The sequence below is a fragment of the Frondihabitans sp. 4ASC-45 genome, from assembly GCF_049472575.1.
Taxonomy (GTDB): domain Bacteria; phylum Actinomycetota; class Actinomycetes; order Actinomycetales; family Microbacteriaceae; genus Frondihabitans.
In genome coordinates, this window is record NZ_JBCEBN010000006.1 from 1 (window position 1) to 57,671 (window position 57,671).

Consider the following 57,671-nt stretch of genomic DNA (forward strand, 5'->3'; position numbering starts at 1 on the left):
AGACTCTCAGCGCCGATGGTACTGCAAGGGGGACCTTGTGGGAGAGTAGGACACCGCCGGACTCAACTTCAGCAACACCTTGAAAGCCACCCCATGACGGGGTGGCTTTCTTGCGTTTAACCCACCAACCGCGTCACCACGTTGCAGCTCTCCGCGGGCTGTTAGGCTGGCATCACAACACCACAGCAGGCCCTTCGGTCGACGCGTGCCTACGCCACGTCGCCGAAAGAACGAGTCAGGCGTCATTGAGCCGACTCTTCAGAGACTTTTACCCCGAGGAGAACCCCGTGAGCGAGCGCGACGACGACAACGAGAAGCGTCCGCGACGCGACGACCGCGGATCGGGCTCTGGTTCAGGGTCTGGACGGGGTAGTGGTAACGGTGGCGGAGCTAGAGGTCCCGCCGGCGCCGGGTCAGGACGCCCGGGAAGCGATCGCCCGTGGAGTCCCCGTCCGCCACGAGGTGGTTCGGATCGTCCCAATCGCGGAGCGTCTGACCGGCCTGCGACTGGGCGGCCCTCAGGGGAGCGGTCCGATACTCGTCGGCCTCCTCGCGGCGAGGGTCCCACAGGAGGTTCGCGGCCTCCGTTCCGCAGCGACGACCGGCCCCAGCGCTCGGGAGAGCGGCCGGAGCGAAGCGGGGGGCGCCCCAGCACGGGTGGCCGATCGACGTCAGGCCGTCCCACGACCGGCGGACGGCCCACGGGTGGGCGCCCGACCGGCGGTCGTCCGGGATCCTCGCGTCCGAACGATCGTGACGACCGCGGAAGCCGCTCCGGTCGCGACTCGCGTGATGGTGGTGGCGAGTGGGAAGACCGCGATCCGCTGGGCCTCCGCTCAGTGCGCCCGCGCCAGTTCGAGCCGCACCTGCCCGATGAGGTGGAACCGCGCCAGCTCGACAAGGTTGCTCGAGCCGAGCTGAAGACCCTCAGTAAAGAGAACGCCGACTTCGTGGCGCGCCACCTCGTGATGGCCGGCCAGATGATCGAGGAAGACCCGCAGCTCGCGCACCAGCACGCGCAGGCGGCTGGTCGCCGAGCCGGCCGCGTCGCCGTCGTGCGGGAGACGATCGCCATCACGGCCTACGCGCTCGAGGATTACGCGCTGACTCTTCGTGAGCTTCGTACGTACCGTCGCATCTCGGGCCGGAACGATCAGCTTCCGCTCATGGTCGACAGCGAGAGGGGCCTCGAACGACCCGACAGGGCTCTCGAGCTCGGCCACTCCGTCGATGTCGAGACGCTCGATGTCGGCGTGCGCGTGTCGCTCGCCATCGCCATGTCCGGGGCGCGCCTCGATCTCGACCAGAAAGACGCCGCTCTACGCGAACTCGAGATCCCGCAGCTCGATCGTCGTCGTGCGTTCAGCTACAGCCCCGACCTGTTCGACGCCTACGGAACCGTGCTCGAAGAGCTCGGTCGTGAGGCGGAGGCCGCCGAGTGGTACGCCCTGTCACGCCGAGCCAGCGGTGCTCTCTCCGCATCTGATTCTGAGGAAGACCATGAAACTGTCGAGATCGTGGAAGAAGAAATCGAAGGGTTCGACGGAGACGACGTCGCAGCCGACGACGAACTCGCAGGATCCGCGGACGGCGCCGATGGAGCCGACAACGGAGCCGACGCAGCCGGCGACGAACCCCGCGACTGAGCCGCGGTTTCCCCTCGCCGGAGTGGACGTCGTTTTGGCGGACCTCGACGGCGTCGTCTACACCGGCCGGAACGCCATCGACCACGCGGTCGACAGCCTCAACCGGGCGGCCGAGTCGGCTCGCGTCGGCTACATCACGAACAACGCATCGCGGACCGCGGACGCGGTGGCGGGCCAGCTCTCGGGCTTCGGGCTGTCGGTGGCTGCCGACGACGTGGTGACGAGCCCGCAGGCCGCCGTCCGTCTTCTGGCGACCGTCGTGGATCCTGGTGCGCTGATCCTCGTCGTCGGGGGAGAAGGGCTGACCACCGTGGTCGAGGCCGCGGGGTATCGAGTCACGCGATCGGCCGACGACGGACCCGACGGTGTCATCCAGGGTTTCTCGCCCGAGGTGGGCTGGAAAGACCTCGCGGAGGCAGCGTTCGCTCTCGCCGCCGACATCCCGTGGGTAGCGACAAACCAGGATTGGACGATTCCGCAGGAGCGCGGCATCGCGCCTGGTAACGGAACGCTGGTCTCGGCAGTGCACACCGCCGTCGGAAAGCTGCCGCTCGTCGCGGGCAAGCCGGAGAAGGCGATCTTCGACGCTGCTCTGGAGCGCTTCTCTGCCTCGAAGCCGCTGTTCATCGGCGATCGCCTCGACACCGACATCATCGGCGCCAACAAGGCGGGCATCCCGTCGGTCTTGGTTTTGACCGGGATCGACAAGGCGAAGCAGGTGCTGGCCGCCCCGACCGACTCTCGGCCCGACTTCATCCTCGGCGATCTGAGGGAACTCCACGAGGAGTACCCGGCGACGATCGAGACGAAGGATCCGACGGGCGCGCGGGTGTTCGAGGTCCGCTCCGCTCGGGTGAAGTTGCACGGAAACGTGGTCACCGTGCTCGACGAGGGGTCGTCACCGGTCGATCTGCTTCGCGCCGGCTCGGCCGCGGTGTGGGCCAGCGGCCTGATGATCTACGGGATGGTCGTCGACCCCAAGCTGTACGAGTAGCGCCACGGCGAGCCCTGGGGAGGACGCCACCGGGTGTCAGGGGCAGACGTTAGTGTGGACGAACCATGAGCGATAGCAGGCAATCCGTCGATGAGCTGATCTCGCGACTGACGGTCATCGACCAGCAGCCGCTCGATCAGCGCGCCGGTGCCTTCTCGCAGATCCACGACGAGCTCCGGGCCACCCTCGAAGACGGTCGCGGCCAGGGCGACCGGTGATGGCGTCGTCGTCACCCGACGAAGCCGGCTCGGCGAGCGAGGTATCGCGACTCGACGTGGCCCTGACATCGCGGGGTCTGGCTCGGTCGCGAACGCATGCGCATCGGATCCTTGCCGAGGGTCTTGTGACAGTCGACGGCCGCGCGGTGCTCAAGGCGTCGTTCCCGACCAAGGGTGACGCGACCATCGAGGTCGCGGGCATCGACCACTACGTGAGCCGGGCTGCGCACAAGCTCATCGGGGCCCTCGACGCCTTCGGTGTCGATCCGGCGGGTCGGCACGCCCTCGACGTGGGTGCGTCGACGGGGGGATTCACCCAGGTGCTGCTCGAGCGGGGCGCCGCGTCGGTGATCGCCCTCGACGTGGGGCACGGCCAGCTGGTGACAGCGATCCGGAGCGATCCGCGGGTCTCGGTCGTCGAGGGCAGCAACGCGCGCTATCTCGAGGCCGAGGTGCTTCGTGCGGCATCCGACGACGCCGATCTCATCTCCGTCGTGGTCGGCGACCTCTCGTTCATCTCTCTCACGATGGTGCTGCCAGCGCTCGTGCGGTCGGTAGGGCTCGAGGCCGACTACGTCCTGCTGATCAAACCGCAGTTCGAGGTGGGGCGGCAGGGAATCCGCGAGGGTATCGTCCACGACGCGGGCCTGCGGTCCGACGCCGTTCAGGCGGTTCTCTGGGCTGCTCACGATGTGGGTCTCGGCACCGCCGGCGTCGTGCCGTCGCCCATCGTCGGAACGAACGGCAACCACGAGTACTGCGTGCACCTGAGTGCCCGGGCCGGCACGAATCCGACAGAATGGATCGGTCGGATCGACGAGATGACGAAAGGGTGATCCCATGGAGAGCCAACAGCGGCACATCCTGATCGTCTCGCACACGGGGCGGCGCGACTCGATCGATGCAGCCCTCGACGTCTGTCGAGCCCTCGACGCAGCGGGTCTCGTGCCCGTCTTGCCCCGAGACGAGTTCGACGACATCCGAGCGGCCGAGCCCGCGTTCACGGGCGTGCACCTGCTGGGTGACGACGTGCTCGTCGACGACATCGAATCGGTCATCGTCCTCGGCGGCGACGGGACCATCTTGCGAGCCGCCGAGCTGGTGCGCGGCACCCGGGCGCCGATCGTCGGAGTGAACCTCGGCCACGTCGGCTTCCTCGCCGAGAGCGAGCGCGAAGACCTGCACGACACCGTGCAGCGCGTGGTCGCCCACGACTACGAGGTCGAAGAGCGATTCGCGCTCGAGATCGCCGTGATGGTCGACGGGAAGCAGGTCTACGAGACCTGGGCCCTGAACGAGGCCACGGTCGAGAAGGCCTCGCGCGAACGCATGCTCGAGGTCGTTATCGAGGTCGACGGGCGCCCGCTCTCGTCGTTCGGCTGCGACGGCGTGGTCATGTCGACTCCAACCGGCTCGACGGCCTACAACTTCTCGGCAGGCGGGCCCGTCGTGTGGCCGGAGGTCGAGGCGATGATCCTCGTTCCGCTCAGCGCCCACGCACTGTTCGCGCGACCACTCGTCGTCGGGCCCCAGTCCACCTTCGCCGTGGAGGTGCTGAGCCGGACCGACGGCTCCGGCGTGCTCTGGTGCGACGGCCGCCGCGCACACACCCTCGAGCCCGGAGCCCGAGTCGTTGCACGCCGATCGGCCCAGCCCGTCCGTCTGGCTCGCCTGCGGACGGCGCCGTTCACCGACCGCCTCGTCGCGAAGTTCCACCTGCCGGTCACCGGCTGGAGAGGCCCGCACACCTAAGTGATCGAAGACATCAGCATCCGCGACCTCGGGGTCATCGGGCGAGCCACCCTGCCCCTCGGGCCCGGTTTCACCGCCGTCACCGGCGAGACCGGTGCGGGCAAGACCATGGTCGTCTCAGCGCTGGGGCTTCTGCTCGGGCAGCGTGCCGATGGCGGTGCCGTACGGTCCGGGAGCGCCCAGGCGGTCGTCGACGGGCGCTGGTCGGTACCCGACGGTGGTCCGGCCGCCGAGCGCGTGCGCGATGCCGGAGGAGACGTCGACGATGGCGAGCTCTTCCTCAGCCGCATCGTCTCGAGCGAGGGGCGAAGTCGTGCGGTCGTCGGCGGTCGATCGGCGCCGGTCGGCGTGCTCGGCGACCTGGCGGAGCACCTCGTGGTGGTGCATGGGCAGTCCGAGCAGATCCGTCTGAAGTCGGCGGCGGCGCAGCGCTCGGCAGTCGACGCCCACGGCGGAAAAAAGCTCGCCGCAGTGAGGGCGAGCTACACCCAGGCCTTCGAGAGCTGGCAGAAGGCGGCCCGCGAGCTCGAGACGATCACCGGTGATCGAGACGCTCGATCCGCCGAGGCCGACACCCTCCGCGCCGCCATAGACGAGATCGAACGGGTTGGCCCCACGGCCGGCGAAGACGCCGACCTCGACGCCACCGCCGAGCGCCTGAGCAACGCCGAAGACCTCCGACTCGCAGCCGGCCTCGCGCACGAGGTCCTGTCGACCGACGCGGTCGACGGCACCCGTGACGTCCTGTCGCTGGTCGAAGAAGCGCGCCGCCAGGTCGAGCGGGTGGCGCAGCACGACGCCGAGCTCCAATCGATCGCCGATCTGCTCGCGGAGGTGAGCGTGCAGGTGTCCGACACGTCCGCGCGGTTGTCGAGCTATCTCGGATCCCTGGACGCCGATGTCTCGCGCGAACTCGAGACCGTGCAGGAGCGCCGTGCCGACCTCGGCGCCCTCGTGCGCAAATACGGGCCCACGCTCGACGACGTGATCCAGCTCGTTGCCGACGGATCGGAGCGCCTCGTCGAACTCGACGGCGACGACGATCGAGTGGTCGGTTTGGCCGCGGAGGTCGAGGCACATCGGGCCGCAGCCGAGGAGCTCGCAGGTCGGCTGACGGCGCTCCGCCGCGAATCTGGCGACGATCTCGCGGCGCGAGTGAGCGACGAGCTCGCGGCGCTGGCCATGGCCGGGGCTCAGCTGGTCGTCTCCGTGAGCGACCGAGGAGAGCTCGGTGCGTCCGGTGCCGACACCGTCGAGATTCTGCTGCGCCCGCACTCCGGCAGCGAACCGCGGCCCCTCGGCAAGGGGGCGTCGGGCGGCGAGCTCTCGCGGGTGATGCTGGCCATCGAGGTCGTCATGGCTGCGTCGAGCGCCGTGCCGACGTTCGTGTTCGACGAGGTCGACGCGGGCGTGGGCGGCGCGGCCGCCATCGAGATCGGCAGGCGCCTGGCGATGCTCGCGGAGCGCGCCCAGGTGATCGTCGTCACGCACCTCGCGCAGGTGGCGGCCTTCGCGACGAACCACCTCCGAGTCGTGAAAGACGCCTCGGGTGAGGTGACCGCCTCCAGCGTGCAGCAGCTCGAAGGCCAGGAGCGCGTCGCCGAGATGGCCCGGCTGCTCTCGGGGCTACCTGACAGCGAGAGCGGACTCGAGCACGCACGCGAGCTGCTCGACCTCGCCACCGCCCGTCCGACACGCGCGGGAGTGCGCACCGATACACGGTCGTAACGACCGGAGGCTGTTCGGTGAACCACGAGTGACGTAGGATGGAAGCCCGTGGTGGTCAATCAAAACTCCGGCTCGGTCAACTCGTCAAACGACACGAAGGTCACGAAGCACATCTTCGTCACCGGGGGCGTCGTCTCTTCTCTCGGCAAAGGCCTGACGGCCGCAAGCCTCGGCAATCTGTTGACTGCTCGCGGGCTCCGCGTCGTCATGCAGAAGCTCGACCCGTATCTCAACGTCGACCCGGGAACGATGAACCCGTTCCAGCACGGCGAGGTCTTCGTCACCGATGACGGCGCCGAGACCGACCTCGACATCGGGCACTACGAGCGGTTCCTCGACATCAACCTCAACCAGGGCGCGAACGTCACGACCGGTCAGATCTACTCGACCGTCATCGCGCAGGAGCGCCGGGGCGAGTACCTCGGCGACACCGTGCAGGTCATCCCGCACATCACCGACGAGATCAAGCGTCGCATGCGCCTGCAGGCCTCCGACGAGCCGCAGCCCGACGTCATCATCACCGAGGTCGGCGGCACGGTCGGCGACATCGAGAGCCAGCCGTTCCTCGAGTCGGCCCGTCAGGTGCGTCACGAGCTCGGTCGCAAGAACGTCTTCTTCGTGCACGTGTCGCTGGTCCCGTTCATGGGGGCCTCCGGCGAGCAGAAGACCAAGCCGACGCAGCACTCCGTCGCCGCCCTCCGCGCCATCGGCATCCAACCCGACGCGCTCGTGCTCCGCAGCGACCGACCGGTCACCGAGTCGAACCGCCGCAAGATCGCGCTGATGTGCGACGTCGACGAAGACGCCGTGGTCAACGCCAAAGACGTGGCCAGCATCTACGAGATCCCGGCCATGCTCAACGAGCAGGGCCTCGACGGCTACATCATCGAGCACCTCGGCCTCGATGAGAAGGCCGGCGCGGTCGACTGGACCGGCTGGAACCCGATTCTGTCGGCCGTCAAAGACCCCAAGCACGAGGTCACGATCGGCCTGGTCGGCAAATACATCGACCTTCCCGACGCCTACCTCTCGGTCACCGAGGCCCTCAAAGCCGGCGGCTTCGCACACCAGACCAAGGTCGTGCTGCGCTGGATCCCCTCCGACGACTGCGAGACCATCGAGGGCGCCGCGAAGGCGCTGGCCGACGTCGACGGCATCTGCGTTCCCGGCGGTTTCGGCATCCGCGGCATCGAGGGCAAGCTCGGAGCGCTCCGGTTCGCCCGTGAGAACGGCGTCCCGACCCTCGGGCTCTGCCTCGGCCTGCAGTGCATGGTCATCGAATACGCCCGCAACGAGGCCGGCCTCGCCGGGGCATCGTCGTCGGAGTTCGACCCCGACACCGAGTACCCGGTGATCGCCACGATGGCCGAGCAGGTCGACATCATCGCGGGAGGAGACCTCGGCGGAACCATGCGCCTCGGCCTGTACCCGGCAGCGCTGACCGCCGGATCCTTGGCTTCTGACGTATACGGCTCGGAGCTCGTCGAAGAGCGCCACCGCCACCGCTACGAGGTCAACAACCACTACCGCGAGCAGATTGCCGACGCCGGCCTGGTCTTCTCGGGCACGTCGCCCGACGGCCAGCTCGTCGAGTACGTCGAGCTCGACCGCGCCGAGCACCCGTACTACATCGGCACGCAGGCGCACCCCGAGCTGCGCTCGCGCCCGAATCACGCGCACCCGCTGTTCTCGGGTCTCGTCGAGGCGGCACTCGACCGTCAGAACGCGACGCGGCTGTTCGAGGTCGCCGAGGCCGAGGGTGCCTGAGGGCGTGCCGTCGACCGGGTCTGATCTGCCGGGCGTGCTCGCCGACGACCCGACCGAGGTGGCCGTCACCCGGTCGGACGTGGTGTTCGAGGGCGCGGTCTGGAACATCCGGCGCGAGACGTTCGAGTACGGCGGGTCGGCGATCGTCCGTGAGTACGTGGCGCACACCGGCGCGGTCGGCGTGCTCGCCCAGGACGACGAGGGGCGGGTGCTGCTGATCAAGCAGTACCGTCACCCGATCCGATCGCGCGACTGGGAGCTGCCGGCCGGCCTTCTCGACATCCCCGGCGAAGATCCTCTAGTGGCAGCCCAGCGTGAACTCGCCGAAGAGACCGATGTCACGGCCTCCGCGTGGGAACACCTCATCACCTTCAACACGACGCCCGGTGGCAGCAACGAACAGCTGATCGTCTTCCACGCGACCGGTGTCTCGGCGACGGATGCGGCGTTCGAGCGCGAGGCCGAAGAGGCCGACATCGAGGTGCGCTGGGTGCCGCTCGACGAGATCGTCGACGCTGTGCTGGGCGGGACGGTGCACAACTCGATCCTGTGCGTGTCGGCCCTCGCGCTGCAGGCCAAGCTCGCGCGGTAGCTGGTGGATTGGTAGCCGGGAGCTGAGGCACCCCGGGATGGCTAGACAACCCCCGGATGCCGCGGTGATTCTGGCCAAGGAGGGGTGCGTCGGCGTCTGCGCGCCATCGCGTGGGCGGCAGCGCGTGCGCAGCAGCGCGTGCGCGCCGGCGCGCCTAGCCTGGGGAGCATGACCTCGAAGCTCGACGACGCCGTGCAGCGCTACCTGCGGCACGTCACGGTCGAGCGCGGTCTCTCGCCGCACACGGTGGCCGCGTACCGGCGCGACCTCGCGCTGTACGCGACATTCCTCGAGGAGGCGGGCATCCAGGATCCTGCCCTCGTCGATTCGGTGCTCGTCGCGGGCTTTCCGGCCGCGCTCGCCACCCGCGAGGTGCCGCTCGCCGCATCGTCGGTGGCGCGCGCACTGTCGAGTGTGAAGGGGCTGCACCGGTTCATCGCCGAGGAGGGCCTGGTCGCCGACGACGTGACCACGAAGGCGCGACCACCGAAGCTGCCGTCGCGGCTGCCGAAGGCGATCACCGTGGCGCAGGTCGAGGCGTTGCTCGCAGCGACCGACGGCGACGAACCGACACGGCTCCGTGACAAGGCTCTGCTCGAGTTGCTCTACGCGACCGGCGCGCGCGTGACCGAGGCGGTGTCGCTCAACGTCGACGACGTGATCGAGGGCGATGTGGTGCGGCTGTTCGGCAAGGGCGGCAAACAGCGGATCGTGCCGCTCGGCAGCTACGCCCGGCGGGCCCTCGATGCCTACCTGGTGCGGGCGAGGCCGATCTTCTCGGTGCGGGGGACCGCGACGCCCGCTCTGTTTCTCGGAACACGCGGGGCACGGGTGTCTCGGCAGAACGCCTGGTTGATCATCCAAGCGGCGGCGTCCCGGGCGCAGCTCGGCTTCGAAGTGTCGCCGCACACGCTCCGACACTCGTTCGCGACGCACCTGCTCGAGGGTGGGGCGGATGTGCGCGTGGTGCAGGAGCTGCTCGGGCACGCGTCGGTGGCGACGACGCAGATCTACACGCTCGTGACGGCGGACGCGCTGCGCGACGCCTACGGGCAGGCGCACCCGCGAGCACGGTGGGCGCCGGGGGAGAAGGAGGCTCGTGCTGCCCTTAGTCGTCGGGCCAGCGTCGCCTCGGCAGGAGCCGCTGCGGGGTAGTCCTGTGCTGAGGAGCGGAAAGCAGGTCGACTCCCTGTCAGGCGAGCATCTCGTGCCCGAACTCCCTCGGGCTGAGACGGGCCTCCTTTAGACAGGGCGAGGCAACCCGGCCTGGGCAGGACGCGCCGGTAGGATTACCCCCGTGAGTACGACGCCGAAATCGACCGAGGCCCCTTCCGCGGAGAGCCCGGCCGTCGAGATGGGGCCGACCGGCCGACCCCGCACGGCCTTTCCGGTGCCGGCCGAGCTTCAGAGCCACGGCCCCGCCCGCATCATCTCGCTCTGCAACCAGAAGGGTGGCGTCGGCAAGACGACGACGACCATCAACCTCGGCGCCTCGCTCGCCGAGTACGGCCGCAAGGTGCTCGCCGTCGACTTCGACCCGCAGGGTGCCTTGAGCGCGGGCCTCGGCGTGCAGACCCACGACGTGCCCACGGTGTACGACCTGCTGATCGGCACGGTCAAGGATCCCCACGAGGTCATCCAGGGCACCAATGTGCCGGGGCTCGACGTCATCCCGGCCAACATCGACCTCTCCGCCGCCGAGGTGCACCTCGTCAACGAGGTGGCTCGCGAGCAGATCCTCGCCCGAGTGCTGCGGAAGGTTCGCGACGATTATGACGTGATCCTCGTCGACTGCCAGCCGTCGCTCGGAATCCTGACCGTGAATGCGCTCACCGCGGCCCACGGGGTGCTGATCCCGCTCGAGTGCGAGTTCTTCGCCCTGCGCGGTGTCGCCCTGCTCGTCGAGACCATCGACAAGGTGCGCGACCGGCTAAACGAAGACATCGAGCTCGACGGCATCCTGCCGACCATGTACGACTCGCGCACGCTTCACAGCCGCGAGGTGCTCGAGCGGGTCGTCGACGCATTCGGCGATCGGGTGCTCGAGACGGTCATCACCCGGACGGTCAAGTTCCCCGACGCCTCCGTGGCCGCAAGCCCGATCAATCAGTTCGCGCCGTCGCATCCGGCTGCCGAGGCATATCGCCAGCTGGCCAGAGAGCTCATCGCCCGTGGCGCCGCAGCCTAGCGACTCCACTCTCGATGCCGGCGTCGCCTCCGACGTCGAGCCGTCGACCGACCAGGCGTTCACCCTGCGTCTCGACAACTTCTCCGGCCCCTTCGACCTTCTCCTCTCGCTGATCACCAAACGCGAGATGGACATCACCGAGATCGCGTTGAGCGAGGTGACCGACGAGTTCCTGTCGTACCTCCGCGGGCTCGACTCCGACGAGGAGCTCGACAAGGCCAGCGAGTTCCTGGTGGTCGCCGCCACCCTCCTCGACCTCAAGGTCGCCGGACTCCTTCCGCAGGGGGAGCTCGTCGACGCCGAAGACGTCGCGCTGCTCGAAGCGCGCGATCTGCTTTTCGCACGCCTCCTCCAGTACCGCGCCTTCAAGCAAGCGGCCGAGTGGTTCGCGACTCGCGGTGAGGCCGAGGGCGATCGACATGCCCGGAGCGTCCGTCTCGAACAGAAGTACCGCGTGTCGACGCCCGAACTCGTCTGGACCCTGTCGGTCGACGACTTCGCGGCCATCGCGGCGATGGCGTTGACGCCGAAAGAGGCCCCCACCGTCGGGCTCGACCACCTGCACGCGCCTCTGGTGAGCATTCGCGAGCAGGCCGCCATCGTCGTGTCGATGCTCCGGCGCGGTGCCGTGCTGAGCTTCCGCGAGTTGATCGACGGGGTCGACGTGAAGGGGGTCGTCGTGGCGCGGTTCCTCGCGATCCTCGAGTTGTACCGCCACGTGTCGCTGAGCTTCGAACAGCTCGAACCCCTCGGCGAGCTCACCATCCGCTGGACCGCCGAGCACTGGACCGAAGAGAACCTCGCCAACCTGGGGGCCGACTATGACGGATGATGCAGCGCTCAACGACGCAGCCCTCTCTGATGCAGCGCTTAAAAACGCAGCCCACTCCGATGCAGCGCAGACCGACTCCGCGTTCGCTGACGACCAGGCCCTCCCGACGCCGGGCGTGCCGATCGCTCGCACGCTCGAAGCGATCCTCATGGTCGCCGACGAGCCCCAGAGTCTCGTCTCGCTGGCCACAGCCATCGGGGCACCTGTCGCGGCCGTACGCCAGGCGATCGAATCGCTCGTGGCCGACTTCGACGGGGTCGACCAGGGCGACGGCGCACCGACGACCCGCCGCGGCTTCGAGCTGCGCGAGGTCGGCGGCGGCTGGCGGTTCTACGTCCGCGAAGAGTTCGACCCCATCGTCCGCGACTTCGTGCTGACGCAGAACCCGACCCGGCTCTCGCAGGCCGCACTCGAGACGCTCGCGGTGATCGCCTACAAGCAGCCGATCACCCGAGGCGCCATCGCTCAGATCCGTGCCGTCAACGTCGACAGCGTCGTCCGTACGCTGCTCGGCCGCGGACTCATCACCGAATCGTTCACCGACGCCGAGACCGGCGCCATCAATTACGAGACGACCGAGTTGCTGCTGACGCACCTCGGCGTCAACTCCCTCGACGAGCTGCCGCTGATCTCACCGCTGCTCGCCGATGGGCAGGAAGGTTTCGACAATGGCCGATAACGACACCACTCCAGGATCCGAGGCGGCGCCGCAGGGCGAGCGCCTCCAGAAGGTCATGGCGGCGGCGGGTATTGCCAGCCGACGTGTCTCCGAAGACTTGATCGCCGCCGGCCGCGTCACGGTCAACGGCGAGGTCGTCACCTCCGCCGGGCGTCGAGTCGACCCCGCGGTCGACAAGGTCGTCGTCGACGGTCAGGCCGTGCAGCTCGACCCCACCCGGCGCTACCTGATGCTGAACAAGCCGGTCGGCGTCGTGTCGAGCCTGCGCGACGAGCGCGGGCGCCCCGACCTCACCGAGTTCACGCGCCACTACCCCGAGCGGCTCTTCAACGTCGGCCGACTCGATGCCGAGACGAGTGGTCTGCTTATCCTGACGAACGACGGCGAGCTGGCGCACATTCTCGCGCACCCGTCGTTCGGGGTGACCAAGACGTACATCGCCAAGGTCGACGGATCGATCACACCGACCACGGCGAAGAAGCTCGTCGCGGGCATCGACCTCGACGACGGGCCCATCACGGCCGACTCGGCGCGGGTCGTCGACCGTGGCACGGGGCAGGCGGGTGGCACGAGCATCGTCGAGATTACCCTGCACTCCGGCCGCAACCGTATCGTTCGGCGCATGCTCGACGCGGTCGGGCACCCGGTCGTCGACCTCGTGCGTCGCCAGTTCGGCCCGCTGCACCTCGGTTCGCTGCGCGTGGGCGAGGTGCGCGACCTGACTCGCGACGAGCTCGGCGACATCCTGACGATCGCGCGCGACGCCGGGGTCGGAGCAGCCGAGCCGTCGGCGGTTGCGGCAGCCGCCATGCAGGAGAGCATGGACGACAGCGGGGTCGAACTCGTGGCGGTTGTCGACGACGACGTCGCGGAGTCGGAGAAGGAGTACTACGACGAAGACGACGAGGAATACGAGCCCGATCTCGATGCGCGGGAGGAGAGCCGCCGCGGCCGAGCGAGCGCGCAGGGGGGCAACGGTCAGAACGGCAGCGGGCAGGGTGGTGCCGGAGGTGGCGCAGGGCAGGCCGACCGCCGCGAGCCCAAGAAGCAGTACGACAGCGACGGCAACCGCCGTGTGGCCGTCAACGGCGACGTGACCGGGGGCCGCGCTCCGACGCCGAGCCGACGATCGCAGGTACGCCGTCAGCAGGAGGAGCGCCGACGAGGTAGCGGCCGGTGAGCTCGACCCACGAGGGAGCTCACGAGCCGAAGCGGCTCGTCGGCCCCGTCCGCATCGTCGGCTCCGGCCTTCTCGGCGCGAGCATCGGCCTCGGCCTCCGGCAGCAGGGCGTCGAGGTCATCCTCGACGACGCCTCGCCGTCGGCCCGCCGCCTGGCAATCGACTACGGCGCCGGCCGCGCGCCCGCCGACGGGGACGAGCCGACCCTGATCGTCGTCTGCGTTCCCCCGGATGTCACAGCCGACATCGTCGTGCGCGAGCTCGCCGACTACCCGAACGCCCTCGTGACTGACGTCGCGAGTGTCAAGGTCGAGCCGCTCCGCGAGCTGGAGCGTCGTGGCGCCGACGTCTCGCGCTACATTGGCTCGCACCCCATGGCCGGGCGTGAACGCGGCGGCCCCATCTCGGCGCGCGCCGACCTCTTTGTCGGACGCCCCTGGGTGATCGCCGGCCACGACGCCATCAGCTACCGCGCCGCGGCCGCTCTCGAAGACCTCGTGCTCGACCTCGGAGCCACCCCGATCGAGATGACGCCCGAAGAGCACGATCGCGGGGTGGCCGTCGTCTCGCACGCGCCCCAGGTGGTCGCCTCGCTCATGGCGGCACGGCTCGGAGATGCCCCGGACGCCTCGCTCGGCCTGGCGGGGCAGGGCGTCAGGGACGTCACACGGATCGCCGCCAGCGACGCCGGCCTGTGGGTGCAGATCCTCGGGGCGAATGCCGGGCACGTCGAAACCGTGCTCCGGGCGCTGCGGGACGATCTCGACGGCGTGATCTCCGCACTCTCGGCCCCGTCGGATCCTGGGTCGCTGCGCGCGATCGCCGAAACCATTGGCCGTGGCAACACGGGTGTCGCCCGCCTGCCCGGTAAGCACGGTCAGAGCACCGTCTTCACGCGGGTGGTCGTCATGGTCGACGACACCCCGGGCCAGCTCGGGCGACTGTTCACCGAGATGGGCGAAGCCGGCATCAACCTCGAAGACCTCCGTCTGGAGCACTCGCCCGGCGCGCAGTTCGGCCTCGCCGAAGTGAGCGTCGTGCCCGAACATGAAGAACGACTTATCGACGAACTCGTCCGGCGCGGCTGGACCATTGCAGGAGCACAGGCATGACGAACCCCGACCTTCCCGAGACCTCCGAAGAGCTACGCGACTTCAAAGCGGACCTCCTCTCGCGGTATCGCTCGAGCAGCCTCTACCGACCCGTCGTCGTAGCCGTCGACGGCCCCGCGGGCAGTGGCAAGTCGAGCGTCAGCCGGGCGACGGCGGTGGCCCTCGGCTTCGACTACCAAGACACCGGTGCGGCCTACCGGGCGTTCGCCCTCCATGCGGTGCGGTCGGGTGCCGACCTGTCTGACGCTGCGGCCGTCGTCGCGGTGATCCCGACGTTCGACTACGAGATCGGCACCGATCCGGGTGACTACTTCGTCCGGATCTCAGGATCCGACGTGACCGACGAGATCCGGACGCCCCAGGTCACGCAGTCGGTCGCCTCCGTCTCGAAGCTCCCCGAGGTGCGGAGTCACCTGGTCGAGGTGTTCCGCGGCATCATCGCCGGCACCGAGAAGCCCGGCATCGTGACGGAGGGGCGTGACATCACGACGGTCGTCGCGCCGGATGCGCAGGTGCGGATCCTGCTCACGGCTACCGAAGAGGCTAGAATGGCCAGGCGTTCCGCAGAGATCACGGGGCAGAGTGCCGAAGAAACTGCCCGGCAGCTGTCGAAGAGAGATCAGCAGGACAGCAAGGTGGTCGACTTCATGACAGCCGCAGAAGGCGTCACGACCCTCGATTCCACTCATCTCGACTTCGATCAGACCGTCTCGGCCATGGTCGAGCTCGTCCGTTCCACTGCCACGGCGCCCGCGCCCCAGGCATGACCGGAGAGCACCCACGTAGCTAGGAGCCACCATGGCGAACGACAAAGACAGCGCCTCTTCGGGCGACCGCGATTTTCCAGAGTTCGACGACTCGATGGCCGATCGCCTCGCGACCCTCGACGACGTCGACGCGGAGCAGCGCGCATCTGCCCTGCGTCAGGGGCTGACCGACTACGAGCTCGACGACGAAGACCTCGATGTGCTCGAAGCGGGCGAGTGGGATCCCAACGCGATCACCTACGCTCCCGCCCTGCCGGTGCTCGCGATCGTCGGTCGACCCAACGTCGGCAAGTCGCAGCTCGTCAACCGCATCATCGGCCGCCGCGAGGCCGTCGTCGAAGACAAGCCGGGTGTCACCCGCGACCGCGTCTCGTACAAGGCCGAGTGGGCCGGGCGCCGCTACACGATCGTCGACACGGGCGGGTGGGAGCCCGACGCCCTCGGCATCGACGCCTCCGTCGCCATGCAGGCCGAGATCGCCGTCGACCTGGCTGACGCCGTCCTCTTCGTCGTCGACGTCAACGTCGGTGCTACGTCAACCGACGAGCACGTCGTCCGCATGCTGCGCGCCACCCACAAGCCCGTGATCCTCGTGGCCAACAAGACCGACGACGACCGCAAGGCGATCCAGGCCTCCGAGCTCTGGAGCCTCGGCCTCGGTGAGCCGTTCCCCGTCTCGGCGCTGCACGGCCGCGGCGTCGCCGACCTCCTCGACAAGGCGATGGCCACGCTGCCCGCCGTGTCGAAGGTCGCGAAAGAGGAGATCGGCGGGCCCCGCCGCGTCGCCATCCTCGGCCGCCCGAACGTCGGCAAGTCGTCGCTGCTCAACCGCGCCGCGGGTGAGGAGCGAGTCGTCGTCAACGAGATGGCCGGCACGACCCGCGACCCGGTCGACGAGCAGGTGTCGATCGGCGGTCGCATCTGGACCTTCGTCGACACCGCCGGAATCCGCAAGCGCGTCCACCTGCAGCAGGGTGCCGACTTCTACGCGTCGCTCCGCACCTCGGCCGCGCTCGAAAAGGCCGAGGTCGCCGTCGTCGTGCTCGACGTCACCGAGCCCATCTCGACTCAAGACCTCCGCATCATCGACCTCGTACTCGAGTCCGGCCGCGCACTCGTGCTGGCCTTCAATAAGTGGGACCTCCTCGACGACGACCGCCGCCGCTACCTCGAGCGCGAGATCGACCAAGACCTCGACCACGTCTCGTGGGCCCCGCGCGTCAACATCTCGGCCAAGACCGGCCGCCACCTCGAGAAGCTCGTGCCCGCGCTCGAGCTCGCTCTCGAGTCGTGGGACACCCGCGTGCCCACCGGCAAGTTCAACGCGCTGCTCGCCGAACTCACGCAGGAGCACCCGCACCCCGTCCGCGGAGGCAAGCAGCCCCGGATCCTGTTCGGCACCCAGGCAGCCAACCGCCCGCCGACGTTCGTGCTGTTCACGACCGGGTTCCTCGACCCGCAGTACCGCCGGTTCATCACGCGTCGTCTGCGCGAGATCTTCGGGTTCGAGGGCACTCCGATCACGGTCAACATGCGAGTGCGCGAGAAGCGCAAGCGCTCGTAGGCGACAGGCGGCGCTGCCGCTGCTGCCTTTGACGTAAATACCGTGGTACGTCGGGCGGACTAGGAGACGTGCCGCGGCGCGTCGGGCAGTCCGTACGACGTCGGGTAGCCGCTCGGGTGAGGGAGAATAGGCGCATGGCCACCGCATCGACGCCGCCGCCCGGTACGCTGGGCGCACTCGTCGATCGGCTGTTCGCCACCTTTCGCGTCGATCGTCTTGCCGGGGGGCGGCAGCACGCCTACGTCGTGCGCGAAGACATGCGTCGGCATCCGCGCACGGTGCGGTCGTTCAAGGCGATCCGCTGGCTTCTCGTCGGCGAGACGGTGGTCGGCCTCGCGGCGGTCGTGATCGCGACTGTGCTCGCGTCGCACGGTGTGCACGTGCCGTGGGCTGTCTGGTTCCGGTCGACGGTGGTGCTGCTGATCACGCTCTCGCTGTACGTGTTCGCGTGGCGGGCCCAGCTCGGCTATTACTGGGCGTTTGCGCGGCTGCGGCTGTTCTCGCGGATCTTTCCGCTGGTGACGGTGGTGGTGGCCAGTTTTCCGGGGCTGTACCCGACGTGGATGGTGATCGAGCAACTCGTGTTCTCGGGGCTGATGGTCGCGATTGCGGTCGTGCTGTCGAACCCGCACCTGCGCACGGTGTTCCCGGCTCCGGTGCGGCGTGGCTCGCGGAAAAGCGTTTAGTCGCGATTCGCAGGTTTAGTCGCGCCGTACCGCGACTAAACGTGCGAAGCGCGACTAGGTGGTGGGCCTGAAGCACGCGTTGCTCCCCGAATCACGCATCGCTCGCCGAATAATCGGTTCGCGACGCGTGAAACGGCTAGCGAGACCGGGCGCGCGCAGCGAGGTCAGGCCGAGGGGCGGACGAGCGTCACCTGCGACGCCGGGACGGACGCACCGCCGGCCATGGCGAACGTCAGGTGCACCGGGTCGCCGGTGTGGGAGTCGAGGTAGCGGATCCTCGTGCCGGAGTCGACGGGGAGGTGATCGGCGCCCCATCGCCCCAGAGCCGCGAGGACCGGCGCCAGCTCGCGGCCGGCGTCGGTGAGGACGTACTCGTCGCGTTCGCGCTCGCCGGGGTCGCGATAGGTCTGGCGGACGAGCACGCCGCAGTCGACCAGGCTGGCCAACCGCGCGGTGAGGATGTCGGGGGAGACGCCCAGGGAGGCGCGGAACTCGGAGAAGCGGGAGCGGCCGAGGAACGCGTCGCGCACGATCATGAGGGCCCAGCGCTCGCCGAGGACGTCGAGACTGCGGGCGATCCCGCAGGTGGGATCGGGGCACGCGCGTGGTGACATGCCACCTACCCTACCTCAGTAGGGTTTTCGTAGCCAGCCTGCTACTGTCGCGTCATGCCCGCTTCGACCCGTCAGCCCACGTCTGATCGCCTGGCCTTTTGGACGTGTGCGGCCGTGCTCGCCCTCGCCCTCTGGACGAGCGGTGCGGCGACCCCCGTCTACCCGCTGTACACGGCCGACTGGCACCTCACCGCGCTGCTGACGACGTCGATCTTCGCCGTCTACCCGCTGGTGCTCGTGGTCGTGCTGCTCGTCTTCGGCGACCTGAGCGACACCATCGGGCGGAGGGCCAGCATCCTGCTCGGAGTCGCAGCGTCGATCATCGGCGTGCTGCTGTTCGCGGTCGCGCCGAACGTCGGCTGGCTGCTCGTCGGGCGAGCCTTCATGGGCCTCGGCGTCGGCCTCTCGCTCAGCCCTGCCACGGCGAAGATGATCGACATCGCCGGGCCCGCGAACTCGGCGCGGACCGGCGCCATCAGCACCGCCTCGACCGCCGTCGGGCTCGTCTTCGCGACGCTGCTCGGAGGTGCGCTCGTGCAGTACGCGCCGTTCCCGCTGCACCTGACCTACTGGATCCTGCTCGCTGTCGAGGCCGTCGTGCTCGTCTTCGTCTGGCGTCTCGGCCGCGACCGACCCGCGGAGGCCGGGCGCTGGAAGCCGCACGGCATCAGCGTGCCGCGGTCGCTCTGGGGAGCCGTGGCCGCCGCAGCCGTCTGCATCAGTGCCGCGTATGCGCTCGGTGCGGTCGTGCTCTCGCTCGGCGCCTCGATCGGCAAGCAGCTGATCGGCAGCGACAACGCGTTCGTGACCGGCGCCATCATCGCGCTCTCGATGGGAGTGATCGGCGTCGTGGCTCTCGCGTCGCGCCGCCTGCCGCTCGTCGTCGCCACGCCGGTCGCGTTCGTGGCCACTGTGCTCGCCTTCGCGTCGCTCGTCGCGGCCGGATCGTTGCATTCGCTCGGGCTTTTCCTGGCCTTCTGTGTGCTCGGCGGGGTCGGTTACAGCCTGTTCTTCGCGGCCGGCCTGCAGATCGTCAGCCGCTACGCGCCGGCTCACCACCGCGCCGGAACCCTCTCGGCCGTCTACCTCGTCGCCTACCTCGTTCAGGGTGCCGCAGCGCTCTGGCTGGGGGCGGAGGCGACCGCAGGAGGACTCGAGCACGCCGTCGACCTCGGGGCGCCGGTGATCGCCGGGCTGGCACTGGTCGCGCTGGTCGCGGTCGTGATGTTGGCGGTGCCGCGACGCGGGGCCGGGGCGGCGGCGGGTGGGTCGGCGCGAATCTGAGAGCGATCTAACCGGCGAGTCACACCGGTTACCGCGGGGAGGCGGGCGCCGGGGTGGATCGCTCGCAAATGTGCGAGGGGAAGGGCCGGGACGAGGATCCGGCACGGCCCCGCTGACAGAACGGCAGGCGGGGCCACCGAACCGGCACCCGACCGCCGCCGCCGCTCCGAGTACGGTCGTGGCCACCACCCGCCGCGCCGCCGAAGGAGCACCGTTGCCTACGCATCCCCTCGAGCCCCTGTCCGCCGACGAGATCTCGGGGGTGTCTCGGATCCTGAAGCGCGATCAGGGACTCCTGAACTCCGCACGATTCGTGTTCATCGAGACGTTCGATCCGCCGAAGTCGGTCGTCGTCGACTGGCAGCCGGGTGACGCGTGGGATCGGCAGGGGTTTGCAGTGATCCGCGAGACCGCCGAGCACGCCACCTACGAGGCGATCGTTTCGCTGACCGAAGATCGGGTCGTCTCGTACGAGCACATCGAGGGCGTGCAGCCGCCCATCACCGTCGAGGAGTTCGACAAGTCGGAGGAGCTCGTCCGGGCCGACGTGCGCTGGCAGGAGGCCATGCGGCTCCGCGGCGTCGAGGACTTCGACAGCGCCATGATCGACAAGTGGTCGTCGGGCTACACCGGTGAGAACGATGCACCCACCCGCAGACTCGCGCGACTGCTGACGTTCGTGCGGCGCGGCCAGTACGACAACGGCTACGCCCACCCCGTCGAGGGACTCATCGTCACGATCGACATGGACACCTGGGAGGTGCTCGAGGTCACCGACCACGGAGTCGTGCCGCTGCCGCCGACGAACGGCAACTTCGAGGAGGCGCTCTGGTCGCGCGACGGTCAGTACCCGCCGCACGACGCGGCTCGAGCGCCGATGAAGCCCATCGAGATCAGTCAGCCCGAAGGATCCAGCGTCGAGCTCGACGGACACAGCCTCAGCTGGGGCCCCTGGCGGCTCCAGGTCGGCTACACGCCGCGCGAGGGCGTCGTGCTGCAAGACGTGCGGTACCTCGACCACGGGAAGCTGCGGCCGATCCTCTACCGCGGATCGGTGTCGGAGATGTACGTGCCCTACGCCGACCCGGCAGCGACGCACTGGAACAAGAACGTCTTCGACGAGGGCGAGTACGGGCTCGGCGTGCTCGCCAACTCGCTGGAGCTCGGCTGCGATTGCGTCGGCGAGATCCTGTACCTCGATGCCGTGGTCAACGATCAGGACGGGTCGCCGCTGGTGATCCCGAACGGCATCTGCATTCACGAGGAAGACGCCGGCATCGGCTGGAAGCACACCGAATACCGCGATGGCCGAGGCGAGGTTCGCCGCAACCGCCGACTCGTCATCTCGTTCTTCGTCACCGTCGGCAACTACGACTACGGCTTCTACTGGAACATCCACCTCGATGGGTCGATCGAGCTCGAAGTGAAGCTCACCGGCATCATCTCGACCGGAGCCCTGCTGCCCGGAGCCGTAGCACCCGGCGACGAGCCGGGGTTCGGGTCGCTCGTGGCGCCGCAGCTCTACGGGCCGCACCACCAGCACTTCTTCTCGGTGCGCCTCGACATGCAGGTCGACGGGCAGCGGAACAACATCTCGGAGCTGAACTCGGCGGGGGTGCCGGCCGGTCCGTCGAACCCGTGGGGGAGTGCGTGGCAGGTCGAGCGGACGCACTTGACTTCAGAGTCAAGCGCCGCACGGGAGGCGTCGCCGCAGACCGCGCGAACGTGGATCGTCACCTCGGCCGACACCGTCAACGGCATCGGCGGCCGCCCCGGCTACCTCATCGAGCCGGGAGCCGCGGCGCCGTTCTTCGCCCTGCCGGGGTCGCAGCAGCGGGAGCGGGGGGCCTTCGCGACGAAGCAGCTCTGGGTTACGGCGTTCGAGCCGCGGCAGCGCTATGCGGCGGGCGAGTACATCGCGCAGCAGCCGGTCGACCAGGGAGTGTCGCGGTTTATCGAGGGCGATCGGCCGCTTGTCGACGCCGACCTCGTGTGCTGGTACACGGTCGGCGTGCACCACGTCGTGCGCCCCGAGGACTGGCCGGTCATGCCCGTGGCCCGGGCCGGATTCCACCTCAAGCCGGTCGGGTTCTTCGACGGCAACCCGATGCTCGACCTGCCGATGGAACCGATGGGAGACCACTGCGCCCACCACGAATGAGCGGCTGCGGCCCCGGGGCTCGGCTGTGGGGTGCGTCGCTGTGGCGCGGATCGACCTGAGGTGGGAGGACGCCGACCTAGTCGACGCTGGGGGCGCGCGTGAGCGTCACGATGGTGCTCCCGGCTTGCGATAACTCGATTGTGTCGTCGTGATTGCGGAAGGTGGCGGTGTACGTCTCGACCGTTCCCGTCTGCGAGACCTTCAGCGTGTAGCCGCCACGGTCGGCCGTGCCCGTGATCTGGCACATGCCCGGCTTCGCGATCTCTTTCATCGTGCCGCCGGTGTAGAGCATGTTCGTGCAGTTGCCGTCGTCGCTGATCGTCTTGTTGGGCGAGCCGTCGGAGGCCTTCCAGACGCCGGCGATGTCGGGGTAGCTGGTGGAGCAGCCGGTGAGGCCGAGAGCCAAGGATCCGACGGTGGCGGCGACTAGGACGACGAGCTTCTTCTGCACGGGGCGGCTTTCGATCTGGGGGTTCCAGGCTAGCGCTGGTGCGGGGTGCGGTGAGTGCTGCTGGCTGGGGTCGCCGCGGTTGTCTCTCGGGGGTCGGTGTTTCTTTTTTCCTGATTGACTCTGGAGTCAATTGCGGGTCGGGTGCTGCGGCGGCTGGGCTCGGTTGGGGTGGGCTGAGCTGGGCCGGCTCGCGTCTCGACCGTAAAAGCGTCACCCGACCGTGAATAAACGCGGTCGGATGACGCAAACACGGTCGGGGCGGGTCTCGGATCTCGCGGGTGGTTCGTGGGAGGCCGCTTGGTCGGGTATGCTTGTCCGGTTGCCTCGGTCGGGGCAACACCGGATTACATCGGCTGTTCCTCACGGTTCAGACGGAGTCATCTCGGGCTGTGGCGCAGCTTGGTAGCGCACTTGACTGGGGGTCAAGGGGTCGCAGGTTCAAATCCTGTCAGCCCGACCAATGTGAAGGACGGTCGCCTCTGGCGGCCGTCTTTTGCGTTGGTCCGGCTGACTCGGACGCGAGGCTGCTCGTGGGCCCACGGCGCGAGGGGCCCCAAGCTACGCGCCGGCGGCGATTGGGGGAGCACTGGGGAGTCAAATCCTGTCAGCCCGACCAAGAAAACCTTAATGGGAATTACATTCTCGCTGGGGATTTTTGCATGCCCGGACGGGAATCCACTCCATAAGCACTCCAACCTGGCGCAAATTATGACGGCCTATTCATCGGACTGTTGGAGTTGCATCGGGCGCTCGTTACCCGAAAGGTGCTCCCCAAGCCAATCTGCCACGTTCGAGAGGAGGAGGGCGACGCCGTAGGTAATAATGTGCCGCGCCTCAAATAATGTGCGCTGGCCATCCTCTTCCACCTTTTCCTCGTAATGCCCAACGGTGTAGCTCTCGACGTTGGCCGTGACAAGACCCATGACGAGGTCGGGTTCGGTCGGGGAATAGATGGGTGCTCCGCTAAGACCCAGAGGCGCAGGAACACTCAGTTCGCTCGCCAAGTATGTCCATTTTTCATGGTGTCCATACTTGAAAATCCGTTGCAAGTAACCCTTGTACATGCGGGACGGAGTCTTTCCTGCGCCTTCGGGACTGTCTGAGGGGAAACCGAATGAGTGGAAGTCGTCTCCATATCTGTGGACATTTGTCCCGTCTGAGAAAACCGACATGGAAATTCCTGCTCCCTTGGCCTCGCCAGACAAAGCGAGATTAAGGATTGCAATATCGGCCGTTGGGTGCACTATCACTCCGATCACATCGTGAACTGTCTCGTGCTGAGGGAAGATCACGACGTAATTCGCTTCCGCATTTAGGACGTTGTGCGCCGCCGTCAAAGCGATACCGTCTCTGACAAACCCAAAGCACGTTCCTTCTTGAACCCAGGCAATCAGCTCTTCAGACCATGCGTGTAGTCGGCCAATGTGGTCAACGGGATTTGACGTCATAGCCTTGAACGTATCGGCTACTGTGGCACCTGCGCCTCAGTGGACCTCGTGGGATTCGAACCCATATCCGGCTGAGTTGAAGTCATCCCGCTCGGATCCTCATGGGATCGAACGTGGCGTCCGATGTTTCCACGTCACCCGCAGACGCCCGGAAGGGCGACCGGGGATTGTCGGGGGCTTTCGTCATACTCGCCGCATGACGAACGTATTTAGGGGAGCGCTCGGCTCTGTCGTGGGAGGCAGGAGTGTCAGCAAGATGAGCACGTTCGCCGACGTGAGGCCGCAGCCAGCCTCATCGAATGGATGATCCTGATGCCCGAGCAACTCCGTCATCTCCGGGACCGCTGCGTAATCCAGTTCTGGTTCGATGCGATTCCAGACGCGTACGGGAGTATCGACGCCACGAGAATCCGCGAACCACGCCAGTGGCGGCACCTGAAGCGGCCCTCAGAGGCGTGCCTCGGCGAGGCGCTGGGGAATGGTGTGGTCTACAGCCATCACTCCGACGACCTACACCCTCAGGAAATCGACTACGACCCGCGGTGGGCGAGCTAAGCGGATGACTTCATCGAAATGTGCGTCATGCAAGTTCGAGTTTGGGAGAACGAGTGGGTCGGTCGTCGAGCCAGTCACGTGCGAATCGCGGGGTTTTAGGACTGGCTCCGCGCCAAAACAGGGATTCCTTCTAATGACGTACTTGTGCCGAAGACCGTCCCAGCTGTCAACCCCGATGGCGGAGCGGATTGAGCCAGCAGGTACTTGGAGGCCCGACGCAGGGCACGACGGGGCAGGATCCGGGCGAGCGACTAATTACAACGCAGAATGGTGCCCATGGACGAAGTTAGACAGGTGCGCACGGACTCACCGGTAAAAAGTTACGCCAGCGGTGGAGTTGCCGACAAAGTCGGCAACATGTACGAGTTGTCGTGGGCTGTTCACTACGCGCTGTTGTGCCTTCAAGACGACCGACGAAGCCTGACTCTCGAGGATCTCGATCCGGATCGATCTAACGGTTCAGAGTTCACGTACATTGATGAAAACGGCAAGATGGCCGTGACACAGGTCAAGCGGCAGAATAGCGTCAATGATCATTGGACCATTGCCGCTCTCCGCGGCCGGGGCGTTCTTGATGCGGCATCACGGCACGTAAAGGCCGGCCGCGAATATCACTTCAGCTCAACCACACCTTGCGGGCAGCTCAGAGTTCTCAGCGAACTGATCAGGCAGTCCACAAGCCTGGAGCAGTTCACGAGCCTTCAACTCACGCGGACATTGGCTCCCTTCTTTGACGAGCTCGCTGCTCCAAAGAATTTTGGAAGCGCAGAGAACGCGTGGCGAGTACTCCGTGGGATGTGGTTCGAGGTCGAGAGCGAACAACTTCTCGCGCGTTCGAACGCTAGCCTCGCCGACACCCTGTTAGTGGGAGCCGACGAAGCCCTCGTAGTCACGGGTATTGGTGCTGTCCTGTTGCAGAAGCTTCGTTTGAAACTGACGAGCCGCGAGTTGCTTGACGGACTGGCGCATTACGGCATATCTATGCGTGGCGCCCTGGCAAAGCGAACGGCCCACGAAGACGTCTATAACGCCACGGCAACCTGGCGCGGCTCCGTAGAACGGGAACAACTTCAGCCGGCCATTCCAAGAAGTGAGTCAAACGACCTCATCAATCTGATGGGCACTACTCGCTTAGCGCTGTTGGTGGGACAGGGAGGGGGCGGCAAATCGTCCGTTCTTTTAGAAGTTGTGACCCACCTTGAGTCGCAGGACGCCGAAGTGCTCGCGTTTCGCTTGGACCGGTTCGACGCATTCAACTCGACGGCCGACCTAGGACTGCAGCTGGGCCTCAACGCTTCGCCAGTTCCATCGTTGCGGATGGCGGCCGACGGCCGAGAGGCTTTCCTCATCGTTGATCAACTTGACGCCGTGTCGCTTGCTTCCGGACGGCTAGCCGAACGTTTTGACGTCATCGCCGATCTGATTCAGGAAGCAATGGCTACCGACGGAGTCCGCGTTATTCTGGCCTGCCGTCAATTTGACGTCGATAATGACCACCGCATCCGTAAGTTGAATGCTCGGATCGACGTGGAGCGACTCGCGGTTGAGCCTTTGTCGGACGAGGCTGTCACTCAGGCCGTCGAAGCGATGGGACTCGAACCCAAAGAACTCAGTCCCACCCAACGGGAGTTGCTCAGGTCGCCGCTCAACCTCGTCCTCCTCGAATCGGTCTCAGCTCAACGCGAAGCGCTCAAGTTCAATTCTCGCGGATCGCTATTCGAAGCCTTTTGGCAGCGCAAGCTGCAAACCATTAAGAGCTATCGGCCGGGCATCCGATTCAACGACGTCCTAGCTCGGATCGCCAACGCAGCAAGCGATCAGCAAACCCTCTCAGTTGCCATCGAGACCTTGGACGTAGACGACTTCATCATCGACGCGGGTGTGCTGGCGTCAGAACAAGTGCTGGCCATCGAGGGCAATCGCGTGTCCTTCTTCCACGAAACATTCTTTGATTACACGTTCGCTCGGCAATGGATGTCCAGGCAGCAGACCATGGTGGAGTTCCTTACCGCTCAAGAGCAAGATCTTTTCCGCCGAGCCCAAGTTCGTCAAATTCTCGAACTCCTGTGCGAACGCGATCCCGTTCGTTACCGCATGGAGGTGGAAGCTGTGCTGACTTCATCCGCGATTCGGTACCACCTCAAGGAAACGGCCCTTCTCGTGTTCGCAAACATGGAGGAGCCGACAGCTGAGGACCTTGACCTCGTTTTACGGATTAGCGAAACCGACTCCTCCATAACCTCGAACCTGTGGCGACAAGTTGCAAGAGCAAGCTGGTTCGGCGCATTTCACGAGCGGGGCCTCGTCTCTGAATGGCTGGATAGCGACGACCAACCCCTGCGGGAACGAGGCGGATCATGGCTGGCACATGCAGGGCCGCAGCACGGCCCGCAGGTCGCAGCGCTCCTAAAGATGCGGCGCGACGCGCCCGAGTACGGGCTTTGGCTTCGAGCGATCATCCAGCGCGCCGATCTTCATTTAAATAGACCGGTGTTCGACGTCCTGCTCGAAGCGATTCGAATCGGTGACATTGATCCGAACGAACAGATGTTCTGGCTGGTAGGGCATGACCTGGGGAAGCGTCAGCCTCTATGGGCAATCGAGTTGCTCAAAGTGTGCTTTGTGGACCGGCCATCGGCGCTGGTCAAAGGCCCTGATGACAAGATCGCCGTCCTTGCGACCCATGATTACAGTCTGTCCAAACTCATAGAAGACTCAAGCCAAGCCGAGCCCCAAGCGTTCGTGGAGGCGGTTATTCCCTTCCTGTTGGCTGTCATGCGAGAAACTGCCTTTGGTCGGTCCCCCGACGGGCTTCCTATTCCTGACCGCCACTTCAGTTTCCGGCATCGCGCACTATCCGGAGCGGACAACGCCGACGACTCCCTGTACAACCGGGCCTCTGAAGCCCTCGTGGTCCTAGCCTCAGCCGACCCCGACTCGGCCGAGCCTCTGCTTCAGTTACTGGCAACGGACGCACACGAATCAGCTCAAGGGCTTCTGTTTCGTACCCTCACCGCCGCAACCCCCCAGTACGTTGATTGGTCCGCTCGACTCATCCTCGAAGGCGGGAACCGACTTCACTGCGGAGATTATTCAGATAGCCACTACCTGTCACGGCAACTCGTAGAGGCAATCGCGCCCTTCCTATCCGATGAGGTCCATGAGCAACTGGAAGACGTAGTGCGAGACCTCCGGAACCCTTACGAACACGGGCGCTCATTCGGGTACACAGCCTTCAAATTCATATCTGCTCTCGACCAAGATCGCCTCAGCCAAACGGGTCAAAGGCGCCTGGCTGAGTATCGGCGAAAGTTCAATATTGAGATGCCTCCGCAACCCGAAGGGGTAGTTGGTTTCGTGGTCGACTCCCCAATCGACGCTGCGGCCACAGGCAAGATGTCGAACAAGCAATGGCTCCGAGCAATGAAAAAGCACGACAACGACGATCGAAACGACGACTGGGCGGTGGGCGGGGCTCGCGAACTCTCCGATATGCTCATGCAGCGGACGGCCCAAGATCCTGCGAGGTTCGCTCGCTTGGCCATGGAGTTGACGCAGGCAACGAATCCGGCTTATCCCAGCGCCATTCTTCGGGGATTTGGTGAGGCGACGATTCCATCGAGCGCGCTTCTAGACTTCTTCGATGCGATTCGGCACATCACGAGTCTCCGCCAACCCGGATGCGATCGTTGGCTCGGCTGGTCAGTGCGTCATGTGCTCGAGGACACACCCATCGACCTTGTGGAGCTCATCCGCGACCGCGCGCTAAGTGCCCTCGACCCTTCGGATGACATACCCGCGTCTGAGACCCAGAATGGCGACCGCGCCGCCCGTGATCTTCGTCAACACGGTGTCAATTCTGCGAGAGGTAGTCTCGCCGAAACGCTCGGCGACCTTCTCGTGAGCGACACGGGAGGCGAACGCACCCCGGCCGTCGTTCCGTACCTCGACGCCCTGGCAAGTGATCGCGACCTTGGCGTCCGAGCTTGCACCGCGCACGTCATAGCCGCTTCTCTACGACATGAGCGTTCCACAGCTATTGAAGCGTTCCGACGTCTCATAGATGCGGACGACATCCTGCTTGCTTCCGATCTCGTCGGTAACCTCATGCTTTATATCGGCAACGTCAATCCGGAGGAAATCGATCCGATCATCGAACGAATGCTCGCGTCGAAGGCGGGTGAGGTGCGTCAGGCTGGAGGACGCCTCGCAGCCTTTGCCGCCCTTGAATGGGAGCGCCCGTGGCTTATGCGAACAGCACTCACGGGCGATGTCGAGATTCGAGTTGGAGTTGCATTTGTTTGCAGCGCTCGGGTGGACCGCGCAGCAAACTCGGAGCTCGCGTTTAGCGCTCTGCGTCGGCTGATGCAGGACGAAAATGATCGAGTGCGCAAGGAAGTGGGAAGTCTGGTGCATTACCTTAGGGATCGGAGCCTCCGGCCGTTTACTCCCCTGCTCGGTGACTTGATCGCGTCGCCTAGTTACGTCCACGTCACTCCGCAGCTACTGATTCTTCTGCAGGAAGCCCCTGACAGAGTTGACGACCTCGTCGATCTCGCCGCGCACAGATTCCTCGACCTATTCGGCGACGAAGTATCGGACATACGGACTGGTGCAGCCGGCGATGCGCACTACATAGCTGAGTTACTCGTTCGAGGTCTTGCCCAAACACGCGAGAAAAACAGAGTCGCCGCACTCTTAGATATCCTTGATCGTCTGCTTGAACTAGGCGTTTACGGCGTGGACAGCGCAATCGACAAGTTGGAACGCCGGTAAGGAGTTTTGCGGCGGGCAGGGTCTGACCCGGGTTTACCTGACGTCGGGACGTGCGTGACAGTTCTAGCTCAGCCAAATCGAAAGCGGTCCACGATGCCCACGTTTTCCTCCGGGCCGGGAAAAGTGACGTTACGAGTTCCTACCGACATCGCAGCCGCCGCGTGGGCAACCCCGGTCGCTATCGTTAGGCCATGAGCCCTTCTAACATCGTCTGGCACTACACGAAGCACGACGTGGTGGAGAAGATAATCGCCAATCACGAGCTATGGGCAGCGGACATCGCGGGCCTGAACGATGCCACCGAGCTGAGGCTCGGGAACAAGCGTGTCAAGCAAGCGTTCAAGGCGATGAGGAAGGACTGGGACTACTTCGACAACACTGCACCCGAGATCGACTTCACGGAGCTGAAAGAGTCGCTCGAAGGTGCCGGTGGCGACCTTTACCACGGAAGTGCCTTCGTCACCTGCTTTAGCCCTGAGTCTGACGACACCGAGCAGTGGCAGAAGTACGCGGGAGCGAACGGATTCGCCGTCGCAATTCCGCGCGATGTCTACCTTCCGGTCGTCGGAACTGAACTACCTATCCCGTCTCGAGGACCGTACATTGAGGAGTTCCCATTTCGATGGCTCGACCTCGCCTATGACAAAATCGAGCAGCTTAAGTTGGCGACTCGTGCGATCTGGGAAATACACCAAGGCGAGGACGAAGGCGCTTACATAGATGCTCGTCACGACGTGGGCGACAACTTCGGTTCAATATTTCGTGATCGAGGGAGCAGTGGCTACGTCGACGCGGTTGCGTCGATCAAGCATCAGGACTTCTTTCGCGAGCATGAAGTTAGGTACGCCGTCACCAAGCCAGACAATCCGGCGGCAATCCATCCCAACCCTCTTGGCGCTTTCACCCACATTCGCGTCACGGGGGCGGACTCTGACCCCTTCGCCACGGACTGGGACAAGCACGATCCGACGTACTACCAGACGGCGCCCAGCAATCTTCCGATGGTGGAGATCAGGGTTGGTCCCGGAAACGACTTCGCCGCAGAAAAGGCGCGCCTACGACCACTCCTCGATGCGAACGGGTACTCCGCGGTAAAGCTTGTGAAATCCAGGAGCCCGTTTCGTTGACCATTTGTTCGTTGCTTGAAGGACCGACTTCCGCCCCCATGTCGGCTGGCGTTTCCGGCCATCCCGGTTACAGTATCGGGCGGCCCGTGCCGCGAGCCCTCCGCGCCGCGAGCAACATCGCGCCCAGCCCAACCACAAGAAGCAGCAGGTTCCACAACCACTTGCCGTCCGACAAAATCATGCCGAATAAGCCACTCGCGAAGAGCAGGAGGCCGGCAACAAATTGCAGCACCAACAACACGTTCCAACCGTTCCGCTTCATGGCGGGAGCCTAAACCTTGACCGACAGCCCGACCCAACCCCGGCCCCAGCCGCCCTGTGCATACTGGGGCCATGCCCAAATGGTGGAGTCGGTTAACCCTGTGGCAACGCGTGATGCTCGTAACTCAACTCTGCATACTCGTCGTCATCGTCGGATCCTTTTTCGGCGACTACTCCGTAACGTGGGCCATCGTCCTCAATCTCGTCCTGGTTGTGACTAACTTCGTCATATCGATCCGGGCTGAAAGCCGCAAGGAGCGCCCTCGGAACGACACCGACTCCGATGTATAGGGTTCGGCTCTTTTGACGAGCCCGACTCGCCGTAGTGAGGCCATCGCCAAATAAACGCCTCAGATCTGGCCGATTGCCAGGACGTGATGCTCGATCGAAGAAGCAGAGCCAGGCACTAGCACCGGCAGCGTCACCACGAACTCGGCCCCCACACCGGACGCCGGCGCAACACACACCAGCTCGCCCCCGTGCGCCCGCGCGATACCGCGCGCGATCGGCAGGCCAAGACCGGCACCGCCGCTGGCGTGATCGCGGCCCGCGTCGAGCCGCACGAGGCGGTCGAAGATGCGCTCGCGGTCGGCCTCGGGCACTCCCGGGCCATTGTCGGCGACGGTGACCGATGCGTGGGATCCGACCGGCTCGTCAACCGAAAGGTGGACCCGCCCCCGCCCGGACGTGGCGCGCGACGCGTTGTCGACGAGGTTGCCGATCACCTGGGCAAGCCGATCGACGTCGGCGTCGACGAGCACGGGCTGGTTATCCACGACGCGATCGGGCAACGACACCTGCAGGTCGAGCCCGGGCCGGCGCAGACGGTGCCGCTCGACCTCGGCCAGCACGAGCGCACCGAGGTCGACCGGGGCGAGTTCGAGCTCGAGGCCGCGATCGACGCGAGCCATCATCAGCATGTCGTCGATGAGGCGCGAGGCGCGCCCCGCCTCGCGGGCGACGTGCGAGGCCAGGCGTTCGCGTTCCTCGGCGCTTACCGGTGCCCGCACGAGGGTGTCGGCGGCGGCACGCATGCCGGCGACCGGGGTGCGCAACTCGTGGGCGGCATCCGACACGAACGACCGAACCCGTGCCTCGGCTTCGAGCGCCTTCCGTTCCGCTCCCTCGACGGCGTCGAGCATCTCGTCGAAGGCGAGTGCCACCCGGCCGATCTCGGTGCGTGGATTGCCCGGTCGCAGTCGCCGACCACGATCACCCCCGGCGATGGAGCGGGCGACGCCGGTCATCCGGTCGAGAGGTCGGAGAGAGGCCCGCACCACGAGAACGAGGCCGACGGCCGCAACGACCAGGAACGCCCCCGACGCCCCGAGCATCACCCAGCGCAGCTGCGCCAGGGTCTGCCCGACCGAACTCGCATCGGCCGTCAGCGTGATGGTCGACCCGTCGCTCAGCTTCGACACGAGAGTGATGATCTGGTCGTCGTCGGTGATGCGCGACGAGCTGATCGTCACATCAGCGGCGTCGGCAGGGGCACTCGACGTGCCGGTTGATCCGGCGGATGACTCGGTCGACGCCGACCCGGACGAGGATCCGGCACCCGCTGCTCCACCCGGCGCATTCCCGGCCGGCCCGACCAGCCCGGCATTCGCCTTCGGCCCGGCCCGCAACTGCTCCGGGGAGGGCCCGGCGACGATCGAATCGCCGTTCTTGTCTCTGATCAGCACCGACAGCCCCTGTGCAGACAGGCGTTCTGCGAGCTCATCCGAGCTGACCGTGCCGACGAGGGCGGTCGCGGCGGAGGCACGATCGCGAAGCCGATCCTCGATCTGACCGCGGAGCCGCTGACCGAGGATGGCCTCGACGGTGATCGCGAGGGCGCCGAGCAGCACCACGAGGAGGAGCAGCACGGCGACGACGGCGCGCAGGCGGAGAGAGCCCGTTCGGAGGCCGGGCCCGGTTCGGGTGGGGCGGATCCTTCGGTTCATCGCACGGCCTCGGCGACAGCGACCCGATAGCCCATGCCTCGGACGGTATGGATGAGGCGGGGGCCGTGCGACTCCATCTTTCGACGGAGAGACGAAAGGTGGACCTCGACGAGATTGGGGTCATAGTCGTCGTAGCCCCACACCTGGGTGAGGATCTGACCCTTCGAGAGAGTGCGCCCCCGGCTCGACGCGAGGAACTCGAGGAGGCGGAACTCGGTCGCGGTGAGATCGAGGACGACGTCGCCGCGACGGGCCGAAGCCGCCTCCTGATCGACGAGCAGATCGCCGACCTCGATGACAGACGGAACACGGCCGCGGCGGCGGAGCACGGCAGTGACCCGCGCGACGAGCTCGGCCATCGAGAACGGCTTCACCAGGTAGTCGTCGATGCCTTCCGAGAAACCGCGCAGACGGTCGTCGACCTCGTCGCGAGCGGTCAGCATGACCACGGCGGCGTCGGTCGAGGTCCGCACGGCGGCGGCGAGCTGGATGCCGTTCGGACCCGGCATCATCCAGTCGAGGATCACCAGATCGGGCAGGAAAGTCGACAGTTTGGCGGCGATCGAACGGCCGTCGGGGGCGGTTCGGCAGCTGAATCCCTCGGCCGAGAGGGCGGTCGCGACGGAGGTGCGAATGGTCTCGTCATCGTCGACGATCAGGATCCGGGCGGGGTTGGGCATGAGGGAACGCTACGACTTTTCGCGAGCACGGACCTATGAAACTCCTGCCCAGAGGCTGTCCTTAAGTGATGCTTCAGATTCGACTTCGACTGTGAGTTCACCAGCAACCGGGCAGCAGCCCAGATGAACGGAGCAACCCATGAGCAAGCAAAACAACCACGACGACAACACGCCCTTCGACCCGTTCGGCATGAACCGGGCCGACGACGGCGCCGGCCGTGATGGCAGCACTGGCGGAGACGGCCCCGGTCGTGACGACGCCGGTCGTGACGGCAGCACGGGTGCCGACCCCGCCGACGGCACCGTCGACAACCAGCCGACCGAAGAGTTTGCGCGGCCTGTCGTCGGCACCCCGGGCGGCTCGGACGACTACGCCCAGACGCGAGAGATGCCCGAGATGGGCCGACCCGCCGCCGAGTGGAACGCACCGGCTCGCGAGACCGTCGTCGCCTCGTACGGCGCACCCGGCGACGGCAGCGGCAGCGGCTCCGGCGGCGTCTCCGGCAGCGGCAGTGCCTTCGGCACCGGCAGTGCCTTCGGCACCGGCAGTGCCTTCGGCACCGGGCAGAAGCGCACCAAGCGCATCGTGATCGGTGCCGCCATCGTCGCCCTCTGCCTCGGCGGGGCCGGGGTGGGTGCCGCGGTCGCGGCCTCGGGCAACGGCAACACCGGATCCACCAGCTCGGCCGCGGGCAGCACCGGATCGAACGGCTCAGGATCCGCGGGAGCCGGCACCAGCACAGCCGAACCGACCGACGGCGCCACGTCCGGCACCGGCGGTGGCTCGAGCTCGACGCCGCAGGCCTGTGCGCCGGGTGCGGGCGCGGGGACCGGGACGGGCTCGGGGTCTGGCACGGGCTCCGGCTCGGCATCGGGGCCGGCTGCGGGGAAGGGCCCTGCTGCGGGTGCGCTTCCGGCGGGTCCCACGGATGGGAAGGCGCCTGCGGCCCCGGCGGACGGGAAGGCGCGGACTGCGCCTGCTGCTCCGGCTGATGGCAAGGCTCCGGCCGCGCCGACGGCTCCCGCCGATGGGAAGGCGCCCGCGGCGTCGTCTAACGGAAAGGCGCCTGCTGCGCCTGCGGCTCCAGCCGCTGGAAAGGCTCCCGCACTCCCGAAGAAGGGGGAGAAGCCGGCCGCACCGAAGGAAGGCACGGCACCGACACCTCCCGCCGCGGCGAAAGACGGCAAGACGCCGGCCACACCGAAGGCGGGTACGGCGCCGATGGCCGAGCCCACCGCGCCGTCCGGATCGGCGACCGCCCCGGCGGAGTCCTGCGGCGCGTCCTCCTAGGCAGCCACTCACTGCGGGGTGACGTGGATCGGCCAAGGTCACAGCGCCGCGGCGCGCGACCTTGGCCGATCCGCGTCGGGTCGCCCGGCGACGGCACGAGCCACCCCTGTGGAGAACGTCAGCCGACCGGCCCGGAGCCTGTCAGACTCGGTGCATGCCTTCTTTGACGTACGACGTGACCGTGAGCCGCGACGGCTCCGCCTGGCTCCTCGAGATCGCCCCGATCGGTGGTGTCGCCGAAGCCCGCTGGCTCGGCGAAGCCGAATCAGTGGCCCGCGCCTTCATCGCCGACTTCGAAGACGCCGACCCGGAGAAGATCGAGCTCGAGCTGACGGTCGTGTATCCCGGCGACGTCGCCGAGCAGCTCGACCGGGCCGAAGAGCTCCGGCGTACCTCCGACGAGGCGCTCGACGACGAGTGGGAGGCCCTCGGCCGAGCCGCACGCGCGCTCGACGACGAGGGCGTCACGCGTCGCGATATCGGCGACATTCTCGGGCTGGCTGTGCCGAGGGTCCGGCGCATTCTGCGCGGCGGGCCGCGCGAGAACCAGTCGCGGCAAGACGCTCAGTAGGGCTCGAAGCCGGGTCCGGCTGCCCGGGCGAGCCGTCGGATCCTGCGTTCGGCCCGCAACGAAGACACCGCCTTCCGGCCAGAACACCGTCGAAAGACGGGGTCCCTGCCGAAAGGCGGTGTCGAGCTCAGCCGAAGGGCTTAGTAGCGGGGTTTGCGGGCCGGGCGCTCGTCGCCGTACTCGCGACGCGGGCGGTCGGAGCGCTCGGGGCGATCCGTCCGCTCGGTGCGAGCGCCGCCACTGCGGCGGTCGGGCCGGATCTCGATGAGCTTGCCGCTGATGCGGGTGTCTGTCAGGCGCTCCAAGACGCTGGGCGACATGTCGGCCGGCAGCTCGACGATCGAGAAGTCGGGCCGGATGGCGATCGCACCGAAGTCGTCGCGGCTCAGGCCACCCTCGTTGGCGAGGGCTCCGACGATCTGTCGCGGCTCGACGCGCTGACGACGACCCACCTCGATGCGGTACGGAGCCATCGGCTTCGTGGTGCGGGGGCGGCGCTCTCCGCGGTCTGCGCTGTCACGCTCGGGGCGGTCGCCACGATCCGGGCGGTCAGAGCGCTCGGGTCGCTCGTCGCGACGAGCGGCACGCTCAGCCGCCGGATCGAGCAGAAGCGGGGTCTCGCCCTGGGCGACGACCGCGAGAGCCGCAGCCACATCGGCCTCGGGCACGTCGTGGTGCTCGACGTAGTGCGCGATGATGTCGCGGAACGCCGAGATGCGCGGCTCCTGCTCGAGCGCCGCGGTGATCGCGTCGTCGAAGCGGGTGAGGCGCGTCACGTTGACGTCTTCGACGCTCGGAAGCTGCATCTGCGTCAGGGGCTGGCGGGTGGCCTTCTCGATGGCACCGAGGAGGCGACGCTCACGGGGTGTGACGAAGCTGATTGCGGCACCCGAGCGACCGGCGCGACCCGTGCGGCCGATGCGGTGCACGTACGACTCGGTATCGATCGGGATGTCGTAGTTGACGACGTGGCTGATGCGGTCGACGTCGAGACCGCGGGCGGCAACGTCGGTCGCCACGAGGATGTCGAGCTTGCCCGACTTCAACTGGTTGACCGTGCGCTCACGCTGAGCCTGGGCGACATCACCCGAAATCGCCGCCGCGGAGTAACCGCGTGCGCGGAGCTTTTCAGCAAGCGTCTCGGTCTCGCTCTTCGTGCGGACGAAGATGATCATGCCCTCGAAGTTCTCGACCTCGAGGATCCGGGTCAGAGCATCGACCTTCTGGGGGTACGAGACCATCAGGTAGCGCTGGGTCGTGTTGGCCGAGGTCGTGGTCTTCTGCTTGACCGTGATCTCTTCGGCGTCGTTCAGGTACTGCTTCGAGATGCGACGAATCTGCGACGGCATCGTCGCGGAGAACAGCGCGACCTGCTTGTCGTCGGGAGTGTCGGCGAGAATGGTCTCGACGTCTTCCGCGAAGCCCATCTTGAGCATCTCGTCAGCCTCGTCGAGCACGAGGTACTTCAGCTCGGAGAGGTCGAGGGTGCCTTTGGCGAGGTGGTCCATGATGCGGCCGGGGGTGCCGACGACAACGTGGACGCCGCGGCGGAGAGCCGACAGCTGCACGCCGTAGGCCTGCCCGCCGTAGACCGGAAGAACGTGGACGCCACGCATACCCGAGGCGAACTGCTCGAACGCCTCGCAGACCTGGAGGGCGAGCTCACGGGTGGGCGAGAGGACGAGAGCCTGGGGCTTCTTCGCACTGACATCGAGGCGCGACAGGATCGGCAGCGCGAAAGCGGCAGTCTTGCCGGTACCGGTCTGAGCGAGACCGACGACATCGCGGCCGGACAGGAGCGTCGGGATCGTCGCGGCCTGAATAGCGGAAGGCGTCTCGTACCCGATGTCGCGCACCGCCTTCAGGACGGCATCGCTCAACCCCAGATCCGCGAACGTCAGGGGGTTCTCGGTCGTCTCGGTCGCTTCGGCCTCGATCGGGGCATTTTCATCACTCACTGTATAGACCGTAGTCGCTCTCGGCCCCTCCCAGGCACGCGCCTATACTCCTGGCATGCGAATCGTGCGTAACGGCTATAAATTCCTCTTCCTTTTCGCTGCTTTCGTCGTGCTCGGGATCGGCACGACCCTCTTGGGTGAGGTGCCCTCGCTCGCGGTGGCCGCCGCCTGGATCGGTGTTGCGGTGACGCCCCTCGTCGTGGTCGTCGCCATCAGGGTCTTTCGGGTGCCAGAGGAAGACATCGTCAGCCCGCGACCGCTTTGGCGCATGACCGGTCGGCCCACCGCCGGCTTCGTCTTGGGCAGCGTCTTGGCCCTCAACATCATCGCCACCGTCTGGATCGAGATCTACGGTCGGACGATCGGCGCATCCGACTACTCGACAATCGACGGCCCCGGCGGATTGCCCGTGCTCATCGTCGACCTGCTCGTGTCCGCGGTGATCGCCGTGCTGTACTTCCGTTCGTCGATTCGCCTCAATCGGGAGGGCTCACCGGCCGCCGGAGCCGCTCCCGTCGGCTAGATCCGCTTCAGGTTGTCGTCGACGTCTCGTCTTGAGCGGCGGCCGTCTCGGTCGGCTCGCCCTCGAGTGAACCTCGGCGGCGCCGCACGACGAAGGTGACCGCCCACAGCACTACTCCGATCACCAGCAGCGCTCCGGCGATGCTGTACTGCTCGCTGCCGCGACCCGACGACCAGGGCAGGACGAGCCAGAGGCACGCGACGATCCCGATCACGGGGAGCACGGATCCGGCGTGGAAGTGCTTCTGCCGCACGGTGTCGCGACGGAGCTTGAGCACGACGAAGTTGACCACGGCGAAGACCGTCAGAAGCAGCAGCGACGTGGTGCCGCCCAGCACGGCGACGATCGGTGACTCGGGCGACAGCGACACGTAACCGATCAGCAGCAGGCTGAGGCCCGTGGTGAACAGGATCGACGCCCAGGGCGTCTGGTTCTTCGCGTGCACCTTCGACAGGAAGCCCGGTAAGACGTTCTGCTTGGCCATGCCGTACAGCAGACGGCTGGCCATCATCATGTTGATGAGGGCGGAGTTCGCGACCGCGAACATCGAGATGAACGGCAGCAAGGATCCGATGGGGAACCCGGGTGCGGCCGTCTCGACCACGGTCACCAGCGGAGTCTCGTTGTCGGCCAGTTCGCCGATCGGCACGACGGCCACGGCACAGAGGGCGACGAGTACGTAGATGACCGCAGTGATCCCCAGCCCCGTGAGCATGACCCTGGGGAAGATCCGGCTGGGATCCTTCGTCTCTTCGGCCATGTTGACCGAGTCTTCGAAGCCGACCATGGCGAAGAAGGCCAGGCTCGTCGCGGCCGAGATGCTGAGGAGGAGGGTCTTGTCGCCCGGCGTCTCGAACAGTACGACGCGCGAGAAGTCGGCGTTGCCGCCCGTGATGGCGTAGAGGCCGATCAGGATCACCATCACGAGCCCCGACAGCTCGACGAGGGTCAGTACGACGTTCGCCTTGACGCTCTCGGAGACGCCACGGAAGTTGATGAGCATGACGAGCAGCATGAAGCCCATCGCGATGAGCATGATGGTCCCGTTGCCGAGCTCGACGTCGATGCCCACAGCGAGGTTCGCGGCGAACGCGCGCGCTGCCGTGGAGGCGGAGGTGATGCCCGAGCACATCACGATGAAGGTCACGATGAACGTGACGAAGTGGACGCCGAATGCCTTGTGCACATAGAGCGCGGCACCGGCGGTCTGAGGATATTTCGTGACGAGTTCGAGGTAGGAGAAGGCGGTGACCAGGGCCACGCCGAATGCGATGAGGAACGGCAGCCAGGCGGCCCCACCGACTTCGGCCGCGACCTGCCCCGTGAGTGCGTAGACCCCGGTGCCGAGGATGTCGCCGACGATGAAGAGGAGGAGGAGCTTCGGCCCGATCGCCCTCTTGAGCTCGGTCGGTTGCTCGCTGTTCGGGGCCGGGCGGCCCGCGGGTGCCTGCGTTGTCGACGACATGAAAACCTCCGGAATCGGCTGGTGCTCGGGTCTTTCGGTTCACGCCATACTGCTGCCCGCCACCGACATTCGCCATGTCAGAGCCAGAGATTGCAGGGCGTGCACACTTCAGCCAACGTCCGTTTCGGCCTGCCTCACTCGCTGTCGTTCTGCGCGCCGCAGGGGCCGTGCCGACGCGCAACGGACGGAGAGACGTGCCGCGGCGCGTCTCCGTGACCGTGCCACGTCTGCTGACGCACTCGGGCCCTGCGCGGGGGTTACCCGACGATGGCGAGCGCGAACGGGAGCACGGAGTCGGCGCCCGCCGCACGAAGCACGCGACCGGCGACCGTCATGCTCCATCTGCTGTCGATGAGATCGTCGACGAGGAGCACCGGCCCGTGCTGCTCGGCCAGGGCGGTGGCGAGAGACGGCCCGACCTCGAACGCCCTCCAGACGTCGGCCAGGCGATAGACGCTGTTTCCGCCGCGCTCGCCGGGGGCGCGTGGCACCTGGTGGGTGACATCGCCAGGGCCGTCCGCCCCTGCCCCGGCTCCTGACCCCGGCTCTTGCCTCGTCGAGCTCAGTGACCCGAGCAGCGGGATGCGGCCCACCGACGAAAGGGCCTCAGCCAGTGATGCCACGAGAAGCGGGTGTGTCGACGACGGCATCGCGACGATTCCTGTCGGTCGTTCCGCCCACGGCCATTCGGCCAGAACCCGGATGCACCCGTCGAGGAGGCCCTTCGTGAGGGGAGCGTCGGGCCGGCCGGGGGAGAAGACCTCACGGAGGGTGGTACCCCAGCCGAGGTCGGTCAGTCGGGCAAGCGCTCGCCCGGGCTCGACCCGCTCGGCCGGGGAGATCTTGCCGCGGAGGCTCACCCCGGCTCTGTCGGCACCCGTCGGCCACTGCGCTCGCGGCTCGATCTCGACTCCGACACGATCGAGGGCTCCCGTGGCTTGATCGGAGGCCGAGGCTGCGACGTCGGTTGGAAACCAGACCCCGGCACAGACATCGCACCGCCCGCACGGGGTCGCCGCGGGATCGTCGAGATCGGCTTGGAGGAGCTGCATGCGGCACACGGCTCCCTCCTGGTATCGGAGCATCGACTCCTGCTCAGCCAGCCGAGCTGCGGCGATGCGTTCATAGCGATCTCGGTCGTAGCTCCACGGCACGCCCGTCGAGATCCAGCCGCCCTGCACTTTGCTGACGGCCCCGTCGACGTCGAGCACTTTGAGCATCAACTCGAGGGGCGTTCGCTTGATGTCGACTCGAGCCTCGAGGGCCGGAGTCGAGAGCGGCTTGTCGGAGAGCTCGGCGAGGACTGCCGAGGCCCTCGCCTCCGACGGCATGGACGCGGTGGCGAAGTACTGCCAGATCTCAGTGTCTTCCCGCCCGGGCAGGAGAAGCACATCGGCGTTGTCGGTGGCTCGACCCGCTCGCCCAATCTGCTGGTAGTAGGCCACCGGCGACGACGGCGCCCCCAGATGAAGGACGAAACCGAGATCGGGCTTGTCGAAGCCCATGCCGAGAGCGCTCGTGGCGACGAGAGCCTTCAGGTCGTTGCCTTTGAGCCGCTGCTCGAGCTGTTCGCGCTCTTCCGGGTCGGTCCGCCCGGAATACGAGCGGACGTCGTATCCGGCATCGCGGAGCAAGCGGGCGGTGTCGTCGGCGGCCGAGATCGTCAGCGTGTAGATGATGCCCGAGCCGGGCAGCTCGCCGAGGTGGTCGACGAGCCACCCGAGCCGGTCGCGGCTCGACGGAAGCGTCAAGACACCGAGCCGCAGGGAGGCGCGAGCGAGCGAGCCCCGGATCGTCACGACCTCGGCGCCAGCGGCGAGCTGCTCCTCGACGTCGGCGACGACGCGCGCGTTGGCCGTCGCGGTCGTGGCCAGCACCGGAACCTCGTGCGGCAGAGTGCGAATGAGCTCGGCGAGCCGACGGTAGTCGGGACGGAAGTCGTGCCCCCAGTCGGAGATGCAGTGGGCTTCGTCGACCACGAGCATGCCGAGTGTTCGCAGCAGTTCGGGCATCTGCTCATCGCGGAATCGCGGGTTGTTCAGGCGCTCGGGGGAGACGAGGAGCACGTCGATCTCGCCCGCGGCGATCTTCTGCTGCACGTCGCCCCACTCGTGGGCGTTGGCCGAGTTCACGGCGGCGGCTCGAACCCCGGCACGAGCGGCGGCGGCCACCTGATCGCGCATGAGCGCTAAGAGAGGGCTGACGAGGAGGGTCGGGCCGGATCCTCGTCGCCGAAGCAGGAGGGTCGCAATGAAGTACACCGCCGATTTGCCCCAGCCGGTGCGTTGTACGACGAGTGCTCGTCGTCGGTCGGCGACGAGCGCTCGGATGACCTCGAGCTGGCCGTCGTGGAAGACGGCGTCGGCTCGACCGGTGAGGGCTCGGAGAAGTTCAAGGGCCTCGGCATCAAGGGAGGTGGGGGTCGTGGCCGTCGCGGTGTCGGCAGAGGGCGTCGACATCAGGCCTCCAGCAGACCGCGGATGTCGTCGACGGTGAGCGCGCCACCGAATGCCGCCTCGTCGTCGCTCATCATGGCGTCGAACAGCTTCGCCTTCGTTTCTTTCAGGGCCATGACCTTCTCCTCGATGGTGTCGTTGGCGATCATCCGGTAGACCATGACGTTCGACGTCTGGCCGATGCGGTGCGTGCGGTCGATCGCCTGGGCTTCGGAGGCGGGGTTCCACCAGGGGTCGAGCAGGAACACGTAATCCGCTTCGGTCAGGTTCAAGCCGAAGCCGCCCGCCTTCAGGCTGATCAGGAATACCGGGGCCGAGCCCGACTTGAACTCGTCGATGACTTCGCCGCGTTTGCGGGTGCCGCCGTCGAGGTAGGCGTGGGCGATTCCGGCCCGATCGAGTCGGTCTGCGACGAGCGAGAGGTACGACGTGAACTGGCTGAAAATCAGAGCACGATGACCGCCCGCCACGACATCGACGAGCTCATCGAGGAGAACATCGAGCTTGGACGACGGAATACCGCTGTATTTGTCGCCGTCGATCAATGACGCGTCGAGGGCGAGCATTCGCAGCAGTGTCAGAGACCGGAACACGATGAACCTGTTGCGATCGAGGTCGTCGACGAGATCGAGCAGCTTCATCCGCTCGCGCTGCAGGACGAGGTCGTAGAGCTTGCGGTGCGCCGGAGCCAGATCGACTCGGAGTATCTGCTCTTGCTTCGCGGGTAGCTCGGAGGCCACGAGCTCCTTCGTGCGACGAAGCATGAGCGGCCTTATTCGTCGCCGGAGTCGTGCCAGCAGATCGGGCCGGTCGTTCAGCTCGATGGGCTTGAGATACTCCTCGGTGAAGCGGAGACCTGTCGTCAACAGGCCTGGCGAGACCACATGAAAGAGCGCCCAGAGATCCATGAGGTCGTTTTCGAGTGGCGTGCCGGTGATGGCGAGTTTGAACGGAGCCTTGAGGTCGACGGCCGCTTTGTGCGCTTTTGACCGGTGGTTCTTGATCATCTGCGCCTCGTCGAGCACCAGGCCGCTCCACTCGACCTCTTGGTAGCGGGCGAGGTCGAGACGGAGCAGAGCGTACGAGGTGACCACGACGTCGTTGTCGCGGGCGATGTCGTCGAACCTCTGTCGGCTCTTGGCCACGGTCGACGTGATGCCGGTGACGCGAAGAGAGGGAGTGAAGCGATTCGCCTCAGCGACCCAGTTCGACACCACCGAGGTGGGGGCGACGACGAGAAAGGGGCGAGAAGGATCCGTCGCACCCGCCTCGGCGGAACGCGCCTTGGCATGGGCGATGAGCGCGAGGGTCTGAAGCGTCTTACCGAGCCCCATGTCGTCGGCCAGCACGCCGCCGAGCCCGTGCTCGAGGAGGAACGCGAGCCAGCGGAACCCCTCGACCTGGTAGGGACGGAGTTCGGCTTGGACCGCTGACGGAACGACGATGTCGGCGATCTGTTCGCCCGCTGCGATTCGATTCAGGCCGTCGGTCGTCTCGCGCCATGATTCAGCCTGGTAGGTCTCGTCGGCGAGCTCCTCGAACTCCGACCAGAGGCTGGCCTGGTACCGACTTATTGTGAGCTCGCCTGTCTCCCACTCGTCGAGGGCCTCCGCCTCGGCGATGAGGCGCTTCAGCTCGTCGAAGACGGGCTGCTTCAGGGAGAGGTAGGTCTTGTCGACGAGGAGGAGCTTGTCGCGGCCCTTCGACAGAGCGGTGAAGAGTGGGGCGAAAGGAATCGTGCGCCCCTCGACCGTGACCATGACCCCGAGATCGAACCAGTCTCGGCGGTCGGTCTCCACAGTCGTCACGGCCAGTTTCGGCGTCGCAGTGAGCTCGCGATAGTCGGGCTTCTCACCGAGCTGGACGATTCGGAGATCGTCGCGGGATTCGAGTACCGGAAGCACAGTCGAGACGAACTCGGCCGCATCTAGACCGTGCAAGACGAGTGCAGTCGGGGCGCCACCGAGGTCGTCTTCGAGAGTCTCGGGCAGGGAATGGGCGGCAAGCGGTTCGGTCAGCCCTGCTGCGATCCACGCCCAGTGGAGTTCGAGTCGGTCGCCCTCGGCGAAGCTGATCGTCAGCGTCAGCATCGGTGGCTCGATCTCGGGCAGCCGCACCGATGCGTTCGAGCTGACCACCGGAATTGCGCGCGACAGTCGCGGGTAGAAGTCGGTGAGGAACTCGTCGCGCCCCTCGGGAGGCACGTCGATCGCGCCCTGCGCTCTGAGGAGCGACCGCACCTCTTCGGTGAGATGCCCGGTTGGAGCGAGCACGAAGTGGGGCGCCGGGCTGAACGAGGCCCTGTAGACGCCATGATCGGCGATGAGACCGAGCTCTCTCGACGGCACGGTGAGGTCGTCGATGACGACGGCGGGCTCGACGTGGAGAGTACCGGCCGCCACACCGGCCTCGCCCACCGGAATCGATTCGGCGACATCGAGCGTGACCCGACCCGACCCCGCCACCCTGACGTCGGTCTCGCGCTTGCCAGTGACGAGGTCGATGCCGAGCCGGGCCCCCTCGGCGAGGAGCGGCCAGAGAAGCGGGCTCGCGAAATCGTCGAGGTAGAGCCAGTCGGCCTCGCCGGGTACGTAGGCGTCGCGCGCGGAACGGTGAAGCGACTGGAACTGCCCGAACCATCGGTGCTGCTCCGCACTGACCCCGAGGCGGTTCAGCGAATAGGGAAGGGTCGTCCACGTCAGATTGCTTCGCGTCCAGTTGCCAGCCGCGCTCTTCGTGACGGGCCGCATACCGAGACGGAGGGAGGCGCTCGCCGAAACTGCGCTCCGCGCCGAAGCCGCCCTCGAGGTCGGGGCGCCCCAGCGCGCCGAGTGACTGCGAGACCTCTCGCGCAATTCGAACTGGAGGCCCATCGGGGTCGCCGGTGCGCTGAGCGGAGAGGTGCCCCGGGTCAGGGCACCGAGAGCCGTTCGCCAGACGGGTGCGGCCTCGGTGGGGAGCGCAACGGCCGTGCTGGTCAGCTGCGAGGACTCGAGGACTTTCGCGGCATTCGTCGCGAGCACGAGGGCCGCGACGTGCTTGCATGCTCCGCCCACAGGGCACGAGCAACTACTGGCGCCGGGTCGGCCGTAGTCGCCGCGAAGGGGTGTCAGAGTGACGGCGGCCTCGTAGGGCGCCGGATCGCCGCCTCGAACGGAGCCCGTCAGCAGATGATCGTCGGCGTTCCACTCGGTGGTCTCGACGCGGTGCTCGCGAACGTAGCTCTTGGCGCGCTCGAACGCGGGACGACCGACGAGGCGGATGACGTCGGTGGCGTCGACGAGTGGGGCAACAGTGAGCATGCGACAAGTCTCGCAGGGGCCGCCGACACCGTCGGAGCCCCGAGCGAATCTGTGGAGAAGTCAGACGAGGCGTCGGGCTACGAGCACTTCGTCGCTTCCTTCACGGGACGGGTGCTGTTGCAGGCCGGCCTCCACGATCGTCCAGTCGGTCGGCTCGAGAAGCTCGGCCAGTTTCGCGGCCGCCACGAAGTAATCCGGGCCCATCGCGGAGTGACCGTTCGCTTCGTGTGCCACCACGAGCAACGTACCCCCGGGGGCGACCGACGCCGCCAGGCGCTTCACGAAGGGCACGAGGTCGGCCGACGGAAAGTGCGAGTACTGCGACGACACGAGATCGAAAGTGCGCTCGGGAGGCGCCCACTCGAGCACATCGGCCTGCTTCCATTCGATGCGCGCAGCGACCTCGCCGTCCGCTGCGATCGCCGCCGCGGAGCGATCGAGAGCCACACTCGAGATGTCGGTCGCCGTCACCCGCCAGGAGTGACGGGCGAGCCAGATCGCGTCGGCTCCCTCACCGCTCCCGATATCGAGCGCGACACCAGGATCCATCGCCTCGACAACGCGAACCAGGTGCGGATTCGGATTTCCGCTCCACACCCTCGTGTGTTCGGCGTAGCGGTCATCCCAGAAGCGCTTGTCGAACGGCCCCGTCCACTCCGGGATCGTCATGCCGTGCCGGTGGTCGGTCGAATCGGACGCTTCATGATCAAGAGACATGGAGGAAGTCTTGCCTGCCACGACTCCGCCGACCAAGGCTCCTTGCTGAAAGAGCAAGATCTCGCGGGAGCTCGGCTGTGGAGAACTCCAGCGAGTTTTCTGCAGCCAGGCTTACTCTCACTCTTATGACCTCACGCCTCGCCGCGCCACCGGCGACCCCGCTTCCTACCCGAGCCGGGCTTCGCTCCTCACGGTGGTGGGCCGCCGCGTCCGGCGTCGTTGCGCTTGCAGCCTTCCTGGGCTCGGCCGAAGCCGTGGCCGTCGTTGTCGGAGCTCGCTCCAGCCCACTCATCGCAGTCGGGGGCGCCGTCATCGATCTCGCACCGCCCGCAGCGAAGAACGTGATGGTCGATCTGTTCGGCACGGGCGACAAGGCAGCGCTGTTCGTTCTCATGGGGGTGTTGCTGGTGGTCATCACCGCAGCGGCGGGAATCCTCGAGCGTGCTCGTTTTCCTTTCGGGCGGCTCGTCTTTGCCCTTGGCGGAGTTCTCGCCATCTTCGCGGTCCGGACGCGCGCTGACGCCAGCGACTTCGACGTCGTGCCCGCGGCGGTGGGCACCGTGGTGGCCATCCTGGTCTTACGCGCGCTCATCGGAAAGCTGTTCCGCTGGGACGCAGCGAGTCGATCCCAGTTGGGAGGCAGTGAGAACGCGGAGCTCAGGCCGCCTCTTCGCTCGACCCCGCTCGAACGACGTTCGTTTTTGCTCGTGACCTTCGTCGCTGCGGCAGCCTCCGTCGTCGTCGGAAGCGGGGCCCGTCTCATCAATGCGACAGCCGTGAACGCGGCCGCGCTCCGTGACTCGGTCCGGCTCCCTCGACCGGCGACTGCCGCGTCGGCGGTCCCCTCGGGGGCATCCCTCGACGTGGCCGGCATCACGAGCTACGTGACGCCGAACGCCGACTTCTATCGAATCGACACTGCTTTATCGGTGCCCCAGATCGATCCAGCGAAGTGGTCGCTCGAGATCTCCGGTTTGGTCGATACTCCGGTAACACTGACGTGGCAGCAATTGCTCGATCTTCCGCTCGTCGAGCACATGGCCACTCTCAGTTGTGTCTCGAACGACGTCGGGGGAGACCTCATCGGGAATGCGCTGTGGCTCGGGTACCCGATCCGCGAGCTGCTCAAGCGGGCCGGAGTTCAGGAGTCCGCCGACATGGTGCTGTCGACCAGCATCGACGGCTTCACCGCGGGTACCCCCCTCTCGGTGCTTCAAGATTCACAGACACAGGCACTTCTCGCCATCGGTATGAACGGTGAGCCACTCCCGGTCGAGCACGGCTTTCCCGTGCGCATGGTCGTTCCCGGGCTCTTCGGCTACGTCTCTGCAACGAAGTGGGTCACTTCACTCCAGGTCACCCGCTTTGCAGACGAGAAGGCGTACTGGTCGACCCGAGGGTGGGACGAAAAAGGCCCGGTCAAACTCGAGTCACGCATCGACACGCCTTCCGGCGGTGCCTCGGTCGCGGTCGGCGCCGTTCCGATCGCGGGGGTCGCGTGGGAGCCCCACACAGGAGTGGAGCGGGTCGAGGTCCGCATCGACAGCGGTGCTTGGCAGACGGCTGAGCTGGCTGACTCTGTGTCGGATGACACCTGGCGACAGTGGGTCTATCGCTGGCAGGCACAAGCGGGTAGCCACCGGATCCAGGTGAGAGCAACATCCAAAGACGGGCGCGTGCAAAAGGCCAAGTATCTTCCTCCCGCTCCGAACGGTGCCGAGGGGTGGGACGAAGTGACGGTAACAGTCGCCTAGTTCCCTAGGGACGTACCCGTGGTGGTGCTAACGCGCTGGTGATGCTGAGGAGATTGGGGAACTACCGCACCGCGACGAGCAGGCTTGCGAAGGTCAGCGTTCCGAATGCGCCGAGTGCGACCAGCGCCGCGCAGACTATGGTGACCACTCGCTGTCGACGACGTTCAGACATTCGCGCCAACCGGCGAGTCGCCGACTCAGCAGCCGCACTCGTCGAGAGGACCTCGAGCCCGGCAAGTGCGCGCTCCGAAAAGGTGGCCGGTCGCTCTTGTGCTGAAGCTCGCTGGCTCTTCGCAATTGTTCCCCGGTGGTGCTGCATCGAGATGCTCATGAGTGCCTCTACTCGTTGACTGGTGTGATCTATCAGGTGATTCGGAGCATCCACAGATCCGGGTTGGTTCTGGTGACGCCGGGCCCCAGGCCGACATGGCTCCCCTCCGAATCGGGCGTGCTGCAAGCGGGCCCCTTCGGAACCACCGGACCACCGAATCTGGCCCCATGAAGGAGTGGGGGAGTGCGGGGTGTCTTTACCGGTGAGCGTCACGCCCGCCGCGTACCCACTGACTCGGTGTGACGTGCGCACCAAGTACCGCCACCGCGTTCGCCACCGTGATCAGAGCTGCAGCCACGATGAGGGGTCGCGCGTCGGGAGGAGTCGGGGTGATGGGCACGCCGAGGAACGGGGCCACGAGCGCTGCGGTCGTGACCGAGAGCGCCCAAATGCCGAGAGCGGGAAGAAGCGCCGTGATCGTGTAGATGACGACCTTGAGGAGGTCGAGGGAGAGCCGTTGGCTGGCCGATGCACCCATGTGAGCGAGAAGGTGGCTGTCATGCTCCTCAGCGGCCCGCCCGATGGTGAGGGCGACGCCGCCGCCGACGAGCGCGACGACGGCGCTGGGCCCGAGGGTCCAGATGAGTTCTGCCCAGTGGGAGTCCGGCGGTGCGTGGATCAGGCGCGCCACATCGACGGCACCCTGCACTGAGCCGACCAGGCCGATAACGAGACCCCCGATCACCACGGTCGATGAAGCGACGCTCACCCGCTCGGCGGCGGCGTGGCGGGCTAAGTGCCACGTCGCATTGAGCTGGCGCGGCAGGCAGGCCGTCCAGAACAGGATGAGTCGCCGTGCGCTCGCGGGCATGACTATGGCCGCGCCGATGACGAGCCAGAGCGAGACGGAGGATGCGAGGGCGATCACCCTGAGCGCCGGAGTGATGCCGAGTGTGTCACTGATGGCTTCTGCTCCCGGCGGGCTGGCGCCGATCAGGAGCGCAGCGACGGTCGGAGGCAGCGTGAGAAGAAGAATGGCCCCCGCGACGAGCCACCGCACGAGGGGAGATGCCCGCACCTCTCGGTCTGTCTCACGAAGAGTCAGAGCGGGGCTGGTTCGCGAGGCGCTGAGAGCGGCGGGCAGCGTGGCGAGGCCGACAAGGACGATCACCAGGGCCGCGGCGATCGTTGTCGCGGAGGTTGTCACCCTGAGAGCCTCGGCTGGCGACGGCGAGCGGGGCAGGATACCGAGGGAGGCGTAACTGGAGGTCACCGGAGAGACAAGGCCTGCGGCGAGGGGCACGGCGAGAAGCGCGCCGGCCGTGGCGCTCACAACGGAGCGAACGAGCAGAGTGTGGCTGACTTGCCGTGGGGTGACTCCGACGATCATCCATGACGCGAAGAGCCGTCGGTTCACCCTTACGCCCAGGCTGGCGGTCGAGCTGACCGAGGTGGCGAGAGTGAGCAGCGTGAACGCCGCGATCGAGCCGAACGCGCCCTGGCCTTTGGGCGCCTGAAGTGCTTCGAAGATCGCCGCACTGCCGACGAGCGAGAGGGCAAGCGTGCTCGCGAGAGAGATTGCAGCGATCGCGGCCAGAGACCGTGGATCGAACAGCACCTGGCGCCACGCAAGCAGGATCATCCTGCGACCCCGGTCATTCCGGCCTCGGCCTCGGCCCCGGTCGCCCGGCACCCGGGAGCGAGGTCGGCTGTGGGGTCGATGGGCCGCGGATCCAGCGCTCCAGTGCCTCTCGACTGGGATCAACGGCGTCGACGAGGATGCGCCCGCCGGCGAGGACTATCGCCCGGTCGGCGCGCGCGGCAGCGGCGAGGTCGTGGGTGACTAAAGTCACAGCAGAGCCGGCTGCGGCTCGCTCGCGGAGAAGATCGATTGTGCTGGCCGAACTCACCTCGTCGAGGGCGGCGGTCGGTTCATCGACGAGAACGATCTCCGCCGGCGTCGCTAGCAGTCGAGCCAGAGCGACTCTCTGCCGCTCTCCTCCCGAGAGGGTCGCTGGCATGTCGCTCGACGCCCACGCCATTCCTACGGCGTCAAGGGCGCGTTCGGCTGTATGCAGTAGCCGCTTCTGCGGCACTCGGTGCCGGAGCCGAGTCGGAAGCACGACATTCTCCCGACAGGAGAGTGCACTGAAGAGATTGTCGGCTTGAAGAACTAGTGCCACGTGGTGGAGGCGGAACGCGGCGAGCTTGTTTCGGCGAAGACCCTGCAGATTCGCGCCGAGCAGCGTCACCGTGCCTCGGGTCGGACGGTTGATTCCGGCCAGGCAGGCCAGCAGGCTCGACTTGCCCGCGCCGGACGGGCCGATGATCGCGACCACCTCACCGGGAGCGATCGAGAGCGAGACGTGTGAGAGCACCGGTCTCGGTGGTTCGAGCTTCGTTCGGCCCGGTACCTGAAGGCAGAGATTCTCAGCAACGATCGCGGTCACAAGCTTGTCGCTCTCAGAGGATTGCCCGGCAAGAACGTTGGAAGAGACGCGAGATCACCGGTGAGGGCGGCGCGCGTCGCAGTGAGCGCGGAGAGCACGCCGGCGGTTCCCGTGCCCCAGTCGGATGACAACCGGAGGAGTTGCTCACCAGGGAAGGCAATTCCACCACCGTGTCGGATCGCATGGAGCCCGAGTGCGCCGGCATGCTCGCGGAGCGTCTTCGACGCGGTGTCGCTCGCGTGCCCCGATGCGATCAACTGGGCCAGAAACTGCATCAACCCGGCTCGCCCCGAAAAGAGACCGGAATTGATGGTGAACGCCGTCGACGCCGCCCGTTCGATCGCGGGGAGTGCAGCACGCAATCGTGGCGACTGGCACACGCGCAGCACGGCCAGAGCCGCGAGGCCGATACCCGTGCTGCCCGAACCGAGGTACGGAAGAACGCGCGTGCCGTCGTCAACCTGGAGCGAATCGTCGGGCAGCAGTCGGCATCGGTCGAGATCGGAGATGACCAGCCCTTCGGCCTCTTCCGCCGCCAACGAGTCGTCGAAGCGCTCAGCGAACGCGGCGAGGAAGACGGCGACCCCCGACGCCCCTCGCAGAAGCCCCACGCGACTCGCGTCAGCGGAGCGAGTGTCGGAGACGCGTCGGGCACGGTGAGCGATGGCGGTCAGAAGCTCGCGCTCGGCGTCGTTCGGTTCACGTGCCTGCGACAACAGAGCGAGGCCGATTCCACTCGCGCCGCCGAAGAGGTCGACACCGCACTCGAACGGATCGGCTCGAAGAACACGCGCACGGAGCCCGGGCTCGTCGGTGCCACCGGCAACGAGCGCACCGGCCAGTCCGGTCATCAACCCCGTCGGGAGAGAAGGATCCGGGAGCTCGCCGCTCAACCAGGCGCGGGCACCCCTGTCGTCGTGCCCCGCAGCCCCGAGCGCCCGCAAGACCCCCGTCACCCCGTGTGCCAGCCCGATTCGCTTCGCCCCGAACTGGTCGATGTCGCCGGGGTACCAGCGCTCGCCACTGGTAGGTTCGGCGCTCGCGACGATGGACGTGGAAAGGAGCTCGCGCACCTCGTCGAACGCAGCGAGATCACCGCGGCTAAGCCCCGCGAAAAGGTGAGAGATGTCGGGGCCCGTGCCGGCGCGCGGTGGTCGGATGATCGGGTGCAGTGGGGTCAGGTGCGCGTCGATCTGCTGGGCGCGCGACTCGGAGAGCTCGAATTTCTCTCGGGCGACACTGAGGTGCAGTGCAGCCTTGGATCCATCGAGGTGATGGATGAAGGTGAGTGGCAGGAGTGCGCTGAGTCGCATCGCGGCCACAGCATGGGCGTCGCGAGCGGGCCCGGTCACGCAGGGTGCCGCTGAGAACCCGGGGACACCCTGAGGTGATGGAGAAACTCGAGCGTCGACGGCGTGTGCGGACTCGAAATCGATGAGGGTTGTCTGGCCTTCGGGGGAGACGAGAATGTTTTCGGGGTGAACGTCGCCGTGAACGAAACCGGCTCGGTGGATCGACTCGAGAGTCTGCTGGACCGAGTCGAAGAGGCGGTCGGCCTCGTCTCGGTAGGCGATACGCTCGCGGGCCGTCGAGGATGCCCGGAGCAGAGGGTTTCGGGAATGCAGGTGGCGGTTGACCGTGCGGCCCGGAGCGGCATGCAGGGAAAGAAACCGGTGGCCGCCCGACTCGAAGGCGTTCTCGAGACGGACTACCCCCTCGACGTGGGAAAGAGCCCGGATGACCTCCTCTTCTCGACGAAGACGTGTAACGGCGTCTTTGCCATCGGGGTCGAGCCCGGTGAACGGCCGCGCCTCTTTGAGGATGACCGGTGCACCCGTATTGCGCCGAGTCGCACGGTAGAGCCCCCCGGCCGCGCTGAAGCGAATAGCGCCGGTGACGTCGTATTCGGCGAGGTCTCCGGTGTCTGCATCGCGGAGCTGTCGCATGCGCTCGGCAACCGCCTCGGGTAATGGAACCCACGACGGCGGTGCGAACGAGGGAGAGCGAACGTCGGGAACCAGGGTGCCGTCGGGGGCTTCAACGGCGAGGAGGCGTGGCCGGTCGGCGCAGGGATCGGCGAAGAGGTCGCCGCGGGGTGCATCTGAGGAGCCGCGGGCGCGTTGGGTGTCGGGGTCGTCGATATAGCGCTCGCGGAATCCGCCGAAGCGGAGGAAGACCGGAGCATCGTCGCTCCAGCGGAGATCGCCGAGGATGCCTGGGCCCTCGAGATGAATAAGTGCGTGGACGAGTTCGTCGAGAACCGATATCAGCTGAGTCTCGTCGGAGGGATAGACGGTGACGAACTTGCCGCTGGCTGTTCTCGGTGCGAGCTTGCCGTTCTGAGCGGCCAAGGCGGCCGGCCCGGGTGCGAATTTGAACGGGATGCGCTTAGCGGCGCAGACCTCGGCGACTCCCTCGAGGACGTCAGGTGCTGAAGCGGGAGTCGCGGAGCAATGGATCTTCCAGCCCTGCGGTGGCAGCTCATGGCCTCGAGGGCTGACGATCGTCCAGGTCTCGATTTCGTGGATGACCCACTCGCTCCAGTTGAGATAGATCGGCAGCCCGTAGTCGCGCGCGGGCCTCGTGCGCCGCTCCTCTCGGCCGTAAAACGGACTGCCGATCGGCAGAAACTTCAAATAGCGGTCGTCCATGAGCCTCACTCCTTGAGATCGGATCGAAGGCCTCCAAGCCACGCCTCCTCGTTGATGGCCGTAAAGCTATCAGAAATAAGGTGTTTGACATTCGTGTTTTGCACAGCCTAAATTCTGTGGGCAGGACGTTCTGTCCGGCCGGGCACAGCCCGGTTTCTTCCGTACGAAAGGCATCACGAATGAACACATCTGATCTGCAGAACCTTAAGGCCGAGACGATCGACGACGGCGAAATCGGGCTCCTCTGGAGTTCGATCAGCCTCTACTTCTGCTCGTAGCGTGACGCACCGCCGTCGGCCAGGGCCTGCTGGCCGACGGCGGTGCGACGAGCTCTGGTGGGTGAGCCGCGATCAGTGATCTGAGGCAGGGGCTCCGGAAGTCGCAGCTCGAACGGAGCGTCGGCGGGATCGAAAGAAGGCTCCGGCAACCATCACGACAACTACGCCCACGAGCAAAGCAAACCCGGGCCCGGTCGTTGCGTCAAAGCCGCCGCCGGGAGTGTCGGATGCGTAGGACGCGGTCAGAATCCCTGGCACCGAAAGCGAGGTGTGGGTGACCCAGACGATCAGCACCAGCGCCAGCCCGATCGTGATCATGAAGAGGGGCGCGAGGATCAGCGCCGCCAATGTCGCAAGGGCCATTTCGCCAGGATGGAGCGCCGGATCCTAGTCAGAGATTTCCGCACCGGAATAGAGTATGGGAATATCTAATCCCTCAAAAAGTGGCACAGTTGTCTCATGAACGACGTTGTCCATTTTGTTCTCGCCGGGGTCTCATGCTCGCTCACGCGCCAGGATGTCGAGCGACGTCTCATTCACACCGACCCGGCGCCCATCACCTTGCACGCCGTCTCGATCAACGGCCTCTGGTACCCGGTCGGGCAGGCTCTCGAGGTGGCTACTGGGGTGGATCGGCGCAAGTTTCGCTCCCGCGAGGCCCGACGGCATCTCGCTCAGTTCGGATTCGAGCTGCAGAGTTCGGTACCGCGGCGATGACCGCGCAGGATCCGCGGAGCCGCGATCATCTCGACGCACCGGGCGGGCCTGGGGCCGAGCCTCCCCGCCGGCGACGACTGACCTTCGCACGCGTGCGGGTGGTCGTGCTCGTCGGAATCATGATCCTTCTGATCGGCAGTCGCGCGCTCTTCGCCACGGAGCGGGTGCAGGTGACCTGGCCGGCCGTGGTCCTGGGCTACGGCGTGCCGATCGCCGCGACGGCGCTGCTCGCCTGCGCCATGACGCGAAGGCCGGGCGATCGGCGATTCGATGTCACGGCACTCTCGCTGTCGTCGTCGGCGTTCGCCGTCCTGTGTTCGACGGTGAACGGATCGGTCGTGGTGACGCCGGCCCTCGGCGTCGTCCTGTCGGTCGCTGCGACCATCTGGGCAACGGTGTCGCGGGGAGACCGGCAGCAATGGAAGATCCCGGATGTCGGCGGTCGAAGGTAGCGTCTTCGCCATCAGACCACCGGGTGCGAGGAGACGAGTTGTACGTCGATAGTCAGAACGACCGCATCGTTACGAGCCCGACCGATCTCAGCGTGTGGGCGGCGTGCGAGTGGGGGTTTCTACGACGGCTCGACGCGAAGCTCGGGCGAATCGACGGAGCGCTCGATGAGCGTGACTCGATGCTGGAGCGCACTGCCGCACTGGGCATTGCCCACGAGGAGCGGTATCTCGAGGTGCTGCGGAGCCGGTTCGGAGCGGACGGCGTGGTGGAGTTCGCCGAGCGGCCGAAACCAGCTGACTACGCCGCTGCTGCCGAGCAGGCACGGGAGGCGATGGCCCGCCGGGTGCCCGTTCTCTATCAAGCGACATTCTTCGACGGGTGGTTTCTCGGTTTCTCCGACTTTCTCGTGCTGAATGAAGCGGGAGAGTACGAGGTGTACGACACCAAGCTCGCCCGGCACGCGAAGATCTCGGCGCTCCTTCAGCTCGCGGGCTACGCCGAGCAGATAGAGGCACTCGGCATCCCGGTCGGTGACCGGGTGCACTTGGTTCTCGGCGATGGTCGCGTCAGCAGTCACGATCTGATGGACATCCTGCCGGTGTACCGGGTTCAGATCGAGCGTCTGCACGGAGTTCTCGCCGAGCGTGTGGTGGCCACCGACCCCATCGAGTGGGGCGATCCGCGCTTCTCGGCGTGTGGCCGGTGCGTTCACTGCTCCGTCGAGGTGGAGCGCCACCGCGATCTCGTGCTCGTCGCGGGCATCACCGTGGAGCAGCGCAGGAGGCTCACCGAAGCGGGGGTCGCTTCGATCGATGAGCTCGCTTCGATCGATGGGGTCAAGGCCGTCGGCGGGTCACACCGACCGATTCCCGGCATCTCACCAAAGGTGCTCGATCGCCTCGCCCGTCAGGCGAGGGCGCAGGTGGCGAGCGACGAGGTCCCACCGACTGAGTGCGAACGAACGGGCGAACGACCCGGCGAGCGGCGGCCGATCGTCGAGGTCGTCTCGCGAAAGGCGCTCGATGCCGTTCCCGCCTCTGACGACGGCGACATCTTCTTCGATTTCGAGGGCGATCCGCTCTACACAGAAGGCAATCGCACCTGGGGCCTCGACTACCTCTTCGGGTTGGTCGACAACGACGACGCGTTCGTCACGTTCTGGGCGCATGATGTCGCAGGTGAGCGACAGGCGCTCGTCGACTTTCTCGCCTTCGTGCGAGAGCGCCGTGCCAGGCACCCGGGTATGCACATCTATCACTACGCCTCGTATGAGAAGACGCACCTGCTGTCGCTCGCGGCGCGACACGGAGTCGGCGAGGACGAGGTCGATGAGCTGCTCCGGCAGAACGTCCTGGTCGATCTCTATCCGATCGTCCGGCAGGCTCTTGTCGTCGGGTCGCGGAGCTACTCCATCAAGAAGCTCGAACCCCTCTACATGCCGACGACCAGAACCGGCTACGACGTCGCAAACGCGGTCGACAGTATCGCCGCCTACGCGAACGCGATCGATGTCGTTCGTTCGGGTGACGTCGACGAAGGCCAGCGCCTCCTCGACCAGGTCGGCGACTACAACAGGTACGACTGCGTCTCGACGCGGCGGTTGCGAGACTGGCTGCTGACGCTTCGCGGCGATGTTCACGAGACCGTCTCGACCGATGGGTTCTCCGCAACCGACCTCACCCTCGTCGAAGCGCCGCTGCCGCCCGAGCCCGACCCCGTCTTCGTCGCCCTCATGGCACTCGTCGAAGGCGTCGATCCCGCTCAGCGCACGGCAGACCAGACCGCCATAGCCCTTGCGGCCAGTGCCATCGACTACCACCGTCGCGAAGCAAAGAAATCCTGGCAGGAGCACTTCAACCGCCTCGAGGCGGACATCGCCGACTTCGCCGACGACAAAGATGTCTTCGTGGTCGAGCGCGCCTCGGTCGAGAATGAGTGGGCGCCCCCGATCAAGCCGGCGAGAAGCTGGTCGCGACACCTGCGGCTCCGCCTGCGTCCGGCGCCGGGAAGTCGCCTCGCGGTCGGGGCGAAGCCGCGGGCCCTCTACGACTTTCCACCCCCTCCGGGGATGAAGACGTCAGGCCCGGCATCGCGGGGCTTCACCGGGTCCATCGAGATCTCAGAGATCGTCGGAGCGACCGATGCCACGGTCGACACGATCGTGCGAGAGGTGCTTCCGAAGGGCGTCGACCCGTACGACGCTCTCCCGGTCGCCTTGACTCCGGGCCCGCCGATCGCGACGAAGGTGCTCAGCGGCGCGATCGCCGAGTGGGGGGAGTCCCTTCTCGACCATGATGCGAGCGACCTGCCGGCGGATCCTGTGCTCGATCTGCTGCGCCGGCGACCCCCGCGAGCGGTGATCGCTCCGATCGTGGGCGACGACACCGTCGGAGCAGTCGTATCGACCCTGCTCTCGGCCGAACAGAGCTACCTCGCCATCCAAGGGCCACCCGGCACCGGCAAGACCTACGTCGGATCGCGGGTGATCGCGAGGCTCGTCGCCGATCACGGGTGGCGCATCGGGATCGTCGCCCAGTCGCACGCCGCGGTCGAGAACGTTCTCGACGCCGTCATCGAGGCGGGCCTAGAGCCCGACCGGGTCGGGAAGGCGCCGAAAGACCCCGAGAGACACGCCTCGGGGTGGACTCCGCTCACGAAGAAGTCCGGTGAACTCGATTTTCTGAGCCTCGAAGGTGGCCTCGTCTTCGGCGGAACCGCGTGGACCTTCGCCGGCTCGACAGTGGAGCGACGATCACTCGACCTTCTCGTCGTCGAGGAGGCCGGGCAATTCTCGTTGGCGCCGACGATTGCAGCCAGTGTCTCGGCCGAACGGTTGCTTCTGCTCGGCGATCCCCAGCAACTGCCCCAGGTGAGCCAGGGCACGCACCCCGAACCCGTCGACGAGTCGGCGCTCGGATGGCTTGCCGACGGACGAGATGTACTCCCGGCCGAGTTCGGCTACTTCCTCGCCGAAACCCGCCGGATGGACGCTGCGCTCTGCGAGCCTGTCTCCCGGCTCTCCTACAACGGGGCGCTGCGCTCCAGAGCACCGAAGCGGATATTGGACGGCATCGAAGCGGGTTTTCATCTCGAGCCCGTCGAGCACCGCGGCAACACGACTGCTTCTCCCGAAGAAGCCGTGCGGGTGGTGGAAGTGGCACTTGATGCGGTGGGTCGCCGCTGGTTCGACGGCCCCGACGATGAGGTCGGGAGGCCGCTCGAGCCCCGCGACATCATCGTGGTCGCGCCCTACAACGCCCAGGTGCATCTGCTGCGCGACGCCCTCGACGACGCTGGTCTGGGAGACACTCAGGCGGGGACGGTCGACCTGTTTCAGGGGCGCGAAGGTGTGATTGCAATCGTCTCGCTCGCGGCCTCGTCGGGTAGCGAATCCGTTCGTGGCCTCGAATTCCTGGTGCAGCCCAACCGACTCAACGTCGCTCTCTCTCGCGCCCAGTGGGCGGCCTACCTCGTGGCGTCACCGGCTCTGCAGATCGGGCTTCCGCACTCGATTGCCGAAATGGCTCTCCTCAGTAGATACGTGCGACTGCTCGACGGAGCCGTCGGCAGCGAGAATCGTCGACTAGGCGAAGTTAAGCAGGGGGCTTAATTTTGCGAAAAGTTAGGTTTATGCTTAATGGGTGTCTCCTGAAACCGTGGTTGCCGTGATCATCGACATCGTCGACTCACGAGGTCTCTCTGATCGCGACGAGGTGCAGGGCGAGATCGAGCGGGCTTTCGAAGGGACGCCGGGTGTCGAACCGGTGGACCCTCTGCGGGCAACCGTCGGCGACGAATTCCAGGTC

The 57,671-nt window shown here is 66.5% G+C and carries 45 protein-coding genes, 1 tRNA gene and 1 pseudogene (1 of these 47 running past the window's edge); 32 read left to right on the forward strand and 15 right to left on the reverse strand.

From position 1 onward, the window contains the following. Nucleotides 1-839 precede the first annotated feature (839 nt). From VH571_RS10420 to VH571_RS10500, 17 genes and pseudogenes are all read left to right on the forward strand, one after another. The gene (locus VH571_RS10420) at nt 840-1,646 is read left to right on the forward strand and encodes a hypothetical protein (protein WP_423264497.1); all 807 of its coding nucleotides are present in this window, start codon (nt 840-842) and stop codon (nt 1,644-1,646) included. Continuing rightward, nucleotides 1,597-2,640, forward strand: a complete 1,044-nt coding sequence (locus VH571_RS10425; protein ID WP_423264671.1) for an HAD-IIA family hydrolase — start codon at nt 1,597-1,599, stop codon at nt 2,638-2,640. The genes VH571_RS10420 and VH571_RS10425 overlap by 50 nt, the downstream gene beginning before the upstream one ends. Nucleotides 2,641-2,705: 65 nt before the next feature. After that, the gene (locus VH571_RS10430) at nt 2,706-2,858 is read left to right on the forward strand and encodes a hypothetical protein (RefSeq protein ID WP_194606605.1); all 153 of its coding nucleotides are present in this window, start codon (nt 2,706-2,708) and stop codon (nt 2,856-2,858) included. Next, nucleotides 2,858-3,694 (forward strand): TlyA family RNA methyltransferase, encoded by an 837-nt coding sequence (locus VH571_RS10435; protein WP_423264498.1) that lies wholly within the window; start codon nt 2,858-2,860, stop codon nt 3,692-3,694. Before VH571_RS10430 ends, VH571_RS10435 begins: the two co-directional genes overlap by 1 nt. A 4-nt stretch (nt 3,695-3,698) precedes the next feature. Then, nucleotides 3,699-4,610 carry an NAD kinase gene (locus VH571_RS10440; protein WP_055957251.1) on the forward strand — a complete coding sequence of 304 codons (912 nt, stop codon included), beginning with the start codon at nt 3,699-3,701 and terminating at the stop codon, nt 4,608-4,610. After that, nucleotides 4,611-6,338, forward strand: coding sequence for a DNA repair protein RecN (gene recN / locus VH571_RS10445; protein ID WP_423264499.1), 1,728 nt, complete (start codon nt 4,611-4,613; stop codon nt 6,336-6,338). Nucleotides 6,339-6,386: 48 nt separating this feature from the next. Further along, the gene (locus VH571_RS10450; protein ID WP_423264500.1) at nt 6,387-8,105 is read left to right on the forward strand and encodes a CTP synthase; all 1,719 of its coding nucleotides are present in this window, start codon (nt 6,387-6,389) and stop codon (nt 8,103-8,105) included. A gap of 4 nt (nt 8,106-8,109) precedes the next feature. Continuing rightward, nucleotides 8,110-8,697 (forward strand): NUDIX domain-containing protein, encoded by a 588-nt coding sequence (locus VH571_RS10455; RefSeq protein ID WP_423264502.1) that lies wholly within the window; start codon nt 8,110-8,112, stop codon nt 8,695-8,697. A 168-nt stretch (nt 8,698-8,865) separates the two neighbouring features. Then, nucleotides 8,866-9,852: a site-specific tyrosine recombinase XerD gene (gene xerD / locus VH571_RS10460; protein ID WP_423264503.1), complete on the forward strand. Its 987-nt coding sequence runs from the start codon at nt 8,866-8,868 to the stop codon at nt 9,850-9,852. Nucleotides 9,853-10,051: 199 nt separating this feature from the next. Beyond that, nucleotides 10,052-10,885, forward strand: a complete 834-nt coding sequence (locus VH571_RS10465) for a ParA family protein (RefSeq protein ID WP_055961731.1) — start codon at nt 10,052-10,054, stop codon at nt 10,883-10,885. Next, complete coding sequence (locus tag VH571_RS10470) at nt 10,869-11,717, forward strand: segregation and condensation protein A (RefSeq protein ID WP_423264504.1); 849 nt, start codon at nt 10,869-10,871, stop codon at nt 11,715-11,717. Before VH571_RS10465 ends, VH571_RS10470 begins: the two co-directional genes overlap by 17 nt. After that, nucleotides 11,707-12,396 carry an SMC-Scp complex subunit ScpB gene (gene scpB, locus VH571_RS10475; protein WP_423264505.1) on the forward strand — a complete coding sequence of 230 codons (690 nt, stop codon included), beginning with the start codon at nt 11,707-11,709 and terminating at the stop codon, nt 12,394-12,396. The genes VH571_RS10470 and scpB overlap by 11 nt, the downstream gene beginning before the upstream one ends. Continuing rightward, nucleotides 12,386-13,163 (forward strand): annotated as a pseudogene (locus tag VH571_RS10480) (pseudouridine synthase); the annotation flags it as partial. The gene scpB and the pseudogene VH571_RS10480, both read left to right, overlap by 11 nt. Before the next feature lie 409 nt (nt 13,164-13,572). Beyond that, nucleotides 13,573-14,688, forward strand: coding sequence for a prephenate dehydrogenase (locus VH571_RS10485; RefSeq protein ID WP_123943507.1), 1,116 nt, complete (start codon nt 13,573-13,575; stop codon nt 14,686-14,688). Continuing rightward, complete coding sequence (cmk, locus tag VH571_RS10490) at nt 14,685-15,455, forward strand: (d)CMP kinase (RefSeq protein ID WP_423264506.1); 771 nt, start codon at nt 14,685-14,687, stop codon at nt 15,453-15,455. The genes VH571_RS10485 and cmk overlap by 4 nt, the downstream gene beginning before the upstream one ends. 94 nt (nt 15,456-15,549) lie before the next feature. Further along, complete coding sequence (gene der / locus VH571_RS10495; RefSeq protein WP_370275193.1) at nt 15,550-17,019, forward strand: ribosome biogenesis GTPase Der; 1,470 nt, start codon at nt 15,550-15,552, stop codon at nt 17,017-17,019. A gap of 134 nt (nt 17,020-17,153) precedes the next feature. Beyond that, nucleotides 17,154-17,705 carry a hypothetical protein gene (locus VH571_RS10500; RefSeq protein ID WP_055957268.1) on the forward strand — a complete coding sequence of 184 codons (552 nt, stop codon included), beginning with the start codon at nt 17,154-17,156 and terminating at the stop codon, nt 17,703-17,705. Between the two features lie 164 nt (nt 17,706-17,869). Here the strand turns inward: VH571_RS10500 and VH571_RS10505 are convergent, their stop codons facing one another. Beyond that, nucleotides 17,870-18,319: a winged helix-turn-helix transcriptional regulator gene (locus tag VH571_RS10505; RefSeq protein ID WP_423264507.1), complete on the reverse strand. Its 450-nt coding sequence runs from the start codon at nt 18,317-18,319 to the stop codon at nt 17,870-17,872. Between the two features lie 54 nt (nt 18,320-18,373). On the opposite strand from VH571_RS10505, the gene VH571_RS10510 reads away from it, so the two are divergent. After that, nucleotides 18,374-19,603: an MFS transporter gene (locus tag VH571_RS10510; RefSeq protein WP_423264508.1), complete on the forward strand. Its 1,230-nt coding sequence runs from the start codon at nt 18,374-18,376 to the stop codon at nt 19,601-19,603. Nucleotides 19,604-19,781: 178 nt separating this feature from the next. Next, on the forward strand, nt 19,782-21,764 hold the full coding sequence (locus VH571_RS10515) for a primary-amine oxidase (protein ID WP_423264510.1): 1,983 nt from the start codon (nt 19,782-19,784) through the stop codon (nt 21,762-21,764). 76 nt (nt 21,765-21,840) lie between these two features. On the opposite strand, the gene VH571_RS10520 is transcribed toward VH571_RS10515, so the two are convergent. Continuing rightward, the gene (locus VH571_RS10520) at nt 21,841-22,215 is read right to left on the reverse strand and encodes a hypothetical protein (RefSeq protein ID WP_123943520.1); all 375 of its coding nucleotides are present in this window, start codon (nt 22,213-22,215) and stop codon (nt 21,841-21,843) included. A gap of 383 nt (nt 22,216-22,598) precedes the next feature. Here VH571_RS10520 and VH571_RS10525 point away from each other — a divergent pair. After that, nucleotides 22,599-22,675, forward strand: a tRNA-Pro gene (locus VH571_RS10525). A 256-nt stretch (nt 22,676-22,931) separates the two neighbouring features. On the opposite strand, the gene VH571_RS10530 is transcribed toward VH571_RS10525, so the two are convergent. Further along, complete coding sequence (locus VH571_RS10530) at nt 22,932-23,663, reverse strand: trypsin-like peptidase domain-containing protein (protein WP_423264512.1); 732 nt, start codon at nt 23,661-23,663, stop codon at nt 22,932-22,934. Between the two features lie 312 nt (nt 23,664-23,975). Between VH571_RS10530 and VH571_RS10535 the strand changes: the two genes are divergently transcribed. The 3 genes from VH571_RS10535 (at nt 23,976) to VH571_RS10545 (ending at nt 30,121) form a co-directional block, all read left to right on the forward strand. Beyond that, a complete protein-coding gene (locus VH571_RS10535) occupies nt 23,976-24,218 on the forward strand; it encodes a hypothetical protein (protein WP_423264514.1) in 243 nt (80 codons plus the stop codon). A 276-nt stretch (nt 24,219-24,494) separates the two neighbouring features. Beyond that, complete coding sequence (locus VH571_RS10540; RefSeq protein WP_423264516.1) at nt 24,495-28,994, forward strand: hypothetical protein; 4,500 nt, start codon at nt 24,495-24,497, stop codon at nt 28,992-28,994. 191 nt (nt 28,995-29,185) lie between these two features. Then, a complete protein-coding gene (locus VH571_RS10545) occupies nt 29,186-30,121 on the forward strand; it encodes a hypothetical protein (protein WP_423264518.1) in 936 nt (311 codons plus the stop codon). A gap of 67 nt (nt 30,122-30,188) precedes the next feature. Here the strand turns inward: VH571_RS10545 and VH571_RS10550 are convergent, their stop codons facing one another. Then, complete coding sequence (locus tag VH571_RS10550) at nt 30,189-30,383, reverse strand: hypothetical protein (RefSeq protein WP_423264519.1); 195 nt, start codon at nt 30,381-30,383, stop codon at nt 30,189-30,191. Between the two features lie 113 nt (nt 30,384-30,496). Here VH571_RS10550 and VH571_RS10555 point away from each other — a divergent pair, with 113 nt between their 5' ends. Further along, entirely contained in the window at nt 30,497-30,673 is a 177-nt protein-coding gene (locus VH571_RS10555) for a hypothetical protein (protein ID WP_423264520.1), read from the forward strand. 59 nt (nt 30,674-30,732) lie between these two features. Here the strand turns inward: VH571_RS10555 and VH571_RS10560 are convergent, their stop codons facing one another. Continuing rightward, nucleotides 30,733-32,328: a sensor histidine kinase gene (locus tag VH571_RS10560; protein ID WP_423264522.1), complete on the reverse strand. Its 1,596-nt coding sequence runs from the start codon at nt 32,326-32,328 to the stop codon at nt 30,733-30,735. Then, nucleotides 32,325-33,008 carry a response regulator transcription factor gene (locus VH571_RS10565; RefSeq protein WP_423264524.1) on the reverse strand — a complete coding sequence of 228 codons (684 nt, stop codon included), beginning with the start codon at nt 33,006-33,008 and terminating at the stop codon, nt 32,325-32,327. Before VH571_RS10565 ends, VH571_RS10560 begins: the two co-directional genes overlap by 4 nt. 139 nt (nt 33,009-33,147) lie before the next feature. Here VH571_RS10565 and VH571_RS10570 point away from each other — a divergent pair, with 139 nt between their 5' ends. Both VH571_RS10570 and VH571_RS10575 read left to right on the forward strand, forming a co-directional pair. Beyond that, nucleotides 33,148-34,299 carry a hypothetical protein gene (locus tag VH571_RS10570; RefSeq protein ID WP_423264525.1) on the forward strand — a complete coding sequence of 384 codons (1,152 nt, stop codon included), beginning with the start codon at nt 33,148-33,150 and terminating at the stop codon, nt 34,297-34,299. A 154-nt stretch (nt 34,300-34,453) separates the two neighbouring features. After that, entirely contained in the window at nt 34,454-34,870 is a 417-nt protein-coding gene (locus tag VH571_RS10575; protein WP_123943549.1) for a hypothetical protein, read from the forward strand. A gap of 140 nt (nt 34,871-35,010) precedes the next feature. On the opposite strand, the gene VH571_RS10580 is transcribed toward VH571_RS10575, so the two are convergent. Next, nucleotides 35,011-36,828: a DEAD/DEAH box helicase gene (locus VH571_RS10580; protein ID WP_055957309.1), complete on the reverse strand. Its 1,818-nt coding sequence runs from the start codon at nt 36,826-36,828 to the stop codon at nt 35,011-35,013. Nucleotides 36,829-36,883: 55 nt separating this feature from the next. Between VH571_RS10580 and VH571_RS10585 the strand changes: the two genes are divergently transcribed. After that, nucleotides 36,884-37,351 (forward strand): hypothetical protein, encoded by a 468-nt coding sequence (locus tag VH571_RS10585; RefSeq protein ID WP_423264526.1) that lies wholly within the window; start codon nt 36,884-36,886, stop codon nt 37,349-37,351. 7 nt (nt 37,352-37,358) lie between these two features. On the opposite strand, the gene VH571_RS10590 is transcribed toward VH571_RS10585, so the two are convergent. The 4 genes from VH571_RS10590 to VH571_RS10605 all read right to left on the reverse strand — a co-directional run bounded on the left by VH571_RS10590 (nt 37,359) and on the right by VH571_RS10605 (nt 45,291). After that, the gene (locus tag VH571_RS10590; protein ID WP_423264527.1) at nt 37,359-38,816 is read right to left on the reverse strand and encodes an APC family permease; all 1,458 of its coding nucleotides are present in this window, start codon (nt 38,814-38,816) and stop codon (nt 37,359-37,361) included. Nucleotides 38,817-39,073: 257 nt separating this feature from the next. Next, the gene (locus VH571_RS10595) at nt 39,074-41,275 is read right to left on the reverse strand and encodes a RecQ family ATP-dependent DNA helicase (RefSeq protein WP_423264528.1); all 2,202 of its coding nucleotides are present in this window, start codon (nt 41,273-41,275) and stop codon (nt 39,074-39,076) included. Beyond that, entirely contained in the window at nt 41,275-44,574 is a 3,300-nt protein-coding gene (locus VH571_RS10600; RefSeq protein ID WP_423264529.1) for an SNF2-related protein, read from the reverse strand. The genes VH571_RS10595 and VH571_RS10600 overlap by 1 nt, the downstream gene beginning before the upstream one ends. Before the next feature lie 60 nt (nt 44,575-44,634). Continuing rightward, nucleotides 44,635-45,291: a class I SAM-dependent methyltransferase gene (locus VH571_RS10605; RefSeq protein ID WP_423264530.1), complete on the reverse strand. Its 657-nt coding sequence runs from the start codon at nt 45,289-45,291 to the stop codon at nt 44,635-44,637. A 125-nt stretch (nt 45,292-45,416) separates the two neighbouring features. On the opposite strand from VH571_RS10605, the gene VH571_RS10610 reads away from it, so the two are divergent. Continuing rightward, nucleotides 45,417-47,045, forward strand: coding sequence for a molybdopterin-dependent oxidoreductase (locus tag VH571_RS10610; protein WP_423264531.1), 1,629 nt, complete (start codon nt 45,417-45,419; stop codon nt 47,043-47,045). A gap of 527 nt (nt 47,046-47,572) precedes the next feature. Here VH571_RS10610 and VH571_RS10615 read toward each other — a convergent pair. The 4 genes from VH571_RS10615 to VH571_RS10630 all read right to left on the reverse strand — a co-directional run bounded on the left by VH571_RS10615 (nt 47,573) and on the right by VH571_RS10630 (nt 53,058). Next, on the reverse strand, nt 47,573-48,958 hold the full coding sequence (locus VH571_RS10615) for a hypothetical protein (RefSeq protein WP_423264532.1): 1,386 nt from the start codon (nt 48,956-48,958) through the stop codon (nt 47,573-47,575). Between the two features lie 13 nt (nt 48,959-48,971). Next, a complete protein-coding gene (locus VH571_RS10620) occupies nt 48,972-49,694 on the reverse strand; it encodes an ABC transporter ATP-binding protein (protein ID WP_423264534.1) in 723 nt (240 codons plus the stop codon). 68 nt (nt 49,695-49,762) lie between these two features. Next, nucleotides 49,763-52,417: a protein kinase domain-containing protein gene (locus VH571_RS10625; protein WP_423264535.1), complete on the reverse strand. Its 2,655-nt coding sequence runs from the start codon at nt 52,415-52,417 to the stop codon at nt 49,763-49,765. Nucleotides 52,418-52,767: 350 nt separating this feature from the next. Next, nucleotides 52,768-53,058: a hypothetical protein gene (locus VH571_RS10630; protein WP_423264536.1), complete on the reverse strand. Its 291-nt coding sequence runs from the start codon at nt 53,056-53,058 to the stop codon at nt 52,768-52,770. 96 nt (nt 53,059-53,154) lie between these two features. Here VH571_RS10630 and VH571_RS10635 point away from each other — a divergent pair, with 96 nt between their 5' ends. The 4 genes in view from VH571_RS10635 to VH571_RS10650 are tightly spaced (at most 38 nt apart) and all read left to right on the forward strand, a layout consistent with a single transcriptional unit that may run on beyond the window. Then, nucleotides 53,155-53,412 (forward strand): hypothetical protein, encoded by a 258-nt coding sequence (locus VH571_RS10635; RefSeq protein WP_423264537.1) that lies wholly within the window; start codon nt 53,155-53,157, stop codon nt 53,410-53,412. After that, nucleotides 53,409-53,864: a hypothetical protein gene (locus VH571_RS10640; protein ID WP_423264538.1), complete on the forward strand. Its 456-nt coding sequence runs from the start codon at nt 53,409-53,411 to the stop codon at nt 53,862-53,864. Before VH571_RS10635 ends, VH571_RS10640 begins: the two co-directional genes overlap by 4 nt. Before the next feature lie 38 nt (nt 53,865-53,902). Next, complete coding sequence (locus tag VH571_RS10645) at nt 53,903-57,475, forward strand: TM0106 family RecB-like putative nuclease (RefSeq protein ID WP_423264539.1); 3,573 nt, start codon at nt 53,903-53,905, stop codon at nt 57,473-57,475. A gap of 31 nt (nt 57,476-57,506) precedes the next feature. After that, nucleotides 57,507-57,671, forward strand: the start of a protein-coding gene (locus VH571_RS10650) for a SatD family protein (RefSeq protein ID WP_423264540.1). 480 nt of this gene lie beyond the right edge of the window; only the first 165 of its 645 coding nucleotides appear in the window; its start codon is at nt 57,507-57,509; its stop codon lies off the right edge, out of view.

What these genes read in the sequence shown, in the direction of transcription:
- VH571_RS10425 (WP_423264671.1), top strand. Translation starts at nt 1,597, where the DNA reads ATGGAGCCGACAACGGAGCCGACGCAGCCGGCGACGAACCCCGCGACT.
- VH571_RS10430 (WP_194606605.1), top strand. Translation starts at nt 2,706, where the DNA reads ATGAGCGATAGCAGGCAATCCGTCGATGAGCTGATCTCGCGACTGACG.
- VH571_RS10435 (WP_423264498.1), top strand. Translation starts at nt 2,858, where the DNA reads ATGGCGTCGTCGTCACCCGACGAAGCCGGCTCGGCGAGCGAGGTATCG.
- VH571_RS10440 (WP_055957251.1), top strand. Translation starts at nt 3,699, where the DNA reads ATGGAGAGCCAACAGCGGCACATCCTGATCGTCTCGCACACGGGGCGG.
- xerD (WP_423264503.1), top strand. Translation starts at nt 8,866, where the DNA reads ATGACCTCGAAGCTCGACGACGCCGTGCAGCGCTACCTGCGGCACGTC.
- VH571_RS10465 (WP_055961731.1), top strand. Translation starts at nt 10,052, where the DNA reads ATGGGGCCGACCGGCCGACCCCGCACGGCCTTTCCGGTGCCGGCCGAG.
- scpB (WP_423264505.1), top strand. Translation starts at nt 11,707, where the DNA reads ATGACGGATGATGCAGCGCTCAACGACGCAGCCCTCTCTGATGCAGCG.
- cmk (WP_423264506.1), top strand. Translation starts at nt 14,685, where the DNA reads ATGACGAACCCCGACCTTCCCGAGACCTCCGAAGAGCTACGCGACTTC.
- der (WP_370275193.1), top strand. Translation starts at nt 15,550, where the DNA reads ATGGCCGATCGCCTCGCGACCCTCGACGACGTCGACGCGGAGCAGCGC.
- VH571_RS10500 (WP_055957268.1), top strand. Translation starts at nt 17,154, where the DNA reads ATGGCCACCGCATCGACGCCGCCGCCCGGTACGCTGGGCGCACTCGTC.
- VH571_RS10505 (WP_423264507.1), bottom strand. Translation starts at nt 18,319, where the DNA reads ATGTCACCACGCGCGTGCCCCGATCCCACCTGCGGGATCGCCCGCAGT.
- VH571_RS10510 (WP_423264508.1), top strand. Translation starts at nt 18,374, where the DNA reads ATGCCCGCTTCGACCCGTCAGCCCACGTCTGATCGCCTGGCCTTTTGG.
- VH571_RS10530 (WP_423264512.1), bottom strand. Translation starts at nt 23,663, where the DNA reads ATGACGTCAAATCCCGTTGACCACATTGGCCGACTACACGCATGGTCT.
- VH571_RS10535 (WP_423264514.1), top strand. Translation starts at nt 23,976, where the DNA reads ATGCCCGAGCAACTCCGTCATCTCCGGGACCGCTGCGTAATCCAGTTC.
- VH571_RS10540 (WP_423264516.1), top strand. Translation starts at nt 24,495, where the DNA reads ATGGACGAAGTTAGACAGGTGCGCACGGACTCACCGGTAAAAAGTTAC.
- VH571_RS10545 (WP_423264518.1), top strand. Translation starts at nt 29,186, where the DNA reads ATGAGCCCTTCTAACATCGTCTGGCACTACACGAAGCACGACGTGGTG.
- VH571_RS10550 (WP_423264519.1), bottom strand. Translation starts at nt 30,383, where the DNA reads ATGAAGCGGAACGGTTGGAACGTGTTGTTGGTGCTGCAATTTGTTGCC.
- VH571_RS10555 (WP_423264520.1), top strand. Translation starts at nt 30,497, where the DNA reads ATGCTCGTAACTCAACTCTGCATACTCGTCGTCATCGTCGGATCCTTT.
- VH571_RS10560 (WP_423264522.1), bottom strand. Translation starts at nt 32,328, where the DNA reads ATGAACCGAAGGATCCGCCCCACCCGAACCGGGCCCGGCCTCCGAACG.
- VH571_RS10565 (WP_423264524.1), bottom strand. Translation starts at nt 33,008, where the DNA reads ATGCCCAACCCCGCCCGGATCCTGATCGTCGACGATGACGAGACCATT.
- VH571_RS10570 (WP_423264525.1), top strand. Translation starts at nt 33,148, where the DNA reads ATGAGCAAGCAAAACAACCACGACGACAACACGCCCTTCGACCCGTTC.
- VH571_RS10575 (WP_123943549.1), top strand. Translation starts at nt 34,454, where the DNA reads ATGCCTTCTTTGACGTACGACGTGACCGTGAGCCGCGACGGCTCCGCC.
- VH571_RS10585 (WP_423264526.1), top strand. Translation starts at nt 36,884, where the DNA reads ATGCGAATCGTGCGTAACGGCTATAAATTCCTCTTCCTTTTCGCTGCT.
- VH571_RS10590 (WP_423264527.1), bottom strand. Translation starts at nt 38,816, where the DNA reads ATGTCGTCGACAACGCAGGCACCCGCGGGCCGCCCGGCCCCGAACAGC.
- VH571_RS10595 (WP_423264528.1), bottom strand. Translation starts at nt 41,275, where the DNA reads ATGTCGACGCCCTCTGCCGACACCGCGACGGCCACGACCCCCACCTCC.
- VH571_RS10600 (WP_423264529.1), bottom strand. Translation starts at nt 44,574, where the DNA reads ATGCTCACTGTTGCCCCACTCGTCGACGCCACCGACGTCATCCGCCTC.
- VH571_RS10605 (WP_423264530.1), bottom strand. Translation starts at nt 45,291, where the DNA reads ATGTCTCTTGATCATGAAGCGTCCGATTCGACCGACCACCGGCACGGC.
- VH571_RS10610 (WP_423264531.1), top strand. Translation starts at nt 45,417, where the DNA reads ATGACCTCACGCCTCGCCGCGCCACCGGCGACCCCGCTTCCTACCCGA.
- VH571_RS10615 (WP_423264532.1), bottom strand. Translation starts at nt 48,958, where the DNA reads ATGATCCTGCTTGCGTGGCGCCAGGTGCTGTTCGATCCACGGTCTCTG.
- VH571_RS10625 (WP_423264535.1), bottom strand. Translation starts at nt 52,417, where the DNA reads ATGGACGACCGCTATTTGAAGTTTCTGCCGATCGGCAGTCCGTTTTAC.
- VH571_RS10630 (WP_423264536.1), bottom strand. Translation starts at nt 53,058, where the DNA reads ATGGCCCTTGCGACATTGGCGGCGCTGATCCTCGCGCCCCTCTTCATG.
- VH571_RS10635 (WP_423264537.1), top strand. Translation starts at nt 53,155, where the DNA reads ATGAACGACGTTGTCCATTTTGTTCTCGCCGGGGTCTCATGCTCGCTC.
- VH571_RS10640 (WP_423264538.1), top strand. Translation starts at nt 53,409, where the DNA reads ATGACCGCGCAGGATCCGCGGAGCCGCGATCATCTCGACGCACCGGGC.